Source organism: Amycolatopsis stemonae (assembly GCF_054781455.1).
The window spans coordinates 333,170-388,439 of sequence record NZ_BAAGUJ010000008.1; the positions used below are offsets into that span (position 1 = coordinate 333,170).

Sequence of the window (55,270 nt, forward strand, 5' to 3'; positions counted from 1 at the left end):
GCGGAGCACCTCTTCGCCGAGCACGGCTTCCGCGGCGCCTCGGTCCGCGCGATCACCGAGCGTGCCGGGGCGAACCTGGCCGCCGTCGGGTACCACTTCGGGTCGAAGGCGGAGCTCCTGGCCGCCGTCGTCCGCCGCGTGGTCGAGCCCATCACCGCGGCGCAGGCCGCCGGGCTCGACCGGCTGCTGGCCCGGACCCCGCACCCGCCGGTCGCCGACCTGGTCGAGGCGTTCGCGGGTCCGCTGTTCGACGCGATGCTGGCCGGCGGCGCCCGGACGTCCCGGCTGATCATGCGGATCATCGGCGACCCGGCCGAGGAGATGCGCACCTGGACCGGCTCGGCCGAAGCCGCGGTCCGCGATCGCTACCTGGCGGCCTTCGGCGACGCGTTGCCCGGCCTGTCCGAGGCGGAGCTGTGGTTCCGGGTCCGGGGGATCCTCGCCGTGGCGGCCGTGGACCGCGTCGACGTCCACAACGCGCCGGTCCCGGACTGCCCACCCTCGGGCGAACCGGCCCGGCGCTGGGCGATCACGTTCCTGGCGGCGGCGATGAGCGCGCCGCCTAGTAGTCCCGGCCCGTGAAGCCCCGGTAGACGAACCTCGTCAGGGCCTCGACCGCCTCTTCGTCGGTCGGGGGCGTCCAGCCCGCCGGGGCCGGGTCGAGCAGCCACATCTGCGCGAAGCTGTCGACCAGCTGGTACATCATCGCGATCGCCAGCTCCGTGCGGGCCGGCAGGCGCAGGCCCGCCGCCGTGACGTGCGCGAGGTGGCCGGTCAGATCCGCGGCCTGCGTCGCGCCGAAGCTCGCCACCGTGCGCGCGAACGCCTCGTTGACCATCGCCGCCTGACGCAGCGCCTGCATGGTCGCCGCGTGCTCCTTGTAGAAGTCCCAGTACTGCGCGACGTGCCAGCGCACGGCCGCCGGGTCGCTGAAGTCCGACAGGTGGCCTTCGGACAACGCGCTCTCGTCGCCGGATTCGGCCAGGTCGGCCAGGAGCGCCTCGAGCAGCTCTTCCTTGCTCGCGAAGTGGTTGTAGAACGAGCCCGCGGCCCGGCCCGCTTCGGCGGTGATGTCCGTGATCTTCGTGTTCAGGTAGCCCTTCCGCGCGAACACGCGCCGGGCCGCCGCCTTCAGCGCGACCTCGGTCTCCGCGGCCTTCTCCTTGCGGTTCACCGCCACCTCCTTGACGCCGGACGCTAGCAGTGTCATTCTGAATCCAGATTCACTGAATTTCAATTCACTGGGAGGACGACATGGACGTGCGGGTGCTGATCGCGGGGGCGGGACCGACCGGGCTGACCCTGGGCATCGAGCTGGCGCGCCGGGACGTGCCGGTGCGGATCATCGACAAGGCCGAAACCTTCTTCATGGGCTCGCGCGGCGACGGCCTCCAGCCGCGCACGCTGGAGATCTTCGAAGACCTGGGCGTGCTCGACGCCGTGCTGGCGCAGGGGGCCGCGCCGGTGCCGACGCAGATCCACGTCGGGGGCGAGGTCGTCGGCGAGCGGATGATGTTCGACCTGGTCGAGCCGACACCGGAGAAGCCGTACCCGACCGGCTGGTTCCTGGGCCAGTCGCAGACCGAGGCCATCCTGCGCGACCGGCTCGCGGAGTTCGGCGTGCACATCGAGCTCGCGACCGCGCTGACCGGCTTCGAGCAGTCTGCCGACGGCGTCACGGCCACGTTGAGCACCGGCGAGACCGTCCGCGCGGCCTACCTGGTCGGCGCCGACGGCGGCAAGAGCTTTGTCCGCAAAGCCCTGGGGATCGCGTTCGAAGGCACCACCGACGAGTCGATCCGGATGCTGCTCGGCGACGTCCGCGCCGAGGGGCTCGACCGCGGTTTCGGGCACTGGTTCGGCGCGCCGGCCGACCCGATGCGCGGCATGATGTTCAGCCCGCTGCCGGGCACGCCGTGGTTCCAGTTCGGCTCGCCGCTCGGCGACGGGGACCTCGAGGCCGAGACCGCGCTGCCGGCCGTCCAGGCCCGGCTCGACGCGCTGACCGGCGGCGGGATCACGCTGTCGGACCTGGCCTGGTCGACGGTGTGGCGGCCGAACGTGCGGCTGGCGGAGCGGTTCCGCGTGGGCCGGGTCTTCCTGGCCGGCGACTCCGCGCACGTCCACCCGCCGACCGGCGGGCAGGGTCTGAACACCGGCGTCGGCGACGGCTACAACCTGGGCTGGAAGCTCGCCGACGGCTCACCCGGGCTGCTCGACAGCTACGAGGCCGAGCGCCGCACGAACGCGGCCCGCGTCCTGGGCATCTCGACGGAGCTGATGCAGAAGTACACCGACGGCGACGAGGACGCCCACCGGCGCGGCGAGGACACCCAGCAGCTGGACATCAGCTACCGCGGCGGTCCGCTGTCCCCGGCCGGCGACGGCGCGCTGCGGCCGGGCGACCGCGCCCCGGACTCGCCGCTGACCGATGCCGACGGCACCCGCGTCCGGCTGTTCGAGCTGTTCCGCGGCCCGCACGCGACGCGCCTGGTCTTCGGCGACGGCCCGGTGGGGGAGCACGCGTACCGCGTCCTGCCCGCGGGATCGGCCCCGACGCCGGGCGCGCTGGTCGACGACGGCGGCCACGCGTACGCGGCCTACGACGTGAAGCCGGGCACCGAGGTGCTGGTGCGCCCGGACGGCTACGTCTGGTCGGTCTCCCGCGGCTTGTCGTGAGGGATCAGGCGTGCAGGGCGGTGGCGGCGGCGTCGACCGCGGCCCAGGAGTCGCGCCAGGCCGCGCGGGCCTCGGCCCGGCGGGCCAGCTCGCGCTCGGCGATGCGGCCCGCGACGAACCCGACCGGCCCGTCGGCGGACTCCAGCACTGTGCGCATCCGCTCGGCGGCGACGACCGCGTCCTGGTGGTCGCCCAGCACCGTCTGGAAGTCCCGGGTCGCCTTGATCAGTGTCTTGATCTTCGCCGCGCGCTTCTTCTTCGCCGACGTCTGGGCCAGCTCGGCCGCGTACCGGAGCTTCTTGCCGTGGATGCGCAGGGCGTGCAGGTCGTCGTCGGGCGGGTCGGCGGGCAGCGCGCGGACGGCCTTGGCGAGCTTGCGGTGCGGTTTCGCCAGCCCGGCGACGAGGTCGTGCGGGGACTCCGCGACCGCGACGGGCCCCTGGCCGTCCCGGGCCAGCAGGCTCACTTCACGCAGCAGCGTCGAGTACCGGGCGCTTGACAGGGCCCGGGTGAGCCGCCGCTTCGCCGTGGCGCGCTCGGCGACGAACGTCGACACCAGCCGGCGCCCGGCGGCCTGGTCGCGGACCTCGAAGTCGGCGATCACCTCGCGCAGGTGTCCGATGAGGACGTCGTAGTCCCGCACCTCGCCGAGCGATTGGCCGAGCCACCCCAGCTCGGCGCGCACCGGCTCGGCGCCTTCCCCGACCAGGGCGCCGGACAGCTTCAGCACGCTGCGCATCCGCCGCAGGGCGACGCGCATCTGGTGCAGGTCCTCGGGATCGGCGCCCGAGCGCGTGCCGGGTTCGTGCGCGAGCAGGGCGCGGATCTCCCGGTCGAGCTTGGCGCGGACGTGGTGGACCGCCGGATCGGCCGGGCCCGCTTCGACAGGCGCGTCGGGCAGGCCCAGCTCAGCCGGAGTGAGTGGCAACGATTCGGTGGTCACCACATGAATTGTAGGTGAACTACGGCCTTCAGTCGTTGGCGTGGAGGATCGAGTTCAGCTCGACACCCGAGCCGGTCCGCGGCACGACCTCGACCGCGCCGGTGCCGGAGTTGCGGCGGAAGACGGCGCCGGAGATGCCGTTGAGCTCGCGGGCCTTGACGACCTTGCCGTCGACGACGACCTTCGTGCCGGCCGTGACGTACAGCCCGGCCTCGACGACCGCGTCGTCGCCCAGCGAGATCCCGACGCCGCCGTTCGCGCCGATCAGGCAGCGCTCGCCCAGCGAGATCGTCTCCTTGCCGCCGCCCGAGAGCGTGCCCATGATCGACGCGCCGCCGCCGACGTCCGAACCGTCGCCGACGACCACGCCGGCCGAGATCCGGCCCTCGACCATGGACGCACCGAGCGTGCCGGCGTTGAAGTTGACGAAGCCCTCGTGCATCACGGTCGTGCCGGACGCCAGGTGCGCGCCGAGCCGCACGCGGTCCGCGTCGCCGATCCGGACGCCGGACGGCAGGACGTAGTCGACCATCCGCGGGAACTTGTCGACGCTGTAGACGGTCACCGCGCCGCGCGAGCGCAGGCGCAGCCGCGTCGTCTCGAAGCCCTCGACCGGGCACGGGCCGTGGTTGGTCCACACGACGTTGGCCAGCAGGCCGAACATGCCGTCGAGGCTCTGGCCGTGCGGCCGGACCAGCCGGTGGGAGAGCAGGTGCAGCCGCAGGTAGATGTCGTGCGTGTCGGCCGGGGCGTCGGCGAGCCTGCCGATCGTGGTGCGGACGGCGACGACCTCGACCCCGCGGTCGGTGTCCGGGCCGAGCAGCGCCGTGGCGGCCTCGCCGAGCAGCTCCTTGGCTTCCTCGGCACCGAGGCGGTCCGTGCCGGGCGTGCCGCCTTCGATCAGCTTCGGGTGCGGGTACCAGGTGTCGAGGACCGTCCCGTCGGTCGCGACGGTGGCCAGCCCGACGCCGCTGGCGCCGGTCGTTTCGGGGTTCGGGCTCTGCTCGCTCACGCCCGACACGGTAGTCGAGTGACGAGCGTCAACCACTCGTGGGCCGGGCTGCGACCTGCTTCTTCAGGTCGCTCAGGGCGGCGGCGATGTCGACCAGCGCCTGGGTGCACGAGCCGCCCGGCTCGGGCACCGTCGTGCAGCTCGCGCCGCGGAAGGCCTTGACCGCCCGGTCGAGCTGGTCCGCGTCGGCGACCAGCTGCGGGTCGCGGTCGTCCGCCCGCTTGCGCGCCGAGCCCGGGACGTTGCCGACCTCCGTGACGTACTTCTCGCAGCCCTTCGGCAGCTGGGTGCGCGGGCTCGCGTAGCACTGGTCGACGGTCAGCGCGTCCAGCTTCGTCGGGAGCGCGTCCGGCCCGGGCTCGCCGCCCTGCTTGGGGGTCGGGCCCGCTTCGGTGCCGCAGCCGGACAGGACGAGGACCAGCAACGTGCCGCCGACGGCGACGGGGAACCTGCGCACACCCTCACGGTAGCGTGCCGGGCATGAGCCTCGACCTGCACGCCGACCCCGTCGACCTGACCGCCGCGCTCGTGGACGTCTTCAGCGTCTCCGGCAGCGAGGCCGAGCTGGCGACGCTCGTGCAGGAGGCGCTCGAGAAGCAGGCGCCCCACCTCGAGGTGATCCGCAGCGGCGACGCCGTCCTCGCGCGCACGAACCTCGGCCGCGCGTCACGGGTCGTGCTCGCCGGGCACCTGGACACGGTGCCGGAGAACGGGAACCTGCCGTCGCGGCGCGAGGGCGACATCCTGCACGGCCTCGGCACGGTCGACATGAAGAGCGGCGACGCGGTGTTCCTGCACCTCGCGGCGACGCTGTCTTCGCCCAAGCACGACATGACCTTCGTTTTCTACGACAACGAAGAGGTCGAGGCGGTCAAGAACGGCCTGGGCCGCATCGAGCGCGAGCTGCCGGAGTGGCTCGCGGGCGACCTGGCGATCGTCGGCGAGCCGTCGAACGGCGTGATCGAGGCCGGCTGCCAGGGCACCATGCGCGTCGAGCTGAGCCTCGCCGGGAAGCGCGCGCACACCGCGCGGGCGTGGATGGGGGAGAACGCGATCCACGCGCTGGCCGAGCCCCTGCGGAGGCTGGCGGAGTACGCGCCGCGGATCGTCGACATCGACGGGCTGACCTACCGCGAGGGTCTCCAGGCGACGAAGATCGGCGGCGGCGTCGCCGGGAACGTCGTGCCCGACGCGGCGGTGCTGACGGTCAACTTCCGCTTCGCGCCCGACCGCACGCCGGAGGCGGCGGAACGCCACGTGCGCGAGGTGTTCGACGGGTACGAACTGTCCGTTGTGGACATGTCACCGGGCGCCCTCCCGGGCCTGTCCGCCCCGGCGGCGGCCGAGCTGGTGACGGCGGCGGGCGGCCGCGCGGCGGCGAAGCTGGGCTGGACGGACGTGGCGCGCTTCGCGGCACTCGGCATGCCGGCGGTCAACTTCGGCCCGGGCAACCCGACCCTGGCGCACACGAAGCAGGAGAACGTCCGGACGGCGGAGATCCGCCAGGTGACGGACGTGCTCCGCAAGTTCCTCGGCTGAGTGGCCGTCGTCACACTCGAAGCGCTGAGCTGCGGTGACGCTCCGCCACCGGGCGTCACCGCAACCTTTCCCGCGCGCGGTCCGTATCCCCTGGTGAAAGCCGCATGTCCGGGAGGGACTCATGCCGAAAACCGCGAGACGGGCCGCGGCCGTCGCCGCGCTCGCACTGGCGGTCGTCGGGGGGCTCACCGCCTGTGAGCAGCAGCCCGTCGCCGCGCCCGCGGCCGGGCCCGTCCGCACCGACATCGGGGACGCCACGGCCCTGCCGCCGCCGCCCGCCGAGCAGCCCCGGCAGCCCGCGACGCAGGCCGGGCAGCAGATCACCTTCCCGCGGACCGGCTCCGCCCAGTGGATGTTCACCCCCGGCAGCGACCAGGTCGCGGGCACGCAGGGCAAGCTCATGCGCTACCGGATCGCCGTCGAGACCGACATCGACGGCGTCGGGCCCACCGACTTCGCCAAGAAGATCCGGGGCATCCTCGGCGACCCGCGCGGCTGGACCGGCGGTGGCGAGTGGCGGCTGCAGCAGGTCGGCCCCGAGGACGACGCCGACTTCACGATCTACCTGGCGACGCCGGCCAGCCGGGACATGCTGTGCGGCGGCAGCCCGGACGGCTACACGTCCTGCCGCAACGGCAGCAACGTCGTGCTCAACGTCGCCCGCTGGGCCGGCGCCGTCCCGAACTACGGCGCCTCGCTGGACGTCTACCGCCAGTACATGGTGACGCACGAGACCGGGCACCGGCTCGGCCACGGCCACGAGCTGTGCCCGGGTGCGGGCCGGCCGGCGCCGGTGATGGAGCAGCAGACGCTCGGGCTGCACGGCTGCGTCCCGAACCCGTGGCCGTTCCCGAACGGCCGCGAGTACGCCGGCCCGTCGGGCGAGTACGACGACCCGATCCCGGCCGGCGACTCTTAGCGGCCCTGCAACGACTTCACGTTGTTGCCGAACGTCCAGCCCTTCGAGCCGTCCCAGTTGATCGACCAGTCCATGAGCCCCTTCAGGCCCGAAACCGACCGCCACGCCTGGGAAACCAGGCTCGTCGACAGGTAGCCGCCGCCCGCGCCGGGCTGGGCGGGCAGGCCCGGGACCTGCTTGTCGTACGGCACGCGGATCGTGGTGCCCTGCACGACCAGGCCCTGGTTGAGGCAGTTCGTCTGCACGGTGAAGCCCTGCACGGTCCCGGCCTCGTACGAGTCGCCGGAGCAGCCGTACATGGATCCGTTGTAGTACTGCATGTTCAGCCACCACAGCCGGCCGTTGTCCGCGTACTTCTTGACGATCGGCAGGTACGCGCCCCAGATCGAGCCGTAGGTGATGCTGCCGCCGGTCACGTACGCGGTTTCGGGCGCCATCGTCAGCCCGAAGTTCGACGGCATCTGCGCGAGCACGCCGTCGATGATCCGGACCAGGTTCGCCTGCGACGCCGAGAGCGTCTTGATGTTCCCGCTGCCGGTCAGGCCGGTCTCGATGTCGATGTCGATCCCGTCGAAGTTGTACTTCTTCAGGATCGGCACGATCGTCGCGACGAACTTGTCGGCGACCGCGGACGACGACAGGTCGATCCCGGCCGCCGCGCCGCCGATGGACATCAGGATCGTGGCGCCCGCGGCCTTCGCCGCGCACATCTCGGCGGGCGTCGACACCTTGACCCCGGCGTCCATCCCGTCCTCCCACAACACGGTCCCGTCGGACCGGATCACCGGGAAGGCGGCGTTGAGGACGTTGTAGCCGTGCTGGGCCATGCGGCTGTCGGTGATCGGGATCCAGCCGAGCCCGGGGTGGACGCCGTTCGCGGCGCCGTCCCAGTTCTCCCAGTACCCCTGGAGGACCTTGCCCGCGGGGCGCGACTTCACCGCGCACGTGTCGGCCTGCACCGCCCCCTGCGCGGGGGCCGGCACGAGCAGCGGGACGGCCAAAGCCGCTGCCAGAAGGGTTCCGAACAGGCGGTTTCTGCGACCGGACATACCGATTCCCATCGTCGTCGAGGGCGAACGCGGCGTGTGCCACCAACATAAGTGCCGCGGGAACCGGTGACTACCTACGAACGGGTGGTGGTCTAGACAAATGTGGGGGCGGCACTTTCCCTGGGGAAGTGCCGCCCCCGAGACGGTCAGACGGTCAGCGTCCAGGAGGACAGGTATCCGGTGTCGGCCGGGCCGACGTCGCGGATCCGCAGCTGCCACGCGCCGTTCGCGGCCTCGGACGAGGCGTTGACGGTGTAGGTGGTGTCGAGGTTCGGCGTCGAGTCGCTGCTGGAGTTCTTCAGCCGGTACGCCGTGCCGTCCGGGGCGACGAGGTCGATGACCAGGTCACCGCGGTAGGTGTGGGTGATGTGCACCTCCACCTTGGTGGCGTTCGACGCGTTGCGCGCGCAGCCCGCCACGGAGTTCGTGCTGTTCACGGCCGCACCCGGGTAGTCCGGGATGTCGAGGCGCGCCGAGTTGGTCACCGCCGCGCACGACGAGCTGCCGATGCCGAGCGAGAACGTCGCCGTGTGGTCGGCGTTCGCGCCGTCCGCGGTCACGGTGACCGGGAAGCTGCCGGTCGGAGTCGAAGCCGATGTCGTGATGGTCAGCGTCGAGGAGCCACCGGAGGAGATGGTGGCCGGGCTGAACGACGCCGTCGCGCCCGCGGGCAGGCCCGAGGCCGACAGTGAAATCGACTGCGCGCTCCCGGACGTCGTCGTGGTGTTCACGGCGACCTGCAGCGACTGTCCCGGTTGGACGGTTCCGGCGGTGGGGTTGAGCGCGACGGAGTAGTCGTTGCCGGTCGTCGTGGCGACGGCCAGCTTCCACAGCGCGTACCCGATCGCGTCGGAGTTCTTCTCCAGCGGGGTGTCCGGGATGTTCGACGTCGTGTCGCACGCGCGGTGGTAGCAGTTGTCGAACGGCGAACCCGCGGTGCCGCCCCACTTCTGGGCCTGCGCCGCGCTCTTGATGTCGCCCGCGCCGGTGGCCAGACCGCCGACCGGGATGCCCGCGCTCTTGAACGACGCGTGGTCGGAGCGGCCGTCGCCTTCGCTGTCTCCCTCGGTCTGGATGCCGATCGAGGAGAAGTACTCGTCGAAGACCGCCTTGATCGACGCGACGTCGTCGTAGACGAAGTAGCCCCAGTTCTTGGAGCCGATCATGTCGAAGTTGAGGTAGGTCTTGATCTTCGTGCGCTCGCTGCTCGGCAGGTTGTTGACGTAGTACTTGGAGCCGACCAGGCCGGACTCCTCGTCGGCCCACCAGGCGAACCGGACGCGCTTGGCCATCGCCGGGTTGGTGCGGGCCAGCGTCAGCGCGACCTCGAGGATCGACGCGCTGCCGGAGCCGTTGTCGTTGATCCCGGGCCCGGCGCTGACGGAGTCGAGGTGCGCGCCGAGCATGATGACCTGGCTCGCGTCACCCTGCGGCCACTCCGCGATGAGGTTCTGCGACTGGCCGAGGCAGCTGGTGCACGTCTGCCTCGACGTCGTGTAGCCGGCGTTCTTCAGCAGGTTTTCCACGTAGGACACCGATGCCGCGTACCCGCCGCCGCGGGCCGAGCGCGTGCCGCCGTTGTTGTTCGCGATGGTCTGCAGCTGGTTGAGGTGGGTCTTGATGTTGGCCAGGGAGATGTCCGGCGCGGCGAGCGCGGTGGCGGCGGTGGCTGTGGCGCCTCCGGGCGCGGTCACCACACCCAGCACGGCGGCCAGGGCGGTGACCCCGGCGCCGATCTTGCTCTTCCACTTCATGGCGGTGAATTCCTTCGGTGGGGGTTGGGAGAACCGCCGTGAATGCCACATTGAGGGACTTGAAGTCCCTCAATGTGGCATTCACGGACTTCGGGGGAGTGCTACACGGTCAACGTCCAGGAGGACAGGTAACCGGTGTCGGCGGGGCCGACGTCTCGGATGCGGAGCTGCCACGCGCCGTTCGCGGCTTCCGAAGAAGCGTTGACGGTGTAGGTGGTGTCGATGTTCGGCGTCGAGTTGCTGGACGAGTTCTTCAGCCGGTAGGCGGTGCCGTCCGGCGCGACCAGGTCGAGGACCAGGTCACCGCTGTAGGTGTGGGTGATGTGCACCTCGACCTTGGTGGCGTTGGACGCGTTGCGCGCGCAGCCCGCCACGGTGGTGGTGCTGCTGACCGCGGCACCCGGGTAGTCCGGGATGGTCAGCCGGGTCGAATTGGTCACCGCGGCGCACGAGCCCGTGGTCCCGACGCTCAGCGTGTACTGCGCCGTGTGGTCGGTGCTCGCCCCGTCGGCGGTGATGGTGATCGGGAAGCTGCCGGCCGGAGTCGACGCGGAGGTCGCGATGGTCAGCGTCGAGCTGCCGCCGGAGGAGATGGTGGCCGGGGTGAACGTCGCGGTCGCGCCGGCGGGCAGGCCCGAGGCGGACAGCGTGATCGACTGCGCCGCGCCGGAGGTGATCGCGGTGCTGATCGTGGTGGTCGCCGAGGCGCCCGGCTGCACCGAACCCGAAGCCGGGTTCAGCGCGACGGAGAAGTCCGGCCCGCCACCGCTGCACGAGGCCGGCTCACCGGTCGCGGCGGTGACGGAGACGGCGTCCCACGCGGCCTTGGTGGCGTTGAACTCGGTGCAGCTGCCGGGGAAGAGCGCGATCGCGGCTTCGAGGGTCGCCTTGCGGGCGGCCTTGTGGTTCCACGACGAGGTCTTCTTCAGCAGGCCGTTGTAGAAGATCTTGCCGGCCTTCTGGATGCCGACCCCGGTGACCGACGAGTTGTTGCACGTCGGGCTGGCCGGCTTGCCGCCACCCGGGTTCGAGCCCTCGGCGAGCAGGTAGAACCAGTGGTTCTGCGGGCCGGCCGCGGCGTGCACTTCGGTGCTCGGGATCGACGATGAGTAGCAGTTCGGGTCGCCGACCTTCGACGGCTGGTACATGTAGCGGATCGGGCCCTGGCCGACCAGGTTGACGCCCTCGCCGACCTCGTAGTCCGGGGTGTCCTTGGCGTTGTTCGCGTACGCCTCGGTCAGCGCGCCGAAGATGTCGCCGGTCGACTCGTTCATGCCGCCGTTCTCGTTGCCGGAACCGGCACCGCCCGGGGTGAACTGGAAGATGCCGTGCCCGAACTCGTGGCCGACGACGTCCATCGAGGTGGCCTGGCGCTGGTTGTCCTGCGAGTGGCCGAAGTGCGTCGACGAGCCGTTCCAGTAGGCGTTGACGTCGGCGAGGCCGACGGACGCCGGGTAGCCGGTGCCGCTGCCGTTGATGCCGTTGCGGCCGAGCCAGTCGGCGAGCATCTTCCACTCGGTCTGGACGCTGTAGAGGACGTCGACGCAGCCGGTCTCGAGGTCCGTGCCGGTGCCGTTGCCCCAGTTGTTGTCCGGTCCACTGTAGACGGAGCCGCCCTCGCGGCCGCAGCTGATGCCGGTCCGGCCCGGGTCGCGCAGCGTGTACGTGCTGCCGGACTGCGTGGTGTCGATGGAGACGTTGCCGACGTAGTAGCTGTTGCCGGTGCCGGCCACGTTCACCGTGCCCGGCTGGGCCTGGGTGCGCGCCCCGGAGGCGAACGTCTTCACGTCGTCGCGCTTGTCGAGCACCGCGCCGGTCGCGGCGTCGACGAACACGTGCAGGTTGCTCGGCGCCGCGGCGGTGCGCCCGGCGACGACGACCTCGTAGGCCAGCTTGGGGCTCGCCCCGGCCAGCACGACCTTCTCCGGCGTGCTCACACTGTCCACTGTGGGCAGTTGAGCGCGTGCGGTGGCCGCGGCCTTCGCGGCGTCGAGCGCGGCCTGCGTCCCGACGGTGATCGGCGCGGTTTCGGCGGCACTGGTGCCGCGGACGCGGCCGGCCCCGTCGGCGACGACCACGGCGTCGCCGCCCACGACCCGCAGGCCCTGGTATGTCCGCTGGTAGGCGCCGTAGAACAGCCCGCCGCCACCGGCGGTGAGCCCGACGCGCCGGAAAGATTCCGCTGGTCCGCGCTTGAGCGCGTCCAGTCCCGAAACGGCGGCCTGGTCGGCGGCGCGGGCCGCGGCGACATCCGGTGCGGCGGGCTGGGCCGCCGGAGCCGCGCTCGCCGGGGTCACCGGCAGCGCGAGCGTCATGGCGAGCCCGGCGGCGGCCGCCAAGCCCGTTCTGAACCCACGATGGGTCATCGAGTTCTTCCTTCCACGAAGGAGGGGCGGTGAAGGAAAGGGGGACGTGTCCCGGGGATCAACAGGAGGTATGCGTCCGGACGCATCCGAGTAAAGGGACCCGGGCATCCGGGCGTCAATGCGCCGAACGGACCAACGTCACCTTTCGGATTCGCGACCCAATTCGTACAAACCCCGCCCGTGCTGGGCGTTCTCACCGCATTCCGCGCCGGAACGACTTTCGTAGGGACTGTCCCGGACACCATCCGAACGCCGGACGATCTCGATCACCGGGAATCGTTCGTGGTGCTCAGGAAAACGTTGTCAGTCGGCTTCCGCGCCCAACGCGATCAGCCCGTTCCGCAGCACGTTCGCGGCTTCTTCCCGCCGTCCGGTCTCGCCCAAGAGCTCGCTCAACGGCCGCAGCGCGCGCACGAGCACACCCCGCGCCCCGAGCCCGGTGGCGAGCTCGACCGCCGTCCGCAGGTACTCCGCCGCGCCCCGGACGTCGCCGCGGGCCCGCGCCAGCGCGCCCAGCTGCAGCCGCAGCTCCGCCGCCAGCGACGTACCCGCCACCACCGACGGCCGCACCTGGTCGAGCAGCGCGGACGCCGTCTCCAGCCGGCCCGCGGCCAGGTACTCCGCCGCCAGCTCGACCGTGATCGCCGGGACGTCGTCCGGCCAGGCCGTTTCCCGCGCCGCGCCGAGGTCGGCCAGCGCGCCCTCGACGTCACCCGCGCGGCCGCGGACCCGGGCCCTGGCCAGCAGGCAGTGCGCCATCGCCGGGTGCAGCGCCCGTTCCTGCATCAGGTCGTAGGCCGCCGAGACCGACGCGGCCGCGTCGGCGAACCGGTCGGCCGCCAGGTGGCTGCGGCACACCTCGACGTGACTGCGGGTCAGCTCGGCCAGCACCGCCGGCCCGCCCCGGGTGAGCCGCAGCGCCGACTCGGCGTACTCCGCGGCCCGCTCCAGATCGCCTTGCCGCAGGTGCCGCTCGGCGAGGCACGCCCGCAGGGTCAACAGCATCGACGGCTGCGGGTAGCCGTCGCGCAGCAGCTCCGCGTGGCAGGTTTCCAGCAGGTGCAAGGAATACTGCGCCTCGCCCCAGTCGGAGAGCACGGCCGCGCGCAGCGGGACGACCATCGCCCGCACCGGCGGCGGCTCGCCCGACAACGCGGTTTCGGCCTCCGCGACGTACTTCGTGCGGACGTCGCCGCTCGAGTACCCGGCCAGCCACAGCAGCGCGATCCCGGCCTGCCGCGGCCGTTCCAGGCGTTCGGCCTGGCGCCGGATCCGCTGCATCCGCGGCGTCGCGCGGCGGGCGTCGCCGGTGAGGAACCGGTCCGCCGTCTCGATCAGCTCGAGATCCAGCTCCAGGAGCTCCCGCGGCGAGCTGCCGCCGAGCAACTCGTCGGGGTCGATGCCCAGCTGCTGGGCGAAGAACCGCAGCGCGTCGCCGGACGGGGTCCGCGCGCCTGTCTCGACCGAAGACACGTACGCCGCCGAATACTGCGGCCCGGCCAGTTCGCGCTGCGTGAGCCCGCGCTCGGTGCGCAGCTCACGCAAGCGTTCGCCGACGCTGTCGCTCACTCGGGCCGCCTTTCCACGGGTTCAGGGTAGGCCGCGCGGCGGCGGGGGAGTCGCCCGCCGCCGCGCGACCGGGCTCAGCAGGCGCCGGCGTCGCTCCACACGGCCCACGAACCGGGTGCGCCGGGCTCGGCTCCGGTCGAGTACCAGGTGGACGTCCACTTGTGACCGTTGTGGCTCACGACGTCGTTGGGCACGTAGGCCTTCGCGGAGTCCCACTCGGCGAGCCCGCCGCAGCCGGTCGGCGGGGTGCCGGTGCCGACGGTCAGCGAGAACTGCGCGGTGTGGTCGGCGTCGGTGCCGTCACCGGTGACCGTCACCTGGCTGGTGCCCTGCGGCGTGGTCGCCGAGGTGGTGATGGTCAGCGTCGACGTCCCGCCGGACTGGACGCTCGCCGGGCTGAAGGTCGCCTTGGCGCCCTCGGGCAGGCCGGTGGCCAGCAGCGACACGGTCTGGGCGTTGCCCGACGTGATCCGGGTGGTCACCGTCGTGGTCGCCGTCTGTCCGGGTTGGACGGACGCGGACGTCGGCGACAGCGTCAGCGAGTAGTCGTTGCCGGCCGGCGGCTGGCCGCTGCAGGTCGGCTCACCGGTCGCGGCGGTGACGGAGACGGCGTCCCACGCGGCCTTGGTGGCGTTGAACTCGGTGCAGCTGCCGGGGAAGAGCGCGATCGCGGCTTCGAGGGTGGCCTTGCGGGCGGCCTTGTGGTTCCAGGAGGACGTCTTCTTCAGCAGGCCGTTGTAGAAGATCTTGCCCGCCTTCTGGATGCCGATGCCGGTGACGGTCGAGCCGTTGCACGTCGGACTGGCCGGCGAGGCGTTGCTGCCCTCGGCGAGCAGGTAGAACCAGTGGTTCTGCGGGCCGGCCGCGGCGTGCACCTCGGTGCTCGGGATCGACGACGAGTAGCAGTTCGGGTCGCCCTCCTGCGACGGGTTGTACATGTACCGGATCGGGCCCGTGCCGGTGAGGTTGACGCCCTCGCCGACGGTGTAGTCCGGCGTGTCGACGGGGTTGTTGGCGTAGTGCTCGGTCAGCGCGCCGAAGATGTCGCCGGTCGACTCGTTGAGCCCGCCGTTCTCGTTGCCGGACCCGGCGCCACCGGGCGTCGTCTGGAAGATCGCGTGCCCGAACTCGTGCCCGACGACGTCCATCGGCGTCGCCTGGCGCTGGTTGTCCTGGGAGTGCCCGAAGTGCGTCGAGGAGCCGTCCCAGTAGGCGTTGACGTCGTTGAGGCCGACGCTCGCGCGGAAGCCGCCGCCGGCCCCGTCGATGCCGTTGCGGCCGAGCCAGTCGCCGAGCATCTTCCACTCGGTCTGGACGCTGTAGAGGGCGTCGACGCAGCCGGTTTCGAGGTCGGTGCCCGAGCTGTTGCCCCAGGTGTTGCTGCTCTTGGTGAAGATCGCGCCGCCTTCGCGGCCGCAGGCGATGCCGCGGCGGGACGGGTCGGTCATCGAGTAGGAGCTGCCGGAGCCGGACGTGTCGATCGAGACGGTCCCGGCGTAGTAGGAGTTGCCGGTGCCCGCCTCGCGGACGTCGTCGCGGGTGTCGAGGACCTGGCCGGTCGCGCCGTCGACGAAGACGTGCAGCTTGGTCGGCTTGGCGTTGTCGCGGCCGCTGACGACGACTTCGTAGGCGAGCTTGGGAGCGTCGCCGGCCAGCACGACGAGCTGGGGCGCGCTGACGGTGTCCACTGTGGACACCTTGGCCCTGGCGATCCTGGTGGCCTGCTCGGCTTCGAGCGTCGGCTGGGTCGTGACGGCGATCGGAGCGGTGTGCGCCGCTTCGGTGCCGCGGACGCGCCCGGCGCCGTCGGCGACGACGACCGCGTCGCCGCCGACGACCGGCAGGCCGTGGTAAGTGCGCTGGTAGGAGGCGTAGTAGAGGCCGCCGCCGCCCGGCGTGACGCCGGTGCGGACGAACGTCTCGGCGGCGCCCTTGGCGAGCCGGTCGACGCCGCTGAGCGCGGCCTGGTCGGCGGCCCGGGCGGCGAGCGCCTCGGGCGGGACGGCTTGGGGCTGGGCCGGGGCGGCGGTGGCCGGGATCGCCGGCACCGCGAAGGTCAGGACCAGGCCGGCGATCGCCGCCAGCCCTCGTGGGGATCTCATGGGGCACCTTTCCGGGGGACGCGGGGAGTGTGTCCAGCGGAATAACTGGTGTTATTGGGCTGGACGCGTCCGAGTAAAGGTTCCGGTCGCCGGTCGGTCAATGGGCCGAACGGCCCAGCCCCCGCCGTCGAAGATCACGGCCCGTCGGACAAAACCGCAGGAAACCCCCGCCTTGCCGACTGGTCTGAACCAATTCACCAACTTTGGTAGGAAACTTGCCCAGCCCGGACCACCACCCCGCCGTGGTCCACCGTGTCGACCCTTCAATCACGAGTGATGCCCCTTCAATCACGCGTGATGCCTCCCCAATCACGCGAGATGCCCGTCCGGGCACCCGAGTCCCGGCCCGAGCCTGTGACGGGAGGGGCATCACACGTGATTGGACGGGCATCACGCGTGATCAGAGGGGCATCACGCGTGATTGTGGGGTCGGCACGGTCAGGCGTCGGGGGTGGCGGAGTCCAGGCCTTGGCGGTAGGCCTCGATGGCTTCGTCGAGATGACCACGTTGTCGGAGGACGTCGCCGAGGCGGAGGGACGTCGAGACGGCCGCGCCGTGCAGGGACGCGCGGGTCTGGATTTCCGCCGCTTCGCGCAGGAGGCGGGTCGCGGTGGGGAGGTCGCCGTGGGCCTGGGCGATCTGGCCGCGCAGGCCCGTTGCCTCGCCCAGGGCTTCGACGTCGCGGGCCAGCAGGGGCCAGACCGCCGAGACCAGGGACGCCGCTTCGGCGGGCGCGCCCTGGCGAAGCCGGACCTCGGCCAGCTCGAGCGTCGCCCCCGCGACGCCCTCCTCCGCGCCGATCGCGGCCAGCTGGTCCCGCGCGGCCGTCAGCTCCGAGCGCGCTTCCTCGAGCCGGCCGAGCCGACGCAGGAGGTACCCGCGCGCCCAGCGGCAGCGGGCCGCGTCGCGCTCGAACCCCACCGACGCGAACAGGCGGCACGCCTCGATCAGGTCCTGCTCGGCCCGGTCGGACTGACCCGTCGCCTGCCACACCTGCGATGCCTGCCGGTGGAACCGCGCGACGAAGTCCGGCCGCGTCGCCGCCTTCGCCAGCCGGTGGCCGGCGAGGGCCGCGCGCTGCGCCCGGTGCAGCCCGCCCATCTCCATCAGCGGGTGGATCAACGCGCTGAGCAGGCACAACTCGGCATCGGGGTCGAGATCGGGGGCGGCCAGGGCCGTCTCGACGCGCGCGATCGCCGTGCCCGCGTCGCCGCTCAGGTACCGGCAGCCCGACCACCGGTGCACGATCATCGCCCGCAGCCACGGCGGCGCCGCACCGGCCAGCTCCTCGGCGTGCTCCAGCTGCTTCTGCGCGGCCGAGACGTCGAACAGCTGCCATTTGACCTCGGCCTGGCAGAACCGCGCGTAGCACTCGACGTCGTCGAGGTGGTAGCCCGCCGCCTGCCGCGCGACCGACGCGAACCGCTCTTCCGCGACAGCGACCCGGCCCTGTTCCAGGTCGCGGTAACCCTCGTCGAGCGACGCGCGCAGCTCGTCGGCGACGCCGCGGGGACGGCCGAAGCGCAGCTCGTCGACGGTCAGGCCGAGCCGTCGTGCCAGGTAGGTCAGCATCTCCTCGGACGGCGGCCGGCTGCCGGTCTCGACCTTCGCCAGGAAGCCGCGGTCGTAGCCGGGCTCGGCCAGCTCGCGCTGGGTCCACCCGCGGTCGGTGCGCAGCCGCCGGATCCGCGCGCCGAGCGGTTCGGTCATGGGACCACGGTAGGTCATCAGCACCGAAGCCGCGGAAACGGACATATCGACGCCCGTGGCCGCGCGCCGGGACAGCGTTCTCCGCGCTGAATAGCCAATTTTCCTAACGAAGTGGAGCGCCTGCTTCCGTTCGTGACGGTGGCAGCGAAGGCCGCACCGGCGCGAACCTTGGCGTCTGGAACGCGCGGTACGACGGGGTGCCCGACCTCAAAATGTCCACTTTGGAGGGACGGTGCGTTCCCGGCGGGCGCGAAGGAATGCACCCGTCCGTATGAATCCTTCGACGGCCGGGTTCCCGCTGCGCCGACGACCTGAGTTCATGGCCCGGTAACGAGCCCGCCATCGACTTCACCTCCACGGCGCTCCTGGCATTTTCGCCGGCGGCGAGGCCGTAGCATGGCGTAGTGAGCGAACAGTCTGAATGGCCGGACGGCCAGTACCCCGAACGGCCGGTCGAGCGGCACAAGGGCCCGGTGGTGCTCCGCCGCGACCGCCGTGACCAGGGCAGCACCACCGACCAGCGGCTGCTGGACGCGCGCGGCCCGAGCGACTGGGTGCACACCGACCCGTGGCGGGTGCTGCGGATCCAGGCCGAGTTCGTCGAGGGCTTCGGCGCGCTCGCCGAGGTCCCGCGTGCGGTCACCGTGTTCGGCTCGGCGCGCACCAAGCGCGAGAACCCGGAGTACGAGCTCGGCCGCAAGATCGGCGCCGCGCTGGCCAACGCCGGCTTCGCCGTGATGACCGGCGGCGGCCCGGGCGCGATGGAGGCCGTCAACCGCGGCGCGGCCGAGGCCGGCGGCTTCTCGATCGGCCTCGGCATCGAGCTGCCGTTCGAGCAGGGCCTGAACCCGTGGGTCGATCTGGGCGTCAACTTCCGGTACTTCTTCGCCCGCAAGACGATGTTCATCAAGTATTCGCAGGCCTTCATCTGCCTGCCCGGCGGTTTCGGCACGCTCGACGAGCTGTTCGAGGCGCTGACGCTGGTGCAGACCAAGAAGGTCACGAAGTTCCCGGTGGTGCTGTTCGGCAGCGACTACTGGGGCGGCCTCTACGACTGGATCGCCAAGACCGTCCAGGCCGAGGGCAAGATCAGCCCGCACGACCTCGACCTGCTGCACGTCACCGACGACATCGACGACGCCGTCCGCGTGGTCCAGGAGTCCTACCAGGCGTGGGAGGACACCCACTGATGAGCCGGATCTGCGTGTTCTGCGGCTCGTCGATGGGGTTCTCGCCGCGCTACGCCGAGCAGGCGGCCGCGCTCGGCAAGCTGCTGGCCCAGCGCGGCATCGGCCTGGTGTACGGCGGGGCGAGCGTCGGCACGATGGGCGTCGTCGCGGACGCGGCGCTGGCCGCGGGCGGCGAGGTGATCGGCGTGATCCCGGAGGCCCTGTCGTCGGTCGAAATCTCGCACGCCGGACTGTCCGAGCTGCACGTCGTCAGGGACATGCACGAGCGCAAGGCCAAGATGGCGGCCCTGTCGGACGGCTTCCTGGCCCTCCCGGGCGGCGCGGGCACCCTCGAGGAGCTCTTCGAGGTCTGGACCTGGGCGCAGCTGGGCCTGCACGGCAAGCCGATCGGCCTGGTCGACGTCGACGGCTACTACGGCCCGCTGGTCGCGTTCGCCGACCACATGGTGACCGAGGGCTTCGTCAAGGCGGACTACCGGGACCTGCTGATGGTGGACGCGGACGCGGCGGTGCTGCTCGACCGGTTCGAGACCTACGTTCCGCCGGCCCCGCCTAAGTGGGCGAAGGGAGCGCCGGGGATCTGACGTCGGTGCTCGCCCGGACGAACGCGGCCACCGCCCGGGACCGCGTCCGATCGGGCCACGCCAGCAGCACCGTCGTCCTCGGCGCGTCGAGCACCGGCACGCACACGACGTCCGCGCGCACGTGGCGCCGGGCCGACTCCGGGACCACCGCGACGACCTGACCCAGCGCCACGAGCTGGAGCAGCTGCCCGGGATCCCGGACCTCGGGCCCGGGCACGTCTTTGCCGGGCCACCGGGGGAACGGCTCGCCCTCCAGATCGGCGAGCACCAGCGCCGCCCGGTCGGCCAGGCGGTGGCCGCGGGGGAGCAACGCCAGCTGGTCCTGCTCCAGGAGCAGCTCGGTGTCGAACCCGGCGAGGTCGTCGTGCGGGCCGTGCAGGAACGCCAGGTCGACGCGGCCGTCGCGCAGCATGCGGGACTGCTCGCCGATCCCGCCGACGACGACCTCGACCTCGATCGCGTCCGGATCGGCCCGGTAACCGGGGAGGATCCGCGCGAGCAAGCCGGCGTCGCCGTCGGGCTTCATCGCCACGAGCAGCTTCGGCTCCTCCTGCCCCGCGCGCTGCGCCCGGCGCACCGCGGCGTCCACCGCGTCGAGCGCTTTGCGGCTCTCCGCAAGGAAAACCACGCCCGCGGGGGTCAGCGTCACCCCGCGGCTCGTGCGGTCCAGCAGGGGCACGCCCATGCGGCGTTCGAGCTGTTGGATAGCGCGCGAGAGCGGCGGCTGCGCCATGCCGAGGCGCTGTGCCGCCCGGCCGAAGTGCAGCTCCTCGGCGACGGCGACGAAATACGCGAGCTCCCGCGTCTCCATACCACCAGAGTATCGGCCGATGCGGCATCGGTGTTGGCTCGCGCGGGGGCCCCGCTGGTGTGCTGGAGCCATGGACGAAATCACTTTGGTCACCGGTGCGAACAAGGGCATCGGCCGCGAGATCGCCGCCCAGCTGGCCGCTCTCGGGCACACCGTCGTCATCGGCGCCCGCAGCGCCGAACTGGGCGAGAAGGCGGCCGCGGAGCTGGGCGTGGATTCGGTGGTCCTCGACGTGACCGACCCGGCGTCGGTCGCCGCGGCCGCCGCGCACCTCGACGAGCGCTACGGCCGGCTCGACGTGCTGGTCAACAACGCCGCCGTCGCCCGCCCGCCGGGCACGGAGCTCGCGCAGCAGAGCCCCAGCACCGCCGACCTGGGCACGCTGCGCACGATCTTCGAGACGAACTTCTTCGGCGTCATCACGGTCACGAACACCCTGCTGCCGCTGCTGCGCCGCTCGGCCGCGCCGCGCGTCGTCAACGTCTCCAGCAGCGCCGCGTCACTGACCAGGAACGCCGACCCCGAGGCTCAGCTGCCGATTTCCGCCGGCTACACCCCGTCGAAGACCGCGTTGACGTCGCTGACCCTGCAGTACGCGCGGGAGCTGCGTCCCGACGGGATCCTGGTCAACGCGGTGTGCCCGGGCTTCTGCGCGACGGACTTGAACGGCCGTTCCGGGTTCCGCACCCCGGCCCAGGGCGCGGTGGCGGCGGTGCGGATGGCGACGATCCCGCCGGACGGCCCGACCGGCACCTTCGTCGACGACGAAGGTCCGGTGCCGTGGTGACGCTCAGGCGACGCCTTCGCTCGGCCGCTTGTGGTAGGTGTCCACGTACTCCTGGCCCGACAGCTCGAGGATCTGGTACATCACCTCGTCGGTGACCGAGCGGCGGATCGCCGGCGAGTAGTCCTGGCCCTCGTAGCGGGAGAAGTCGAGGGGCTTGCCGAACGTGATGCTGATCTTCGCGAGGCGGGGGATGCGGGCTCCGGCGGGCTGGAGGCCTTCGGTGCCGGACAGCGCGACCGGCACCACCTTCGCGCCCGTCGCCAGGGCCAGCGCCGCGACGCCGGTGTGGCCGCGGTGGAGGCGGCCGTCCAGGGAGCGGGTGCCCTCGGGGTAGATCGCGAAGACGCCGCCCGCGTCGAGAACCTTGCGGGCGGCTTCCAGCGCGGCCAGCCCGGCCTGGGCGTTGCCGCGCTCGACCGGGACGTAGCCGAGGCCGCCGAGGAAGCCGGCCAGTGCCTTGCCCTTGAGGCCCTTGCCGACGAAGTACTCCGCCTTGCCGAGGAACTTGACCTGCCGCGGGGTCGCGAACGTGATCACGCCGGTGTCGAGCGCCGCGCGGTGGTTGGCCGCCAGCAGGACCGGGCCGGTCTCGGGCACGTTCTCGACGCCGTGCACCTCAGGCCGGTACACCGCCCTGGCCAGCGGGCCCAGCACGAACCGGACAAGCAGCGCGATCAAGTGATCCTCCTCCTCGGGTGCGGTAGCACCAGCATGGCACGATCGTTACTCGTGAGTTGGTTCGAGCGGCGTACGTGGCAGGAGCCCGGTTGGACGCCCGAGGACATCGTGACCGCGAAGGGTGACCGGACGGTTTCGGTCGTGCTACCGGCGCTGGACGAAGAGCGGACCGTGGGCGACGTCGTCGCGTCGGTCCGGCCGCTGGTCGGCAGCGTCGTCGACGAGCTGATCGTCGTGGACTCCGGATCGACGGACGCGACCGCGCGGGTCGCCGAGGCCGCGGGCGCGCGCGTGGTCCGCCGCGAAGACGTCCTTCCCGACCTGCCGCCGGTGCCCGGCAAGGGTGAGGTGCTGTGGCGCTCGCTGGCCGCGACCCGCGGCGACTTCGTCGTCTTCCTCGACTCCGACCTCGTCGACCCGGACCCGTCGTTCGTGCCCTCCCTGCTCGGGCCGCTGGTCTCCGAAACCGGCGTCCACCTGGTCAAAGGCTTCTACCGGCGGCCGCTGCGGCTGGAGAGCACGGGCGGCGGGCGCGTCACCGAGCTGCTGGCGCGGCCGGTGCTGTCGGCGCTGCGCCCGTCGCTCGGCGGGCTGGTCCAGCCCCTCGGCGGCGAGTACGCGGGCACCCGCGAGTTCCTCGAGTCGGTGCCGTTCGCCGCCGGGTACGGCGTCGAGATCGGGCTGCTGCTCGACGCCGAGGCCCGCTACGGCCTCGACGGGCTCGCGCAGGTCAACCTCGGCGTCCGCAAGCACCGGAACCGGTCGCTGCTGCAGCTCGGCGCGATGTCCCGGCAGATCCTCGGCACGGCCCTTTCGCGCTGCGGAGTCCCGGCCGCCGACGCGCCGTTCACCCAGTTCGTGCAGGTCGACGAGGAGTGGCTGCCCGACGTCACCGACGTCCGGGTCGCGGACCGGCCGCCGATGCGGGAAGTGCTCGCCCGTCCTCGAGGGTGAGGACCTCGTCGAAGCCGTCGAGGTGCTCGGGCCGGTGCGTGACGAGCACGACGCTGCCTCGCGCTTTCGCGAGCACCCGAGCGAGGACGGCGTCACCGTGCGCGGGGTCGAGGCCTTCGACCGGCTCGTCGAGCACCAGGACCTCCGGCGCCGCCAGGACCGCGCGGGCGAGGATCAGCCGTTGACGCTGGCCGCCTGACAACGCGGCGCCGTCGGGGCCGGTCGCGCGGTCGAGGTCCAGGTCGAACCCGGCGGTTTCGCAGGCGTCCCGCATTTCTTCGTCGGTGGCGTCCGGTTTGGCGATCACGAGGTTCTCGCGGACGGTCGCGTGGAAGACGTGGGCGTCGGCTTCGGCGCCCGAGACGAGCTTCGGCAGGTCGTACTCGCCGAGCGGGTGGCCGTCGAGGGTCACCCGGCCGTCGGTCGCGGTTGCGGTGCCGAGGAGCAGGCGGAGCAGGGTCGTCTTGCCGGCGCCGCTGGGCCCGAGGATCCCGACGCGCTTGCCCGGCGGGAGGTCGAGGTCGATGTCCCTCAGCGCGGGGGCGCGACCCGGGTACCGGACGCCGGCCTTCTCCAGCCGGAAGTGTCCACTTCGGACGACCCGCGTGCCGCTCGGCGGGACGGGCGTGGCGAGGACGGCCCGCACGCGAGCGGCCGACGCCCGGATTTCCGGGACGCGCCGGGCGGCCCCGATGAGCGGGAGGACGACCTCGAACGCGGTCATGGCGCCCAGCGTGAGCGCGGCGGTCCACGGCACGGAGGCGTGGCACAGCAGGGCGACGGCCGCCGTGGTGCCCAGCTGGACGAGTGTCCCGGCGGCGGTCGCCGCGGCCGTTTTGGCCGAAACGGCCCGTTCGTTCCGGGCGAGGTGGTCGACGACGGCGGCCGCCCGGTCGCGGTGTTCGTCCAGTGCGCCGGCGGCCAGCAGCTCCCAGTGCCCGGTGACGAGTTCGACAGCGCGTTCGGCGAGCTCGGCCCGCCTCGGCGCGTCCTCGGCGGCGGCCCGCCGGGTGACGCGCGCGACCAGCCACGGCAGCAGCCCGCCGGCGACGAGCAGCCCGGCCGCGAGGGCGACGGCGGCGGGCCCGGACGCGGTGGCCGTGACCCCGACGGAGACCGCCCCGACGAGCGCGGCGACTCCGGCGGGCAGCAGCCACCGGAGCACGGCGTCCTGCAGAGCGTCCACATCGGACACGAGCCGGGTGACGAGGTCGCCGCCGGAGTGGCGCGAGCCGGGGACGAGGGCCTGGTAGACGCGGGTGCGGAGGGCGCCGAGCCACCGCAGGACGACTTCGTGCCCGGCGAGCCGTTCGGCGTACCGGAGCCCGCCGCGCAGCAGGGCGAGCGTCCGGACGGCGACGATGGCCACGGTCAGTGCCCCGAGCGGAGGTTGCTCGGCGGCCCGCAGCAGCAGCCAGGCGGCGGTGGCCATGAGCGCGAGGGCGGCGAGTTCGGCCCCGGCGCCCAGGAGCGCGGCACGCAGGAGCCGCCGAACGTCCCGCGCGGAGACGGCCCAGATGCTCACGCCGCCACGGCGTCTGGGGGCCGTGGGCGCGTCCGGCTCATGTCGCCGCCGGCTCACGCCGCCACCTCCGCGCACACCCGGCCGTCGCGCAGCTCGACCACCCGGTCGGCCAGGGCGATCATCGCCGGTCGGTGGGCGACCAGCAGGGAAGTACGGCCGGGGAGCAGCCGTCGCGTCGCCGACAGGACCGCCGCCTCCGTGCGGGAGTCCAGGCGGGCCGTCGGTTCGTCGAGGAGCACCAAGCCCGCCGAAGTCCGGGCCAGTGCCCGCGCCAGCCCCACCCGCTGACGCTGTCCCGCCGACAGGACCTCGCCCAGTTCGCCCACCTGGGTCGAAAAGCCGTCGGGCAAGCCGGAAGCCACGGAATCGAGGGCCGCCGCCCGGGCCGCCACGGGAACGTCGGCCGGGCCGCCCAACGCGATATTGGAAGCCAGCGAACCGCGGAACAGCGTCGGCCGTTGCGGGACCCACGCCACGTCGGCCAGCCAGTCGGACAGGGAGAGCGTGCGCAGGTCCACGCCGTCGACCAGGACTCGCCCCGAGGTCGGCGGGACGAACCCCAGCACCACCGACAGCAGCGTGCTCTTCCCGGACCCGCTCGGTCCCACCAACGCCAGCCGCGAACCGGCGGGCACGCACAAGTCCACTTCGGACAGAGCGGGAACGCCGTTGTGGACGACCGAGACCCGCTCCAGTTCCAGCGAAGGCGTGCCCCGGCGACGGCACCGCGTCCCGGACCGAACGGAAACCACGGGCGCGGCGAGGGCTTCCCGCAACGCCGTCAACCCCTCGGCGGCCGCGTGGAACTTCGCGCCCGCCGCGCGCAGCGGCAGGTACGCCTCCGGTGCCAGCACCAACACCAGCAGAGCCGTCCGCGCGTCGAGAGAACCGGACAGCAGCCGGAACCCGATCGGCACCGCCACCAGGGCCACGGACAACGTCGCGACCAGCTCCAGCACCAGGGAGGACAGGAAGGCGACCCGCAACGTCTTCAAGGTCGCGTCGGCGTGCGCGGACGCCATCGCCCGGACCGTCGACGCCTGCGCCGAAGCCCGCCCGAACACCTTCAGCGTCCCGAGCCCGCGCACGACGTCGAGGAAGTGCCCGCCCAGCCTGGTCAGCAGCGACCACTGCCGGGCGGTGCGCGCCGCGGTGTGCTTGCCGACGAGGATCGCGAACACCGGGATCAACGGCAGGGTCGCGGTGACCACCAGTGCCGACACCAGGTCCGTCGTGAACAGCCGCACGACGACCGCGATCGGCACGACCACCGACACCACCAGCGACGGCAGGTACCCGGTCAGGTAGCTGTCCGTCGCGTCGACGCCCCGGGTGATCTGCGTGGCGACGACCCCGGCGCGGTCCGAGGCGGAACCGAGCAGCCGACGTCGCAGGCCGCCGCGCACCGATGCCGCGAACCGTCCACTGAGGACACCGTGGCCCCAGGCGAGCGCGCCCCGGAAGACGACCGCCACGGCCAGGAAGAGCGAAACCCCGCCGCCGGTGAGCAGCGTGGCCAGGCCCTCGGCCTGGATCAGGACGGCTGCGGCGGAGAGCACCCCGAGCGTGGCCAGTACGGCCAGGTAACGCCGGAGTCCGGGCAAGGCAGGCACGGTGTCCCCCTAGAAGTGCAGCAGCGAACGCTGGTCGAGCGGGTGCCGGTGCGCGCGCCACGTCAGCCACTGGACGACCAGCAGCACCACCAGCGCGGGCGCGGCGAACCAGCCCAGGACGGCGAACGTCCCGGCCGCCGTCGCCGCGTCGCCGACGGTCAGCGGGGCGCCCGAGGACACCAGCACCGTCGGGAACCGCAGCGTCCCGGCCAGCAGCGCCGGGCAGGCCGACAGCACCATCGACCCGGCGAGCGCCACCCGGTACCGGCGAGTCCGCAACCCCAGCCAGCAGACGGCGAAAGCCGTGAACGCCAGGACGACGACACCGCCGCCGAGGATTGTCACGCCGTCCAGCGCGAAGAACCCCCAGCCCGTGGCGACGACCAGGAACGCGCACACGGGTGCGGTGCACGCGCGGGCCAGCCGCACCGCGCGGCCGGTCAGCTCCGCCGGCGCCCGGACGGCGAGGAACGCCGCGCCCTGCAGGCAGAACAGCGCGACGAAACCGAGTCCCCACAGCGCCGCGTAGGGGGTGAAGAACGCGAGCACGTCGGCGACCGGGGGCAGCCCGAGGACCAGGTTGCCGAGGAACAGGCCCCACGACAACGCCGTCACCAGCGCGCCGCCGACGATGCCCGCGGTCCAGGCGCCGCGGCGGGCGTCCGGGCGGCGGCTGCGCAGCTGCAGCGACGCCGTGAACGTCACGAGGCCGAGCAACAGCGTCACGACCAGGACGTACGCCCCGGCGAACACCTTGCCCTCCAGGTGCGGGAACGCGCCGAAGAGCAGGCCGACGGCCGCGACCAGCCAGACCTCGTTGGCCAGGAAGAACGGCCCGAGCGCGCCGAGCGTCTGCCGCCGCTTCCGCTCGTCGGCTTCGAACGCGGGCAGGAGCATGCCGACGCCGTAGTCGTAGCCGGCCAGCGCGAAGTACCCGCAGGTCAGCAGGCCGAGCACGCACCACCAGAAGGTCACCATCGGTCAGACTCCGCTCAGGACGGGCAGCTCGGCGGGCTCGTCGACCGGCTCCGGGCCGCGCTTGGCGACGCGCGCCATGAGCACCCAGTCGGCGACCGCGAGCGCGGCGAACAGCAGTGAGAAGGCGATGAAGGAGAACAGGATCTGGCCGCCGGGGACGCCCGCGATCGCGTCCGCGGTGCGCAGCTTCCCCCAGACCAGCCACGGCTGGCGGCCGAGCTCGCGCACCAGCCAGCCCATGATGGCCGCGACGAACGGCAGCGGGATCGCCGCGACCATCAGGTAGTGCAGGAACCGGGCCTTCGTGACCCAGTTCCGGACCAGCAGCAGCGTGCCCAGCAGCGCGCAGAGCAGCATGAGGAACCCGAGCGTGATCATCGCGCCGAGCGGCGCGCCCACCGAGGCTTCGCCCAGCTTGTCCGGTTGGTACATCTTCAGCTCGCGGAACTGCGCAAAACCCTGGTTGACCACGAAGATCGAGCCGACCAGCGCGGCGACCACGCCGATCCGCATCGACCGGCGGAAGAACTCGATCTCCGTCGTCCGCTTGAGGAAGTGGTACGCGCTGACGCCGACCACGAAGAACCCGCCGGTCACCAGCGCCGCGCTGAGCACGTGCGGCAGCGACGCGACCAGCGCCGGGTTCGAGAACAGCGCCCCGAAGTCGTCGAGGCGCAGGGTGCCGCCCTCGAGCCGGCTGCCGACCGGGTTCTGCAGGAACGAGTTGGCCACCATGATGAACATCGCCGACGCGTACGCGGTCAGCGTGACCAGCCAGACCAGTGCCAGGTGCAGCCACTTGTTCATGCGCCCGAAGCCGAAGATCCACAGGCCGAGGAACGTCGACTCGAGGAAGAACGCGACCAGCGTCTCGATGGCCAGCGGTGCGCCGAAGACGTCGCCGGCGAATGCGGAAAGCCCGGTCCAGGTGAGCCCGAACTGGAATTCCATCACGATTCCGGTGACGATCCCCAGCGCGTAATTGATCACGTACAACCGGCCCCAGAAGCGGGTCATCCGCAGCAGCTCGGGCTTGCCGCCGAGCGTCCAGCGCGTCTGCATCACGGCCACCAGCGTGACCAGCCCCAGCGTGAGCAGCGCGAACAGGAAGTGGAACGAGGTCGTCGTCGCGAACTGGAGTCTCGCGACCGGGAGTGCGTCCATGCCGAGCGACTATATACGTAGACTGGCTACATGTAGCCACCAAATCCATGAGATCCGGGTCATCTCCGGGAAATACCCCGGTGTGTACGGAGTGTCCCGGCAATAGCGTCTCCGGGGTGGGCATGCGTAGACTGCGTACCTATGAAGGCGGACACCTTGCGCGGGCACCTCGACGCGTTGCTGCTGGCCGTGCTCGACGGCCGCAAGCTGCACGGCTACGCGATCATCGAGGCCCTGCAGCTGCGCAGCGACGGCGCGCTCGACCTGCCGACCGGCACCGTGTACCCGGCGCTGCGCCGGCTCGAGCGGGCCGGCTGGCTGGCCAGCGAATGGGACGTCGTGTCCGGCCGGAAGCGCCGCACCTACCGGCTCACCCGCTCCGGGCAGCAGGCCTTGGCCGCCGAACGCGCCGAGTGGCGGGAGTTCACGGCGGTCATCGGGGGAGTGCTGGAAGCATGATCGACGGATACCTCCAGGACCTGGACCGCAGGCTGCACGGCTGCGGCCGGTTCAAGGCCGACCTGCTCGAAGAGGCGCGGGACGGCCTGAACGACGCCGCCGACGCCTACCGAGCCGGCGGCTGGACCGACGAGGACGCGGAGCGCCGCGCGGTCGCCGACTTCGGCCCGGCGGCCGTCGTCGCCTGCGACTACCAGGCCGAGCTCGGCATGCTCAGCGGCGTCCGCACGCTGTGGAAGCTCGTCATCGGCGTTCCCCTGATGCAGGTGTCCTGGGACTACGCCCGGATCCTCACCTTCGGCGAGTGGACGAAGCTCTCCACGCCGACGCCCGGGTGGTACAAGGTCGTCACGCACGTCACCCACGGCGCCGTGTTCGTCGTGCCGGTGATCGGCGTGCTCGCGCTGCTCGGCATCCGCTGGCTGAGCCGCCGCCTGGACGGCACCGGGCTGGCCCGGTTCTGCGGGGTCCTCATCGCGCTCGCGGTCGGCGTCAACCTCGCGTCCGTCGGGCTGCTGATCGGCGCCACCGGGTTCGTCGACGCGTCGAGGCTGTTCCTGAGCGTCCCGTGCGTCCTGTTGATGGTCGCGTGGGTGCTGCTTTCGCTGCGGCTCGTCGTGCTCGCGAGACGATCCTGGGGTGGGTATGCCACGATCGTCGCGTGACGACCGCGCTGATCTACCTCGTAGTCATGCTGCTGGTGGCCGCCGTGGTGTTCCTGCTCGCCGCCGTCGTGTTCGGCCGGGGTGAGGAGCTCGCCCCGCTGGCGCCGGGCAGTTCGCCGACGCGGCTGCCCGCCGAGGACATCACCGGCGAGGACCTGCAGGAGGTCCGCTTCCAGCTGGTGCTGCGCGGCTACAAGATGTCCGAAGTGGACTGGGTGATGCGCCGCCTCGGCGTCGAGCTCGACGAGCTGCGCACCCGGGTCGCCGAGCTGGAGCAGCGCGAACGCGAGCGGGAGAGCTCGCCCGAAGGCGCCCAGTGACGGATCTGATCCTGTCCGTCGAGGTCCGCGCACCGGCCGGGACGACCTGGCTCGCGCTGACGGACTGGCCGCGCCAGGGCGAGTGGATGCTCGGCACGGACGTCGAGGTCGTCGAGGGGAACGGCCGCAGCGTCGGGTCGCGGATCGCGGCGTTCACCGGGCTGGCCGGGGTCGGCTTCACCGACACCATGGAGATCACCAGCTGGGAGCCGCCGGTGCGGTGCGCGGTGCGCCACCTGGGCAGCGTCGTGCAGGGCACCGGCGTGTTCCAGGTCGTGCCGAAGGGCGCGACGCGCTCGACGTTCGTCTGGGCCGAGCACCTGCGGCTGCCGTTCGGGCCGCTGGGCCGGCTGGGCTGGCCGGTGGTGCGGCCGGCGTTCGCGCTGGGGGTGCGCCAGTCGCTGCGGCGGTTCGCGCGGTTCGCGGAGGACTATTCGGTGGGTGGGGATGAGTGAGCTGGTCGGCGCCGACGGCGTCGCGCGGTGCAGCTGGGGCAATTCGACCCCGGACTACGTGGACTACCACGACACGGAGTGGGGCGTCCCGCTCCACGGGCAGGACGAGCTGTACGAGCGGCTGTGCCTCGAGTCGTTCCAGTCGGGACTTTCGTGGATCACGATCCTGCGCAAGCGCGAGGGCTTCCGGAAGGCGTTCAAGCGGTTCAAGCCGGCGAAGGTGGCGAAGTTCGGCGACGCCGACGTCGAGCGGCTGATGCAGGACGCGTCCATCGTGCGGAACCGCGCGAAGATCCTGGCGGCGATCAAGAACGCGCGGGCGATCGATTCTTTGGACACCCCGTTGGACGATCTCTTGTGGTCGTTCGCGCCCGCGTCGCACCGGCGCCCGGCGACGATGGCGGACGTCCCGGCGATCACCGACGAGTCCAAGGCGATGGCGAAGGAACTGAAGAAGCGCGGCTTCGTCTTCCTGGGGCCGACGACGTGCTACGCGCTGATGCAGGCCACCGGCATGGTCGACGACCACGTCTCCGGCTGCTTCCGGGCCGCCTGACCCGGAAGCAGCCGGCGGCTCACTTGCCCTGGAAGTCCGGCTTGCGCTTGCCGACGAAGGCTTCGACGGCCTCGGTGTGGTCCGCGGTCGCGCCGAGCGCGGTCTGGGCGGCGTCCTCGGCTTCGAGGGCCTCCTCGAACGTCGACTGCGCGGCGAGGTTCAGCACGCTCTTGATCTTCGCGTAGGCCACCGTCGGCCCGTTGGCCAGCTTCGCGGCGACCTTCTGGGTGCGCGCGGGCAGCTCCTCGTCCGGCACGACCTCGCCGACCAGGCCGAGGCGCAGCGCCTCGGCGGAGTCCACGGTCCGGGCCAGCAGCATCAGCTCGGCGGCGCGGCCGTAGCCGACCAGCCGCTGCAGCGTCCAGGACGCGCCGGAGTCCGGGCCCAGCCCCACGTTGGCGAAGGCCATCAGGAACGACGACGACTCGGCCGCGATCCGCAGGTCGCTCGCGTAGGCGAAGGCGGCTCCGGCACCGGCCGCGGTGCCGTTGATCGCCGCGATCACCGGCTTCTCCATGGACACGATCGCCTGGACGATCGGGTTGTAGTGCTCCTTCACCGTGTGTAGCGGCGCGGGGTCACCTGCCTGGAGCAGCCCCACGTGCTCCTTCAGGTCCTGGCCGGCGCAGAACGCCTTGCCCGAACCGGTCAGCACGACGGCGCGGACGGCCTCGTCGTCCGCCGCCTCGCGCAGCGCCGCGAGCAGTGCTTCCTTCAGCTCGACGGTCAGCGAGTTGTACGCCTGCGGCCGGTTGAGGGTGAGGGTGCGCACCCCGTCGGCGTCGGCGGCCAGCAGGACGTCGGATGTGGTCACGTCTTCTCCTTGCGCGGATACGTCGGTCGTCCGACAGTCTTTCACCTCGCGCGAGCCGCATACCAGCACCGATACGGCGGCAAAAGATCGGTCCGCTGATGCGCCCGGCCGCTGATGAGGGACAATGGACACCAGACCCGGCTGGCTTTCACGCGAGCGCGACCCGGGCGCGCCGGTTGAGACGGAGGGAGCACGCTATGGCGGCCATGAAGCCCCGGACCGGAGATGGTCCCCTCGAAGTGACTAAGGAGGGGCGGGGCCTCGTGATGCGCGTACCGCTCGAGGGTGGTGGGCGACTCGTCGTCGAACTTTCCGCGGAAGAAGCGAAGGACCTCGGCGCCGCATTGGCGGAGGTCACCGGCTAGCAAGCCCTCCCGAACCGTCCTTCCGTCGCACCCCGGTCTCCTTCGGAGGCCGGGGTCGCGGTTCCTCTGCGCCCGAAGGTTGCTCACTGTGCGTAATCCGCTACCCCCCGTTCCGACCAGTCTGCTCGACATCGAGGTGGCGGGCGACCTCCGCCGCGGCGCCCCGACGGCCCGGCTGGTGACCGCTCCCGCCGACGACGTCGAGTCCGAGCCGCTGGAGATCGGCGGTGTCCGGATCACCGGCAAGGCGGGCGACGTGCAGACGGTCCCCGCCGGCGAGGCCCGCTGGGTCGCCGGCCTGGGCGACGGCGAGCCGAAGCAGTACCGGAAGGCGGGCGCGGCCCTGGTCCGCGCGGTGAACGCGGGCCTCGCCGACGACGTCGGCGCCGGCGGTCGCGCGTTCCGCGCGGTGCAGCTGGTGCTGCCCGAGGAGGCTTCCGCCGAGCACGTGACGGAGCTGGCGCTGGGGCTGCTGCTCGGCGGCTACCGGTTCAAGGTGTCCGGAGAGGACCCTTCGCCGACCGTCCGGACGGTCCGGCTGGTCACCGGGAACACCGGGCTGGCCGAGCCGGTTGCCCGCGCTTCGGCGCTGGCGGCGGCGACGGCGTTGACGCGCGACCTCGCGAACACGCCGTCCAACGTCAAGACCCCGGCCTGGCTGGCGGACACCGCCGCGCGCGTCGCCGGCCCGGGCGTCGACGTGACCGTGCGGGACGAGAAGTGGCTGGCGGCGCAGGGTTTCGGCGGCGTACTGGCCGTCGGTGGCGGCTCGGCGCGGCCGCCGCGGCTGATCGAGATGACGTACCAGCCGGCGGGCGCGGCGAAGCACGTGCTGCTGGTGGGCAAGGGCATCACGTTCGACACCGGCGGCCTGTCGATCAAGCCGGCCGACGGCATGCACCTGATGCGCACGGACATGGCGGGCGGCGCGGCCGTCATCGCGGCGATCCGCGCGATCGCCGTCCTGGGCCTCCCGGTCCGGGTGACGGCGCTGGTGCCGGCCGCGGAGAACCACGTCTCGGGCTCGTCGTACCGGCCCGGCGACATCGTCCGGCACTACGGCGGCAAGACGACCGAGGTCGGCAACACGGACGCGGAGGGCCGCATGGTCCTCGCCGACGCGCTGACGTACGGGATCCGCCGCTTCGGCCCGGACTACGTCGTCGACGCGGCGACGTTGACCGGCGCGATGAAGGTCTCCCTGGGACTGCGCACGGGCGGACTGTTCGCTTCGGACTCCGCGCTGGCCGCCGCGGTCGTCTCGGCGGGCGCCCGGGTGGGCGAGGCGTGGTGGCGCATGCCGCTGGTGGAGGACTACGCGGAGAACGTCCGCGGCGAGTTCGGCGACGTCCGGCAGACCCCCGCGGGTCCGGGCGGCATCACGGCGGCGCTGTTCCTGCGCGAGTTCACCTCGGGCCTGCCGTGGGCGCACCTGGACATCGCGGGCCCGGCGCGGTCGGAGAAGAACTACGACGAGGTCGTCCCGGGCGCGACCGGCTTCGCGGCCCGGACCCTGGTGGAGCTGACGGCGTCCCTGGCCTGACCGTCACGGCTTCGGCCGTGCGGTGGCCAGGACGTGGTCGCGGAAGCCGGCGACCGCCGGGGTCGTCGGCTCGTCGGCGCGCCAGGCCAGGCCGATCGTGCGGTACGGGCGGGGCGACAGCGGTACCTCCGCGACGCCCGCGGGGCTGCCCGGGCCGAAGCGCGGCAGCAACGCCACGCCCAGCCCGGCCGCCACGAGGCCGCGCACGGTGTCCGACTCCTGGCCCTCGAACGCGATCCGCGGCGTGAAGCCCGCCGCCGCGCAGAGCTCGTCGGTCAGGGTGCGGACGCCGTAGCCCTGTTCCAGCAGCACGAACTCCTCGTCCGCCAGTTCCGCCACCCGCACCGAGCTCCGGCCCGCGAGGCGGTGACCCGCCGGGACCGACAGCAGGATCTCCTCGTCGACCAGGCCGGCCGTGGCCAGCGACGGGGCATGGGGCAGGGGCGCCAGCAGGGCCAGGTCCAGCTCGCCGTCGACCAGCCGGTCGACCATCTCCTGCCGCGAGCCCTGGACCAGCGTGAACCGGACGCCCGGGTACCGCGCCCGGTGCCCGCGCAGCAGCGAAGGCACTAGCGACCGCCCGAGCAGGTGCAGGAACCCCAGGACGACGTGGCCCGACTCCGGCGCCACCTCCTCGCGGGCCAGCCGGACGCCGGAGTCGACCGCCGCCAAGCCGCGTTCGGCGGCCTCCGCCAGCAGTTCGGCCGCGCGCGTGAGGCGGATGCCGCGGCCGTGCGGGACCGTCAGGGGTGCACCCAGCGCGTCGGCCAGGGCCGCGAGCCGGCGGCTGACCGTCGGCTGCGGGATGCCCAGCAGCTCGGCCGTGCGTGTGACGTTCCTCGTCTCCCGCAGGGCGGCGAGCAAGGGCAGGTGCGGTGCCACCTGCGCCGACAGCGAGTCATACGTCATCGCATCGATCATGCCAGCGAGACGCATTGGACGTATTGGTTAGCTCTGCTTACTTTCGGGTGGTGACCTCCACCCGCCGAGTCAAGACCGCCGTCGCCGCGGCCGGGATCTCCTCCTTCGCCCTGCTCTACGCGCCGCAGCCGGTGCTGCCGCAGCTCGCCGCGCAGTACCACCTCGACCCCGGCGGCGCGGCGCTCGCGGTGAGCGTCGCGACCGGTGCGCTCGCCGTCGCCGTCCTGCCGATCGCCGCACTGTCCGAAGTGGTCGGACGGCGGCCGGTGATCCTGACGTCGGTGATCGCCTCGGTCGTCTTCGGCCTGCTGCTGCCGCTGATGCCGACGTACCCGGCCCTGCTGGTCCTGCGCGCCCTGCAGGGCGTCGCGATCGCCGGGTTCCCGGGCGTCGCGGCCGCCTACCTGGCCGAACGGCTCGGCCGCGCGGGCGTCGCCGCCGCGATCGGCGCGATGATCGCGGGCAACACCATCGGCGGCATGGCCGGCCGGCTGGCCAGCGGGTTCACCGCCGGACCGCTCGGCTGGCGCGGCGCGCTCTACGTCGTCGCGGGCGTGGGCGCGCTCTGCTCGGCGATCACCGTCGTGACGCTCCCGCCGGGCACCCGGCCCCGCGGCGCCGCCGACCTGAAGGCCGTCGCGCGCGGGCTCGTCACGGCGTTGGGCAAGCCGGTGCTGCTCGCCCAGTACGCGGTCGCGCTGCTGGCCATGGGCTCGTTCGTCGCGCTCTACAACGCCGCGGGCTTCCGGCTGACCGGCCACCCGCTGGACCTGTCACCGGCGATCGCGTCGCTGGTGTTCCTGGCGTACGCGACGGGCTCGGTGTCCTCGGCCGCGGCCGGCCGCCTGGTGGCCCGCGTCGGCCGCCGCCGGGCGCTGGTCGGGGCGCTGCTCCTGACCGCGGTCGGCGCGGCCTTGACGCTGCCGGACTCGCTGCCGCTGGTCATCGCGGGTTTCCTGGTGCTGACCTGCGCGTTCTTCGCCGCGCACGCGGTCGCCAACGGCTGGGCGGCGGCCGACGCCCCGGAGAACGCCCGCGGCCAGGTGGGCGGCATGTACACGGCGACGTACTACTTGGGCAGCAGCGTCGGCGGCGCGGCGGGCGCGTGGGTCTACGGCCACGCGGGCTGGCCGTGGCTGATCGCGGTGGTGGCGGTGTGGCTGCTCCTGGCGGTGGCCGCGGTCGGGGTCGGGACGGCGCCGGCGCGAGAAGCCCGGCGAGCGCTGGTCAACGTGGGCTGAAGCGCGGGTGCGAGCCGAACGCCGGGAGCTGGTTGACGCGGGCTGACTCAGGTCGCCGCGGCGACCAGCAGGCCGCCGCCCACCGGGAGCAGGGCCGGGACCAGGCGTTCGTCCTCGCGGAACGCCCGGGCCACCTCGCGCAGCGCCAGCGTCTCCGGGTCCCGGCGCGCCGGGTCGATCACCCGGCCGCCGGCCAGGACGTTGTGGAACGCGATGATCCCGCCGCGCCGCAGCAGGGACACGCCCAGCTCGTAGCACCCCGGGTACTCGATGTGCGCCGAGTCGACGAACACCAGGTCGTAGCCACCCGGCGTGAGCCGCTGCAGCACGTCCAGCGCGCGCCCGACGATCAGGCGCGTGCGGCCCGGCGCGTACCCGGCCTCGCGGAACGTCAGCCGTGCCGCCCGCTGGTACTCCGGCTCGACGTCGATCGAGGTCAGGATGCCGTCGGGGGACATGCCGCGCAGCAGGCTGAGCCCGCTCACCCCGGCGCCCGTGCCCACCTCGACCACGGCCTTCGCGCGCAACGTCGCGGCCAGGAAGCGCAACGTCGCCCCCGCCCCCGCACTGAGGGAGGTGCAGCCCAGGTCCTCGGCCCGCGCCCGGGCCGACGACAGCACCTCGTCGTCGGGCAGGTACCCGTCGACGAACCCGGAATCGGCCGGCGCGGCCGCAGGGGTGGGCGTGTTCACGCACGGAGGTTAGCGTTGGTTGTCGATAAATCCGCGCAGGCTCCCTGGTAAGCACCCGGGAAGAAGTTCTCAGGCAGCTCTCAGTCCAGTCTCACTAGAACCATAAGGAGTCGAGCCAGACTTCATGGGGAACACGGGAACACCGTGCCGACGACCCGCGTTGGGTGGAGCAGACAGGAGAAACACAGATGGAGGTGCCTGCTCCCGCGATGCAGAACGCCGTTGCCGACGACGCCGTCGCGGCTCAGCCCGTGTCCCTCGACGAGGCGGCTTGGACGCCCCCGTCCTGGGACGAGGTCGTGCGCGAGCACGGCGACCGCGTCTACCGGCTCGCCTACCGCCTCACCGGCAACACCCACGACGCCGAGGACCTGACGCAGGAGACCTTCATCCGGGTCTTCCGCTCGCTGGCGTCGTACAAGCCGGGCACGTTCGAAGGCTGGCTGCACCGGATCACCACCAACCTCTTCCTCGACATGGCCCGCCGCCGCTCGCGCGTGCGGATGGAAGGCCTGCCGGAGGACACCGACCGCATCGTGGGCGACGACCCGAGCCCCGAGCAGGTCTACTCGGACACCCACCTGGACCCGGACCTGCAGGCCGCGCTCGACGAGCTGCCGCCGGAGTTCCGCGCGGCCGTGGTGCTGTGCGACGTCGAAGGGCTGTCGTACGAGGAGATCGGCGCGACGCTGGGGGTCAAGCTGGGCACCGTCCGCAGCCGCATCCACCGCGGGCGCCAGGCGCTGCGGGCCTCGCTCGAGCGTCGGCGCGCTCACGCACCGGAGTCTGCGAAGGTGTCGGTATGACCGCACCGCGAGGCTGGGCACTCCCCGAGTCGCACCTGCTGCCGGACGCCGTGGTGGCGTTCGTCGACGGGGAACTGACGCACGGCGCCCGCGAGCGCGCGGCGTCCCACATCACGCGTTGCGCCGCGTGCGCCGCCGAGGTGCGTGCGCAGCGGCAGACCGTGGAGGCCATCCGCCGGGCGGGCGCGCCGTCGATGTCGGCGGGGTTCCTGGCGAGCCTCCAGTCCATTCCGCAGCACACGGAGCTGCCGACCACGCCGGACAACCTGGCCATAACGGCCGACGGCCAGCTGGTCGCGGTCCAGCGCCCCGACCGGGTCGCGGGCCTGCGTGACACGGGCGTCCTGGGTGGTGTGGCGCCGTTGGGTTCGTCGGCCCCGCTGGGCCAGTCGCCGAACGTCCTCGGCGGCGGCTTCAAGCGCCGTGCCGCCCAAGGTGCCGGGGTCGTGGTCTCCGGGTTGGTGCTGAGCGCCCTGGCCCTGGTCGGGACGTCCGCGGACAGCGGTGACGGCTCGCCGGAGACGGGCGGCGGCGCACCGCAGCAGGCGAACCTGCTGCCGGCCCAGATGGCGGTGCCCCAGCAGGCCGCCCCGGTCCCGACGTCGACCACCACCGTGCGCCCGGCACCCGCCGCGGTACCGGTGGGCATGCGCTGAAGTCTTTTCCCGCGAAGGCCGTCATGGGGGATTCCCCGTGGCGGCCTTCGGCCTCGCAACAGCCACTTCACCGGCGGACCGGCAGACTCGAAGCACTGGGCTTGGGTATCGTCACGCCCAGCCACCTGATCTTCTGCACCGGGGAATGATGACCGAGCCGAACGTGAATCCCGAGCAGCCCGGCGCGCGTGACGCCGACCGGCTGGGTCCGCGGCCGCTCGCGCGGCCCGCCGTCGATCCGGCCCAGGCCGCCGTCTTCGGGCGGCCGCACGGCGTCGACGGGGCGTTCGACCAGCTCTACACCCCGCAGAAGGCCAACGGCGTCAGCCTCGCGCCCCCCGCGCCCGAGTCGCTCGCCGAAGCCTTCCGGCGGCCGCCCGGCGCCGAAGACGTCTTGCTCGAACGCCCCCGCGAGGCCACGGGGGAGTCCGCCCCGCAGGATCCGCCGCTCTGGAACAGCACGGCCGACCCCTGGCGCGATCCCGGCGCCGGCGCGGTCCTCGCCGGACCCGCCGTGCCCGCCGAAGACGAGGAAAAGCCCGCCGCCCGGTCCCCCGGTGCGCTGCTCAGCCTGCCCGAGGTGCTGTTCGGGCGGCGCGTCAAGCCGAAGGCGCTCGCCCTGCTCGGTGTCGTCGCGCTGCTCATCGGCGCGGCCGGCGGGCTCGTCGGCTGGTGGGTCGCCGACACCGGCAGCGAGCTCACCGGCTCGGCCACGATCTCCGAAGCCGAGGCGGCGAAGGAGCGTCCCGCCGGCTCGGTCGCCGACATCGCCAAGCGCGTCGCGCCGGCCGTCGTCTCGCTCGAAGTCTTCAAGCCCGGCGCCGAATCCGGCGAGCAGGGCTCCGGCGTGATGATCGACCCGCAGGGCTACATCCTCACCAACGAGCACGTGATCTCCTCGGCGAGCGCCGACCCGGGCGTCAAGGTCACCGCGATCTTCATCGACGGCACCCGCACCGAGGCCAAGCTCGTCGGCGCCGACCAGAAGACCGACCTCGCCGTGGTGAAGGTCAACGTCACCAACCCGACCGTGCTGCAGGTCGGCAAGTCGTCGGACCTGCAGGTCGGCGACACCGTGATGGCGATCGGCTCGCCGCTCGCGCTCCAGAACTCGGTGACGGCGGGGATCGTGAGCGCGCTGAACCGCCCGATCACCGCCGGCGGCGACAACGGCGCCCCGCCGGTCACCTACGAGGCCATCCAGACCGACGCCGCGATCAACCACGGCAACTCGGGCGGCGCGCTCGTCGACTCGACCGGCGCGCTGGTCGGGATCAACTCGTCGATCCGCTCGTCCGGCGCGGACGGCGGCAGCATCGGCATCGGCTTCGCGATCCCCAGCGACTACGCCGTGAAGATCGCGAAGGCGCTGATCAAGGACGGCAAGGTCCAGCACGCCGACATCGGCATCAACGCGTCGTCGACGGTCGCCGGCTCGTCCACCATGGGCGCCCAGGTGAAGAACGTGGCGCCGGGCGGGCCGGCCGCGAACGCGGGCATCAAGGAGGGCGACGTGATCACGAAGATCGGCGGCCGCCTGGTGCGCGACTCCGCCGAGATGACGGTTGCGGTCCGGTCCCACGACGTCGGCGAAGTCGTCCCGGTGCAGCTGGTCCGCGACGGCGCCAGCTTCGTCGTCGACGTAACCCTGGCTTCCGACTGAGTTCCCTGTTCGGCCTGCCGGAGCGCGGGCGCGGACGGGTACCCTGGGCGGGCAGGTTCCGAGCGGAGGTAGACGGGTGTTCGACAGTGTCGGATGGGGGGAAATCCTCGTCCTCATCATCGCCGGTCTCTTCATCCTCGGCCCGGAACGGCTTCCCGAAGCGGCCTCCTGGATGGCGAAGAGCGTGAAGAAGGTCCGCGACTTCGCGAACGGCGCGCGCGAGCAGCTCCGCGAAGAGATGGGCCCGGAGTTCGACCAGCTCCGCAAGCCCCTGGAGGACCTGCGCGGGCTGCGCAACTTCGACCCGAAGCGGGTCGTGACGCAGCACCTGTTCGACGGCGACGCGGACCCGCTCGGCCTGAAGGGCATCACGAACGGCAGCCCGAACCTCAACGGCGGCACCGGCACGAACGGGACCAACGGCTCGAACGGCTACACGGTCGGCCAGACGCAGCCGGCCCCGGAGCCCCTCAAGCCGGGCGAGCGTCCGCCCATCGACCCGGACGCCACCTGAGACACCGAAGGCCACCCCGCGGGGTGGCCTTCGCCGTTCCGGACCGCGGTCAGCGGCCCGCGGGGGTCACGTTCAGCATCATGCCCGCCAGCCCGCGCGCGCGGACCGAGAGCTTCTTCGCCGCCTCCGCGAGCACCTGCGAAGCCGGGGCTTCCGGATCCGACAGCACGATCGGGGTGCCCGCGTCGCCCTGGGAAACGACGCGCGGGTCCATCGGGACCTGGCCCAGCAGCGGCACCTCGGAGCCGATCGACTTCGACAGCGACGAAGCCACCGTCTCGCCGCCGCCCGCGCCGAAGATCTCCAGGCGGGTGCCGTCCGGCTGCTCCAGCCACGACATGTTCTCGATGACGCCCGCCACGCGCTGACGCGTCTGCAGCGCGATCGCCCCCGCCCGCTCGGCCACCTCGGCCGCCGCCTGCTGCGGGGTCGTGACCACCAGGATCTCCGCGTTCGGGATCAGCTGGGCCACCGAGATCGCGATGTCGCCGGTGCCCGGCGGCAGGTCCAGCAGCAGGATGTCCAGGTCGCCCCAGAAGACGTCCGCGAGGAACTGCTGCAGCGCGCGGTGCAGCATCGGGCCGCGCCAGACCACCGGGGTGTTGCCCGGGGTGAACATGCCGATCGAGATCACCTTCACGCCGTGGGCCTGCGGCGGCATGATCATCGTGTCGACCTTGGTCGGCTTCTCGCGCGCGCCCAGCATGCGCGGGATCGAGTGGCCGTAGATGTCCGCGTCCACGACGCCGACCGAGAGCCCGCGCTGGGCCATCGCCGCGGCCAGGTTCACCGTGACCGACGACTTGCCGACGCCGCCCTTGCCCGACGCGACGCAGTACACCCGCGTCATCGAGCCCGGCTGGGCGAACGGGATCACCGGCTCCGCCTGGTCGCCGCGCAGGGACTTGCGCAGCTCGGTGCGCTGCTCGTCACTCATGACGTCCAGCTCGACCTTGACGTCGGCCACGCCGGGGAGCTTCGAGACGGCTTCCTTGGTGTCGTTGGTCAGCGTCGCCCTCAGGGGGCAGCCGGCCACCGTGAGGTAGATCCCGACGGTGACGACGCCGTCTTCGCCGACGGCCACGTCCTTGACCATCCCCAGGTCCGTGATGGGTTTCCGGATCTCGGGGTCTTGCACGCTCTTCAGCGCGCTGCGGACGTCGTCGACGCTGGGGAGCTGCTGCGTACTGGTCACCCCGTCCATGTTACGTACCGGTAGGGGTGCGGGACTTCCTGGGCTTGACGTCCAGGTCGTCCCGGAGCCGGTCCAGCTCGCTGCGCAGGTAGTCCCGGGTGGCCACCTCGCCGATCGCCAGCCGCAGCGCCGCCAGCTCCCGGGCCAGGTACTCCGTGTCGGCCTTCGTCTGGGTGGCGCGGGTGCGGTCCTCCTCCAGCGAGACGCGGTCGCGGTCGTCCTGCCGGTTCTGCGCGAGCAGGATCAGCGGGGCCGCGTACGCCGCCTGCGTCGAAAAGGCCAGGTTGAGCAGGATGAACGGGTACGGGTCCCACTGCAGCGACACCGCGGCCAGGTTCAGCACGATCCAGACGATGACGATCAGCGTCTGCCAGAACAGGTACTTCCCGGTGCCGAGGAACCGCGCGATGCGCTCGGTGAACCGGCCGAACGAGTCCGGATCGATGTTCAGCCTGAACCGGTTCTGGCTGCGCGGCTGGTCGAGCCGCCGTCCCGAGGTCAGCTCAGGCACGGTCTTCCTCCAAGGTGTCGTGCAGGCCGGTTTCGCGCCAGTCCTCCGGCAGCAGGTGGTCGAGGACGTCGTCGACGGTCACCGCGCCGATCAGGTGGTCCTCGGTGTCGACGACCGGGCCGCAGGTCAGGTTGTAGGCCGCGAAGTACCGCGTGACCTCGGCGAGCGACGCGCCCGGCGTCAGCGGCGGGAGCCCGGTGTCCACCGCGCTGGCCACGAGCTCGGCGGGGGGTTCCCGCAGCAGCCGCTGGAAGTGGACGACGCCGACGTAGCGCCCGGTCGGCGTCGCGGTCGGCGGGCGGCAGACGAACACCATGCTGGCCAGCGCGGGCGGCAGCTCGGCGTTGCGGATGTGGGCCAGCGCCTCGGCGATCGTCGTGTCCGGCGTCAGCACCACCGGCTCCGGCGTCATCAGGCCGCCCGCGGTGTCGGACGAGTACTCCAGCAGCCGCTTGACCGGCGCGGACTCCTCCGGCTCCATCAGCTCCAGCAACCGGTTCTGCTCGGCCGGGGCCAGCTCGGCCAGCAGGTCGGCGGCGTCGTCGGGGTTCATCGCCTCGAGGACGTCGGCGGCGCGCTCCTCGGCCAGGTAGGCCAGCAGCTCCTTCTGGTCGTCGTCCGGCAGCTCCTCGATGACGTCCGCGAGGCGTTCGTCGTCCATCGCGTCGGCGACCTCGTGGCGGCGCTTGAGCGGGAGGTCGCGCACGGTCGCGGCGATGTCGGCCGGGCGCATGGTGTCGAACAGCATGAGCAGCTGCCCGGCGCCCTGGGGCTGTGCGCCGAGGTCGTTGAGGCCGAGCCCGGCCACCTCCGACCAGGGCAGCACCTGCATGGTCGCGCGGCGGCGGGTCAGCCCGAGCCGCCGCTCGCGGATGGCGAGCTTGGCCAGCACCCAGTCGCGGGTGCGGGTCGGTTCCATCCCGGCGTCGACGACGGTGATCCGCGTGTCCGATCCGGCCAGCGTCGCGTGCGCGTCGAGGAGCTGGCCGAGCACCAGGACCTCGTTGGGGCGCTGGTTGAACTGGCGCATGTTGACCGAGCCGGTGGCGAGCGTCACCGCGCTGGGCTCGATCGAGGTGACGCGCAGCATCGGCACGAAGACGCGCCGCCGCGTGGCCAGCTCGACGACCAGGCCGAGGATCCGCGGCGGCTGGGCGTCGAGCCGGAGCCCGGCGACGAGGTCGCGAACCCGGCCGATGGATTCGCCGTCCGGGCCGAATACCGGCAACCCGGACAGCTGAGCTGCGAAAACCCTGTTGACCGCGGCCATGCCGCTGACACTATCGGCTGGCTGCCCACGGAGCGATTTCCGCCACTGTGACGAAGGCCGGGTCGTCGCTGTCTTCGCCCGTTTCGGACCACTCTTCGATCATCCACAGCCAGTTCTGCACCGCGCGGACGAGCGTCCACCCGCGGGCGCGCTCGGCGTCCAGCTCCTGCGAAGCGACGATCATCGCGAACCGATCGTCCAGTGTGGACTCGGTGAAGCGGTTCCAGAACAACGGGATCACGCCCCACTCGAGGTCGCCGGCCAGCGGCTTCGGGTCGATGACCAGCCACGGCTCGCGCGTGCCCGCCAGGACGTTCTGGAAGTGCAGGTCCTCGTTCACCAGCAGTTCGCCCGCCGCCGGCCCCAGCTCGCGGCAGATCGCGACGGCGTCGTCGACCAGCCGCTTTTCGAACGGCTCGCCGAGCTCGGCCCAGCGGCGGGGGAGGTCCTCGGCCAGCTCCGCGGCTTCGGCGCGCAGCCGTCGCCGCATCGACGCCGGAGCGGGAACGGCCAAGCGCCGCGCCAAGCCGCCGATGAGCGGGATCGCCGAGCGCAGCGGGAGGTCGTCGAGCGTGCGGCCGGCGTCGAGCCGTTCGAGCAGCAGGACACCGTCGTCCGGCGCGGACTCCAGCAGCCGCACCGCACCCTGGCCGGCCCATGTGGACAGTGCGAGCGGCTCGTCGGCCGATTCTTCGTCTCGCCAGCCCAGTTTCAGCACCACGGGCGTGCCGCCGGGCAGCCGCGCGGGCTGCACCACGCCGACGTAACCGTGCATGGCCTCGCCCTCGAACGTCAGGCCCCACTTCCGCGCGTACCCGGCGGCGAGGTCCGGCAGGGCGGCCAGCCACGGGACGGCGCCCGGGCCGAGCACCCGGGGCGCCCGGGCGGCGAACAGCGGCGGGACGCGGAGATCGTTCACCACCCCAGCCTGGCAGTCGCGTCCAGTGCGTTTCGTCGGGTCCCCAGCGGGCGTACGCTGGGATTTCAGGGGAAACGCAACCCCGGGAGCAGCCATGGTGGTGGAAATCCTCAGCGCCGTCGTCGTCGCGGGCGGGGCCTGGCTCGCGGCCAGCGTGCGCGTGGTGAAGCAGTACGAACGCGGCCTGGTGTACCGCTTCGGGCGGGTGCGGTCGCGGGTCGCGGAACCCGGCTTGATCCTGCTGATGCCCTTCGCGGACCGGATGCAGAAGGTCAACATGCAGATCGTGACCATGCCGGTGCCCGCCCAGGACGGCATCACCCGGGACAACGTCACCGTCCGGGTCGACGCGGTCGTCTACTTCAAGGTGATCGACCCGGTCGTCGCGGCGGTCAACGTGCAGGACTACCGGTCGGCCGTCGGCCAGGTCGCGCAGACGTCGCTGCGCTCGATCATCGGCAAGAGCGACCTCGACGACCTGCTCTCCAACCGCGAACGCCTCAACGAGGGCCTGGAGCTGATGATCGACAGCCCGGCGCTGGACTGGGGCATCCACATCGACCGCGTCGAGATCAAGGACGTCGCGCTGCCGGAGGCGATGAAGCGCTCGATGTCGCGACAGGCCGAGGCGGAGCGGGAACGGCGCGCGCGCGTCATCTCCGCCGACGGTGAGCTGCAGGCGTCGCACAAGCTCGCGCAGGCCGCGGCGAGGATGGCCGACACCCCGTCGGCGTTGCAGCTGCGGTTGCTGGAGACCGTCGTGCAGGTGTCGTCGGAGAAGAACTCGACGCTGGTGCTGCCGTTCCCGGTGGAGCTGCTGCGCTTCCTCGACGCGCAGACGCCGAAGCCCGCGGCGCCGGCCGCCGTCCCGGAACCGGAGCTCACGCTCGAGCCGGAACCCGAGGCGCCGGAAGCGAAACCGGAGGCGAACGGCCACGCGGCGCCGTCCCCGCGCAGCCCCGGCGACGCGGTGTTGCCCGCCGACTAGTTCAGCTGACCGTTGACGCCCAGGATGATCAGGGTGGTGAAGAACCCGGCCCACAGCGCGACGACGACGTAGCCGACGATCACGGCGGCCGTGGCCAGCCCGCGGCCGCCCGCCTCGCCGCGGTTCGTCTTGCTCAGCGCGATGTGGCCCATGACCAGCCCGGCGATCGCGGTGACGCCGGAGCAGAAGCCGAGGATCGAGCAGACCAGCGCCCCGATCGCGAGCGCGTTGTCCTGCCTTTGCGGCGGCACGCCGTAGGGCGGCACACCGTAGGGCGCCGGGGGCGCGTACGGCCGCCCATACGCGGGCGGGTACGGCTGCTGGTAGGCGTAGGCCGCCTGCGGCTGGCCGGGCGCGACGTACGGCGTGCCGGGGATGTGGGCGGCCGGGGTCTCGAACGCGCCGGGCGGCAGTTGGCTCGCGGGTGGCTGTTCGGTGGCCGGGGTCTCGAACGCGCCGGGGCCAGCGGGCTCGGCGGCCGGGGTTTCGAAGGCGCCGGGCTGTTGGCTCGCGGGCGGCTGCTCGGCGTGCGGCGCGGTCGCGTCGGCGTGCGGCGCGGGCGGGTCGGCGATCGCGGCGTCGGGCTCCGCGGCCGGCGGGTCGTAGTTCTCCGGCGAGTACGGCGCCGGTTCCGCGGTGGGCGGCGGGTCGTACGGCTCGGCCGGACGGTCCTTGTCCCCGGACGGGTCGGTCATGACGGGTCCCCTCGTGCGTGCAGGGCTCCCACGTTAGCGGGTCGGCACCCAGCCGTTCGCGATGATCAGGGCGACCAGCCCGGCGTTCACCACGAGCCCGGCGTAGCCCACGACGAACGCCGCGACCGCGAGGCCCCGGCCCGTCGCCTCGCCGCGCTTGGCCCTGCCGTACGCGGTGTGGCCCATGACGATCCCCGCGACGACCACGAACAGGCACAGGACGCTGCCGACGACCGAACAGACCAGCCCGCCGAGCGCCAGGCCCGGCCCCGGCCGCGGCACCTCGGCGGCCGGCTCCGGGCGCCCGTAAGGGTCATCCGGGTCGTACGGGTGGTCCATGGTCCGCCCCCTCCGCGGCGCACTCTACGGAGCGGAGGGTGAGCGCCCTCATAGCAGGGTTTCGGGATTCGGGTCATACTCACCGGTAACCCAGCGCCGGGAGCCGGCGTCGCAACCGGAAAGGGAGCCGTGATGGCCCGTCTCGCCCAGACCGCCGGCCTGACCGACGTGCAGCAGGAGATCCTGTCCACGGTCCGCTCGTTCGTGGACAAGGAGGTCATCCCGCACGCGCAGGAGCTCGAGCACTCCGACACCTACCCGGCGGACATCGTCGAGGGGATGAAGGAGATGGGCCTGTTCGGGATCACCATCCCGGAGGAGTACGGCGGGCTCGGCGAGTCGCTGCTGACCTACGCGCTGGTCGTCGAAGAGATCGCGCGCGGCTGGATGAGCGTGTCCGGCGTGATCAACACGCACTTCATCGTGGCGCACATGATTTCCCGCCACGGCACCGAGGCGCAGAAGCAGCACTTCCTGCCGCGGATGGCCACCGGCGAGGTGCGCGGCTCGTTCTCGATGTCGGAGCCGGACCTCGGCTCGGACGTCGCCGCGATCAAGACCAAGGCGAAGAAGACCGACGACGGCTACGTCATCGACGGCTCGAAGATGTGGCTGACGAACGGCGGCTCGTCGAACCTGATCGCGCTGCTCGTCAAGACGGACGAAGGCGCGGAGAAGGCGCACCAGAACCTGACGACGTTCCTCGTCGAGAAGCCGGAGGGCTTCGGCGAGGTGGCGCCGGGCCTGACCATCCCCGGCAAGATCGACAAGATGGGCTACAAGGGCGTCGACACGACCGAAGCGGTCTTCGACGGCTACAAGATCGGCGCCGACATGGTGCTCGGCGAGGCACCGGGCAAGGGCTTCGCGTACATGATGGACGGTGTCGAGGTCGGCCGCGTGAACGTCGCGGCGCGGGCCTGCGGCATCGCGATCCGCGCGTTCGAGCTGGCCGTGGAGTACGCCCAGCAGCGCAAGACGTTCGGCAAGGCGATCGCCGAGCACCAGGCCGTCGCGTTCAAGCTGGCCGAGATGGCGACCAAGGTCGAGGCGGCCCACCTGATGATGGTGAACGCGGCGCGGCTCAAGGACTCGGGCGAGCGCAACGACGTCGAAGCCGGGATGGCGAAGCTGATCGCGTCCGAGTACTGCGCCGAGGTCACGCAGGACGCGTTCCGCATCCACGGCGGCTACGGGTACTCCAAGGAGTACGAGATCGAGCGCCTGATGCGCGAGGCCCCGTTCCTGCTGATCGGCGAGGGCACGAGCGAGATCCAGAAGACGATCATCAGCCGCGGCCTGCTGCGGGAGTACAAGACGCGGTCCTGATTTCCGGGAAATGTCGACACGGCGACAAAAGTGCCCGGCCTTTCGGGGTAAGCGGCTCGCACGGTCCGGGCGTTCTTGACAAGATGGACGCCCAGACCCACGAGTGCGCAGGTGATGATGGTGAGTAGTCCTTTCGGCGGCGGCCGGGCGCCCCAAGGCCTGCCGCGGCTGCCGACCCCGCCGACCGGCTGGCCGATCGGGTCGTACGCGACCTACGGCGAGGCGCAGCAGGCCGTCGACTTCCTCGCGGACAGCGAGTTCTCCGTCAGCGACGTGACGATCGTCGGTGTCGACCTGATGCTGGTCGAGCGCGTCATCGGGAAGCTCAGCTGGGGTCGTGTGCTCGGCACCGGCGCCGTCTCGGGCGCCTGGTTCGGCTTGTTCGCCGGGCTGCTGCTCGGGCTGTTCGTCAACCAGGGCTTCGCGCTGCAGTTGCTGACCGGTCTCGTGCTGGGCGTGCTGTCCGGCCTGATGTTCGCCGCCATCGGGTACAGCATGTCGCGCGGGCGGCGGGACTTCTCGTCGGCGAGCCAGCTGGTGGCCGGCCGCTACGACGTCCTGTGCCAGCCGCGCACCGCCGAGCAGGCCCGTGAGCTGCTCGCCAAGCTCGCTCTCAAACCACCGCCGGCCACAACCTGAAAAAAGGCACCATTATCAGGGGAAAATCACAGTTCGAGCTGCAGTGGGCTGAATCGTTACCGATACTGCTTGCGGGGTGTGATCGCCCGGCATAAGTTGTCCGACACCAGTCGGGCGGCCTCGCCCAACCAGCGCGGCGGCCCGATCACTAGCACGTCGGGGTGCTGGCGCGGTTCGCCTCATCGCGTCGTGGTGCTCGTCGAGCACCACGGTATCCGGCGTGCACGCGGGTGAGGAGGCCTTATGGGGAAGAGGATCGGCGCGGGCAAACGGGGGCGCCCGCCCGGCCGCACCGCGGTCCTGCTGGGGGCAGGGGCTCTGGTGACCGGCATGCTCGCCGGTTGCGGCTCGGGCGGTGGCTTGAAGATCAACGTCTACTACGCGCCCGAAGACAGCTTCCAGAAAGTCGTCGACAACTGCAACAAGGCGGCGAACGGGAAGTACGAAATCGTCTACAACAAGCTGCAGCGCGGGGCGGACGACCAGCGCCTGCAGATGGCCAGGCGGCTCGCCGCGGGCGACACCGCGATGGACGTCCTGGGCCTCGACGTGACCTGGGTTTCGGAGTTCGCCGAGGCCGGCTGGGTCGAGGAGTGGAAGGACCAGAACAAGGCCGCGGCGACCGAGGGCGTCCTGCAGGGGCCGCTGGAAACGGCGACCTACGACGGGAAGCTCTACGCGGCCACGAAGAACACCAACGTCCAGCTGCTCTGGTACGACGACCGGATCACGCCCACGCCGCCGAAGACGTGGGACGAGATGATCGCCAAGTCCAAGGAGCTCAAGGCGCAGGGCAAGCCCTACAGCATCGTCTTCACGGGCGCGCAGTACGAAGGCCTGGTCGTCTTCTACAACACGCTGGTGCAGTCGATGGGCGGGCACATCCTGTCCGAAGACGGCAAGTCCGTCGTGCTGGACGACGGCGCGGTGAAGGCTCTCGCCCTGCTGAAGCAGATCGCGTCGTCGGGCATCACCGACCCGTCGCTGACCAACTCGAAGGAGGACGACGTCCGCCAGACGTTCCAGCGCGGTGACGCCGCGTTCGAGCTCAACTGGCCGTTCGTCTACGCCTCCTACGCCAAGGAAAAGCCGCAGGACGTCTCGCACTTCAAGTGGGCCGTCTACCCCGAGGCGCAGGCCGGCACGCCGGCCAAGACCACGATCGGCGGTTACGACCTCGGCGTCAGCTCGCTGTCGCAGCACAAGCCCGAGGCGTTCGAAGCGGCGCTGTGCCTGCGGAACGCGGAGAACCAGAAGTTCTCGGCGATCAACGACGGCGTGCCGCCGACCATCGAATCGGTGTACCACAACGACACGCCGCTCGACCCGTCGAAGCCCGCGAGCGCCGACAACCCGAACATGGCGCTCAAGTACCCGATGCGCGACGCGATCATCGACGCCATCAAGGACTCCGCGGTGCGGCCGCTGACCCCCGCCTACCAGAACATGTCGACGGTGATGTCCAAGGTCCTTTCGCCGCCGGCCGACATCGACCCGCAGGCCACCGCGAACAAGCTGCGCGAGCAGCTGAACGACGCGCTCCAGTCGAAGGGAGTGATCCCGTGACCGTCCAGGACCCGACCACGGCGGGCGCCACCGCGGCACCGGAACCCGTGTCGCACAAGAAGGGCAAGCCCGCCCTCTCCGAGGGGAAGAAGGCCGAGCGGAAGCTCGGGCTGTGGCTGTGCGCACCCGCGTTCATCGTGATGATCGCGGTCACCGGCTACCCGATCGTCTACTCGATCTGGCTGTCGCTGCAGCGTTACGACCTGCGGTTCCCCGCGCAGAAGGAGTTCATCGGCTTCGACAACTACGGGGCCGTGCTGTCCAATTCGTACTGGTGGACGGCGTTCGGCACGACCATGTTCCTGACCGTCGTGTCGGTGGCGATCGAGTTCGTGCTCGGCATGGCGCTGGCGCTGATCATGCACCGGACGCTCGTCGGACGCGGCCTGGTCCGGACGGTCGCGCTGATCCCGTACGGCATCGTCACGGTCGTCGCGGCGTTCTCGTGGTACTACGCGTGGACGCCGAAGACCGGTTACCTGGCGAACTGGCTGGCCGCGGACGGCGCCCCGCTCACCGAGCAGTGGCCGTCGATGTTCATCATCATCGGCGCCGAGGTGTGGAAGACCACGCCGTTCATGGCGCTGCTGCTGATGGCCGGCCTCGCGCTGGTGCCGGACGACCTGCTCAAGGCGGCGGCGATGGACGGCGCGAGCGCGTGGCAGCGGTTCACGAAGGTGATGCTCCCGGTGATGAAGCCGGCGATCCTGGTGGCACTGCTGTTCCGCACGCTCGACGCGTTCCGGATCTTCGACAACATCTACGTGCTCACCGGCGGCGCGCAGGACACCGGCTCGGTGTCCATGCAGACCTACGACAACCTGGTCAAGGGGCTCAACCTCGGGATCGGGTCGACGATGGCGGTGCTGATCTTCATCACGGTGGCGATCATCGCCTTCATCTTCATCAAGGTGTTCGGCACGGCCGCACCGGGTTCGGACGACGGGGGTAAGCGCTGATGGTGATGGGAACCGTCACGACGGGCCGCAAAGTCAGGTGGGGCCTGGTCGACATCCTCGTGCTGGTGTTCGCGCTGGTGCCGGTGCTCTGGGTCGTTTCGCTGTCGTTCAAGACCAAGGACACGCTGACCGACGGGTACTTCATCCCGCAGTCGTGGACCTGGCAGAACTACGCGGACATCTTCCAGACGTCGGAGTTCCTGCTGGCGCTGGTGAACTCCATCGGCATCGCGATCATCTCGACGGTGATCGCGGTGGTGCTGGGCACGATGGCCGCGTACGCGATCGCGCGGCTGGAGTTCCCCGGCAAGCAGCTGCTGGTCGGGCTCTCGCTGCTGATCGCGATGTTCCCGCAGGTGTCGCTGGTGACCCCGCTGTTCAACATCGAGCGGAACCTGGCGCTGTTCGACACCTGGCCGGGCCTGATCCTGCCCTACATCACGTTCGCCCTGCCGCTGTCGATCTACACGCTCTCGGCGTTCTTCCGGGAAATCCCGTGGGAGCTGGAAAAGGCGGCGAAGATGGACGGCGCGACGCCGGCCCAGGCGTTCCGGAAGGTGATCGCGCCGCTGGCCGCGCCGGGCGTGTTCACCACCGCGATCCTGGTGTTCATCTTCTGCTGGAACGACTTCCTGTTCGCCATCTCGCTGACGTCGACCACGGCGTCGCGCACGGTGCCGGCCGCGCTGTCGTTCTTCACCGGGTCTTCGCAGTTCGAGGACCCGACCGGGCAGGTGAGCGCGGCCGCGGTCGTGATCACCATCCCGATCATTGTGTTCGTGTTGTTCTTCCAGCGTCGCATCGTGGCGGGGCTGACCTCCGGTGCGGTGAAGGGGTAGTCATGGCTGAAATCGTCCTCGACAAGGTGTCGAAGAAGTACCCCGACGGCGCGCTCGCGGTGTCCGAAGTGGACATCACCATCGCCGACGGCGAGTTCATCATCCTGGTCGGCCCGTCCGGCTGCGGGAAGTCGACGACGCTGAACATGGTGGCGGGCCTGGAGGACATCTCCTCCGGCGAGCTGCGCATCGACGGCAAGCGCGTCAACGAGAAGGCCCCGAAGGACCGCGACATCGCGATGGTGTTCCAGTCCTACGCCCTCTACCCGCACATGAGCGTCCGGGAGAACATGGCGTTCCCGCTGCGGCTGGCGAAGGTCGACGACAAGACGGTCCGGGCGAAGGTGGAGGAGGCGGCGACGATCCTCGACCTGACCCAGCACCTGGACCGCAAGCCGGCCAACCTCTCCGGTGGTCAGCGCCAGCGCGTCGCGATGGGCCGGGCGATCGTCCGCAGCCCCAAGGCGTTCCTGATGGACGAACCACTGTCCAACCTGGACGCCAAGCTCCGCGGCCAGATGCGGACGTCGGTGTCGAAGATCCAGAAGCAGCTCGGCACCACGACGCTGTACGTGACGCACGACCAGACCGAGGCCATGACGCTGGGCGACCGCGTCGTGGTGCTGCGGGCCGGGTACGTGCAGCAGATCGGTTCGCCGCAGTTCCTCTACGACAACCCGGCGAACCTGTTCGTGGCCGGGTTCATCGGCTCGCCGTCGATGAACTTCGTCCCGGCGACGCTGGAGAACAACGAGCTGCGCAGCGCGCTGGGCACGACGCCGCTGACGGACCGCGTCCGGCAGCTGGTGGAGAAGGCGAACGCGCCGCGTGAGCTGATCGTCGGCATCCGGCCGGAGCACTTCGAGGACGCGGCGCTCGTCGAGGCGAGCCAGAAGTCCGGCGGGGCCACGTTCACCGCGCACATCGACGTGCTGGAGTCGATGGGTTCGGAGAAGTTCGCCCACTTCACGCTGGAGGGCGAAACGGCGACGTCCGAGGAACTGGCGGAGCTGGCCGCGGACAGCGGCTCGTCCGACGTCCCGGGCGCGGAGTCCCAGATCGTGGCCCGACTGTCGGCGGAGTCGTCGGCGGCGGAGAACGCGGACCTCGAGGTCTGGTACGACGCGGACAAGATCAAGCTGTTCGACCCGTCGAACGGCAAGAACCTCACCTACGAGGACTGAACCGCAAGTCCGTGAAGGCCGCCTCGAGCTCGAGGCGGCCTTCACGGCTTTCAGGCGTTCGGGAGCCGGGGAAGGATCGCGCCCGCGGCCTTGCGGGCCTGGGCGCACGTGGCGTCGCCCGCGGTTCCCGCCGTCTCCACCACGCTGATCTCCGCCAGTTCGCGGCGGCCCGGCAGGCCCGGTGCCGGCTGCGTCGTGTCGACCAGGCAGAACGCGCCCGAGAGCCGGACGCGGGCCTGGCGGCCGCCGATCGTCTCGGGCGGGTCGGCCGGCTGCGCGCCTTCGGTCGTTTCCACCGTGAGCTTGAAGCTGACCTTGCCGCGGATGCAGCTGTGGCCGGACAGCCCCGACGTCGGCTTGCTGCCGGGACCCGCCGGGTCGTCGAGGCCGTGGTCGTCCAGCATCGCGCACGGCGCCACGCGGCCCCACGACCGCTCCGGGAAGGTCAGCCTGCCGACCTTGCCCGTGGTGATCACGCCCAGCACCGAGCCGACGGCCGCGTCCGCGACGCCGCACCGGCCCGCCTGGTCGTTGCCGGCGTCGGCGACCGTCAGGTCGAGCCGGTTGCCGTCGGCGAAGGTGATCGCCCGGGTGCACGCGCTGCGGTCGTTGAACATCGACTGCTGGATCGCGACGCCGTCCGGCACCTGCCCGGGGTAGGCGTAGGGCTTGATGTTCGGATCGGAGTCGAAGGCCAGCGGCCCCACCACGATCGTGCGCGTGCCGGCCTCCGCGCGGCAGCTTTCGAACGTCGGCGCGGCCTTCGCACCGGGCGCGACCGCCGCCACGTCGAGCAGGCTGCAGTAGTCGACGGTCGCGAAGTCCCCCAGGGCGGCGGACGCGGTCAGCGGGGAAGGCCCGGCCGCCGTCTGGTCGGGCGCGGCCTCGGGCGTCGCGCACGAGGCGAGGAGGGCGCAGAGGATCGCGACAGCCAAGGACTTCAGGCGGGGGTACACGGTGTGCAAGTATCACCGTTCCGTGGCCGAAAACCAGCCCTGACGGGGACATCTCTCATTGTGTTCGGCAGGGCGCCCGCCAGACCTGCAGGTCATCGGATTTCGCCCCGGTTTCCTGAGTTTCCGCTGAGCTTCTGAATGATATTCGCTTTTATCGTCCCCTAAGGGAGCGATCCTTCCCGCGAGCGATGCGGAAGCGGGTGCGCGGGTGGTGAAGTGGGGACATCGGATCTTCGAAGAAAGGAAAAGACGATGAGCGCACCGGTCACCAGGGGGTCGCTGTCCCGTCCGCGCCACGGCCGCATGATCGGCGGCGTCTGCGCGGGCCTCGCGCGGCGCTTCGGCATGAAGCCGAACACCGTACGGCTGCTGGCCGTGCTGTCCTGCCTGCTCCCCGGCCCGCAGTTCGTGGCCTACCTGATCCTCTGGGCGGTGATCCCCTCCGAGTAAACCCGTTGGCGCGCAACGGGAAGATCGTTAGGCTGCGCCGATGGCATGGGGGGACCACTGGAGCACGATGCTGCGCGACCTCTCCGGAGATTCGTTCGAAGAGGCCTGCGAGCAGCTGTCGGACACGCTCGTGCCACGCTCGGGCTGGAACCCCGACGCGGCCGACGCACTGCCCGGGTTGCTGGGCTACGTCGAGGATCCGGACGCCGGGCACCGCGCCGACGTGTTCCAGATCGTGTACGACCTCGCCCGCCGCGCGCGCGATGCGGCGGACGAACGCTGGGGGAGTGCGTGGGCGGCTGCCGTGCCGCGGCTGGTCGCGCTGCTCGGCGACCCCGTCCGCGACGTGCGGCGGGCCGCCGCGCTGGTCCTGGGCGAGCACCCGGACCCCGAAGTGCTGCGCGCGCTGCTCGACCGCTGGCCCGGCGAGGAGTCCGAGGCGGTCCGGCTGGGGTACGTGATCGCGATCGGCGAGCTGGGCGGTGCGGACGTGCTGCCGTGGCTGGCCGAGCGCGACGAGTCCGACGCGATCCAGGCCGTCGCCGTCACGACGACGGCCCGCATCACCGGCGAAGCGCCGATCGCGCGCCTGGCCGATCTGCTGAGCCGGGACATGACGGCGTTCGCGGGCATGCACACCTACGAGCGGCCGGTCCCGGTCCACTGGGCGGCCGGACAGCTGGCGCCCAAGCCGCGGGAAGCGCTCCTGGTCGCCCTGTCCTCGCGCCCGGAACGGCGCTCGCAAGCGGTGGACGTCGCGCTGGGCGAGGTGGCCGACCGGCCGTCGGCGGTCGAGGGCCTGCTGCCGATCTTCGGCGCGATGCTGGACTCGCCGGAGCGCGCCACGGCGGCGGCGGTGCTCGGCGGCGTCGCCCCGGCGTCGGTTGAGTACGCCGACCGGCTCTTCGCCCTCGCGGACGACACGACGGCCGCGGGACACCAGGACGAAGTCCGTGACTTCGCGCTCTGGGCGTTGCTGCGCCTCAAGGACCGCCGGTGCGTCGAGCCGCTGCTCGCCCGGTTCGGCTCGCGGAAAGACGTGTTCATGCGGGGCGGGATCCCCCGCGTGCCGGGCCGCTGGAGCCGGTTCGACGCGCTGGGGGCCCACGAGACGCTGATGGACGCCCCGGAGTTCGCGCCCGAGTTCCTGCCGTGGATCGGCGAGACGCTCGACCGCAGCGTCAACCGGTTCACGATCTGGCCGTTGACCCGGCTCCTGCAGGCCTGGGGCCCGGCAGGAGCGCCGGCGACCGGGCATGTGGCGCGGCAGCTCGGCGCCGACGACCCGCTGACGGTCGGGTGGTGCGCCGACACGCTCGCCGAAATCGGCGGCGACTCGGCACTGCCGGCCCTCCGGAAAGTGGTGAAGGGCCGGCGGCGGCCGTGGAAGGTCCGTGCCGCCGCGGCGACGGCGGTCGGGCGCCTCGGCGGCGACCCGGCCGCGGCGCTGAACCTGCTGGAGGAGGGCATCAAGGCCGGCGAGGCCTCGGCGCTCGGCTGGACGGCGTCACTGGGAACGATCGGTGCCCCGCTCGAGAGCACGCTGCGCCGGTGCGGGCCGAACGAGGAATGGGTCGAGGTGGCGCTGGCCCACGCACTGGGCCGGGTCACCGGCGACGTCGAGGAGGTGCTGCCGGTGCTGCTGCGGAAGCTGGACGACGTCCAGGCGCAGTGGATCGGCTTCCCCGTGACCCGTGCGATGCGTGCGCTGGCGACGTTGGGGCCGTTGCCCGCGCAAGTGGCGCCCGTGCTGAGTGAGCTCCTGGCCCGCGATGAGCGCTTCTCGGCGTCGGACGGGTGTGCCCTGTTCCGCGCCGACGAGGCGTTCCGCCGCG

The 55,270-nt window shown here is 71.7% G+C and carries 55 protein-coding genes (2 of these 55 cut by a window edge); 29 read left to right on the top strand and 26 right to left on the bottom strand.

The genetic code is table 11. The features are described from left to right. On the top strand, nt 1–582 hold the 3' portion of the coding sequence (locus tag ACYVLJ_RS29195) for a TetR/AcrR family transcriptional regulator (protein ID WP_451977292.1). It extends 39 nt beyond the left edge of the window; 582 of the gene's 621 nt are visible here — the last part of the coding sequence; its start codon lies off the left edge, out of view; the stop codon is at nt 580–582. On the opposite strand, the gene ACYVLJ_RS29200 is transcribed toward ACYVLJ_RS29195, so the two are convergent. Next, nucleotides 563–1,210: a TetR/AcrR family transcriptional regulator gene (locus tag ACYVLJ_RS29200; protein WP_460441073.1), complete on the bottom strand. Its 648-nt coding sequence runs from the start codon at nt 1,208–1,210 to the stop codon at nt 563–565. The two genes, ACYVLJ_RS29195 and ACYVLJ_RS29200, sit on opposite strands and share 20 nt — an antisense overlap. 44 nt (nt 1,211–1,254) lie before the next feature. On the opposite strand from ACYVLJ_RS29200, the gene ACYVLJ_RS29205 reads away from it, so the two are divergent. Beyond that, nucleotides 1,255–2,679: an FAD-dependent monooxygenase gene (locus ACYVLJ_RS29205; protein WP_460441074.1), complete on the top strand. Its 1,425-nt coding sequence runs from the start codon at nt 1,255–1,257 to the stop codon at nt 2,677–2,679. 4 nt (nt 2,680–2,683) lie between these two features. On the opposite strand, the gene ACYVLJ_RS29210 is transcribed toward ACYVLJ_RS29205, so the two are convergent. From ACYVLJ_RS29210 to ACYVLJ_RS29220, 3 genes are read right to left on the bottom strand one after another with little or no spacing between them, the layout of a single operon-like run. Further along, a complete protein-coding gene (locus tag ACYVLJ_RS29210; protein ID WP_460441075.1) occupies nt 2,684–3,622 on the bottom strand; it encodes a CHAD domain-containing protein in 939 nt (312 codons plus the stop codon). A gap of 28 nt (nt 3,623–3,650) precedes the next feature. Beyond that, the gene (gene dapD, locus ACYVLJ_RS29215) at nt 3,651–4,634 is read right to left on the bottom strand and encodes a 2,3,4,5-tetrahydropyridine-2,6-dicarboxylate N-succinyltransferase (protein ID WP_460441076.1); all 984 of its coding nucleotides are present in this window, start codon (nt 4,632–4,634) and stop codon (nt 3,651–3,653) included. A 28-nt stretch (nt 4,635–4,662) separates the two neighbouring features. Next, nucleotides 4,663–5,091, bottom strand: coding sequence for a hypothetical protein (locus ACYVLJ_RS29220; RefSeq protein ID WP_460441077.1), 429 nt, complete (start codon nt 5,089–5,091; stop codon nt 4,663–4,665). A gap of 23 nt (nt 5,092–5,114) precedes the next feature. Between ACYVLJ_RS29220 and dapE the strand changes: the two genes are divergently transcribed. Beyond that, nucleotides 5,115–6,173 carry a succinyl-diaminopimelate desuccinylase gene (gene dapE, locus ACYVLJ_RS29225; RefSeq protein WP_451977275.1) on the top strand — a complete coding sequence of 353 codons (1,059 nt, stop codon included), beginning with the start codon at nt 5,115–5,117 and terminating at the stop codon, nt 6,171–6,173. A gap of 121 nt (nt 6,174–6,294) precedes the next feature. Further along, nucleotides 6,295–7,092, top strand: coding sequence for a zinc metalloprotease (locus ACYVLJ_RS29230; protein ID WP_460441078.1), 798 nt, complete (start codon nt 6,295–6,297; stop codon nt 7,090–7,092). On the opposite strand, the gene ACYVLJ_RS29235 is transcribed toward ACYVLJ_RS29230, so the two are convergent. From ACYVLJ_RS29235 to ACYVLJ_RS29260, 6 genes are all read right to left on the bottom strand, one after another. After that, complete coding sequence (locus tag ACYVLJ_RS29235; RefSeq protein ID WP_460441079.1) at nt 7,089–8,141, bottom strand: chitinase; 1,053 nt, start codon at nt 8,139–8,141, stop codon at nt 7,089–7,091. The two genes, ACYVLJ_RS29230 and ACYVLJ_RS29235, sit on opposite strands and share 4 nt — an antisense overlap. Before the next feature lie 146 nt (nt 8,142–8,287). Continuing rightward, nucleotides 8,288–9,895, bottom strand: coding sequence for a M28 family peptidase (locus tag ACYVLJ_RS29240; RefSeq protein WP_451977267.1), 1,608 nt, complete (start codon nt 9,893–9,895; stop codon nt 8,288–8,290). Between the two features lie 101 nt (nt 9,896–9,996). Continuing rightward, nucleotides 9,997–12,261 carry a M4 family metallopeptidase gene (locus ACYVLJ_RS29245; RefSeq protein WP_460441080.1) on the bottom strand — a complete coding sequence of 755 codons (2,265 nt, stop codon included), beginning with the start codon at nt 12,259–12,261 and terminating at the stop codon, nt 9,997–9,999. 303 nt (nt 12,262–12,564) lie between these two features. Next, nucleotides 12,565–13,830: a helix-turn-helix domain-containing protein gene (locus ACYVLJ_RS29250; protein ID WP_460441081.1), complete on the bottom strand. Its 1,266-nt coding sequence runs from the start codon at nt 13,828–13,830 to the stop codon at nt 12,565–12,567. A gap of 74 nt (nt 13,831–13,904) precedes the next feature. Then, on the bottom strand, nt 13,905–15,932 hold the full coding sequence (locus ACYVLJ_RS29255) for a M4 family metallopeptidase (RefSeq protein ID WP_460441082.1): 2,028 nt from the start codon (nt 15,930–15,932) through the stop codon (nt 13,905–13,907). Between the two features lie 438 nt (nt 15,933–16,370). After that, a complete protein-coding gene (locus tag ACYVLJ_RS29260; protein ID WP_460441083.1) occupies nt 16,371–17,642 on the bottom strand; it encodes a helix-turn-helix domain-containing protein in 1,272 nt (423 codons plus the stop codon). 404 nt (nt 17,643–18,046) lie between these two features. On the opposite strand from ACYVLJ_RS29260, the gene ACYVLJ_RS29265 reads away from it, so the two are divergent. After that, a complete protein-coding gene (locus tag ACYVLJ_RS29265) occupies nt 18,047–18,832 on the top strand; it encodes an LOG family protein (RefSeq protein WP_451977255.1) in 786 nt (261 codons plus the stop codon). After that, entirely contained in the window at nt 18,832–19,416 is a 585-nt protein-coding gene (locus ACYVLJ_RS29270; RefSeq protein WP_451977252.1) for an LOG family protein, read from the top strand. The genes ACYVLJ_RS29265 and ACYVLJ_RS29270 overlap by 1 nt, the downstream gene beginning before the upstream one ends. On the opposite strand, the gene ACYVLJ_RS29275 is transcribed toward ACYVLJ_RS29270, so the two are convergent. Further along, nucleotides 19,385–20,227 carry a LysR family transcriptional regulator gene (locus ACYVLJ_RS29275; RefSeq protein WP_451977249.1) on the bottom strand — a complete coding sequence of 281 codons (843 nt, stop codon included), beginning with the start codon at nt 20,225–20,227 and terminating at the stop codon, nt 19,385–19,387. The two genes, ACYVLJ_RS29270 and ACYVLJ_RS29275, sit on opposite strands and share 32 nt — an antisense overlap. Nucleotides 20,228–20,297: 70 nt before the next feature. Between ACYVLJ_RS29275 and ACYVLJ_RS29280 the strand changes: the two genes are divergently transcribed. Next, on the top strand, nt 20,298–21,014 hold the full coding sequence (locus ACYVLJ_RS29280; protein ID WP_460441084.1) for an SDR family oxidoreductase: 717 nt from the start codon (nt 20,298–20,300) through the stop codon (nt 21,012–21,014). A gap of 3 nt (nt 21,015–21,017) precedes the next feature. Here ACYVLJ_RS29280 and ACYVLJ_RS29285 read toward each other — a convergent pair whose 3' ends face one another. Then, nucleotides 21,018–21,692 (bottom strand): lysophospholipid acyltransferase family protein, encoded by a 675-nt coding sequence (locus tag ACYVLJ_RS29285; protein ID WP_451977243.1) that lies wholly within the window; start codon nt 21,690–21,692, stop codon nt 21,018–21,020. 51 nt (nt 21,693–21,743) lie between these two features. Here ACYVLJ_RS29285 and ACYVLJ_RS29290 point away from each other — a divergent pair, with 51 nt between their 5' ends. Continuing rightward, nucleotides 21,744–22,646 (top strand): glucosyl-3-phosphoglycerate synthase, encoded by a 903-nt coding sequence (locus ACYVLJ_RS29290; protein WP_460441085.1) that lies wholly within the window; start codon nt 21,744–21,746, stop codon nt 22,644–22,646. On the opposite strand, the gene cydC is transcribed toward ACYVLJ_RS29290, so the two are convergent. Genes cydC through ACYVLJ_RS29310 form a run of 4 tightly spaced genes read right to left on the bottom strand, consistent with a single transcriptional unit; the run spans nt 22,582 to nt 27,926 of the window. Beyond that, the gene (gene cydC / locus ACYVLJ_RS29295; protein ID WP_460441086.1) at nt 22,582–24,171 is read right to left on the bottom strand and encodes a thiol reductant ABC exporter subunit CydC; all 1,590 of its coding nucleotides are present in this window, start codon (nt 24,169–24,171) and stop codon (nt 22,582–22,584) included. The two genes, ACYVLJ_RS29290 and cydC, sit on opposite strands and share 65 nt — an antisense overlap. Before the next feature lie 53 nt (nt 24,172–24,224). After that, on the bottom strand, nt 24,225–25,784 hold the full coding sequence (cydD, locus tag ACYVLJ_RS29300; protein ID WP_460441087.1) for an ABC transporter ATP-binding protein/permease: 1,560 nt from the start codon (nt 25,782–25,784) through the stop codon (nt 24,225–24,227). 9 nt (nt 25,785–25,793) lie between these two features. Further along, nucleotides 25,794–26,762 carry a cytochrome d ubiquinol oxidase subunit II gene (locus tag ACYVLJ_RS29305; protein ID WP_460441088.1) on the bottom strand — a complete coding sequence of 323 codons (969 nt, stop codon included), beginning with the start codon at nt 26,760–26,762 and terminating at the stop codon, nt 25,794–25,796. A 3-nt stretch (nt 26,763–26,765) separates the two neighbouring features. Next, complete coding sequence (locus ACYVLJ_RS29310; protein ID WP_460441089.1) at nt 26,766–27,926, bottom strand: cytochrome ubiquinol oxidase subunit I; 1,161 nt, start codon at nt 27,924–27,926, stop codon at nt 26,766–26,768. A gap of 141 nt (nt 27,927–28,067) precedes the next feature. Between ACYVLJ_RS29310 and ACYVLJ_RS29315 the strand changes: the two genes are divergently transcribed. The 5 genes from ACYVLJ_RS29315 to ACYVLJ_RS29335 are packed head-to-tail and all read left to right on the top strand — an operon-like array spanning nt 28,068 to nt 30,381. Next, the gene (locus ACYVLJ_RS29315; protein ID WP_451977225.1) at nt 28,068–28,385 is read left to right on the top strand and encodes a helix-turn-helix transcriptional regulator; all 318 of its coding nucleotides are present in this window, start codon (nt 28,068–28,070) and stop codon (nt 28,383–28,385) included. Beyond that, nucleotides 28,382–29,050, top strand: coding sequence for a permease prefix domain 1-containing protein (locus ACYVLJ_RS29320; protein WP_460441090.1), 669 nt, complete (start codon nt 28,382–28,384; stop codon nt 29,048–29,050). The genes ACYVLJ_RS29315 and ACYVLJ_RS29320 overlap by 4 nt, the downstream gene beginning before the upstream one ends. Continuing rightward, nucleotides 29,047–29,370: a DivIVA domain-containing protein gene (locus ACYVLJ_RS29325; RefSeq protein ID WP_451977219.1), complete on the top strand. Its 324-nt coding sequence runs from the start codon at nt 29,047–29,049 to the stop codon at nt 29,368–29,370. Before ACYVLJ_RS29320 ends, ACYVLJ_RS29325 begins: the two co-directional genes overlap by 4 nt. After that, nucleotides 29,367–29,825 carry an SRPBCC family protein gene (locus ACYVLJ_RS29330; RefSeq protein WP_451977216.1) on the top strand — a complete coding sequence of 153 codons (459 nt, stop codon included), beginning with the start codon at nt 29,367–29,369 and terminating at the stop codon, nt 29,823–29,825. The genes ACYVLJ_RS29325 and ACYVLJ_RS29330 overlap by 4 nt, the downstream gene beginning before the upstream one ends. Next, entirely contained in the window at nt 29,818–30,381 is a 564-nt protein-coding gene (locus ACYVLJ_RS29335; protein ID WP_460441091.1) for a DNA-3-methyladenine glycosylase I, read from the top strand. Before ACYVLJ_RS29330 ends, ACYVLJ_RS29335 begins: the two co-directional genes overlap by 8 nt. A gap of 19 nt (nt 30,382–30,400) precedes the next feature. Here the strand turns inward: ACYVLJ_RS29335 and ACYVLJ_RS29340 are convergent, their stop codons facing one another. Continuing rightward, nucleotides 30,401–31,195, bottom strand: coding sequence for a Clp protease/crotonase-like domain-containing protein (locus tag ACYVLJ_RS29340; protein WP_460441092.1), 795 nt, complete (start codon nt 31,193–31,195; stop codon nt 30,401–30,403). Between the two features lie 197 nt (nt 31,196–31,392). Here ACYVLJ_RS29340 and ACYVLJ_RS29345 point away from each other — a divergent pair, with 197 nt between their 5' ends. Together ACYVLJ_RS29345 and ACYVLJ_RS29350 are read left to right on the top strand one after the other, a co-directional pair. Beyond that, a complete protein-coding gene (locus ACYVLJ_RS29345; protein WP_013222969.1) occupies nt 31,393–31,560 on the top strand; it encodes a DUF3117 domain-containing protein in 168 nt (55 codons plus the stop codon). A gap of 88 nt (nt 31,561–31,648) precedes the next feature. Further along, complete coding sequence (locus tag ACYVLJ_RS29350; RefSeq protein WP_460441093.1) at nt 31,649–33,103, top strand: leucyl aminopeptidase family protein; 1,455 nt, start codon at nt 31,649–31,651, stop codon at nt 33,101–33,103. Between the two features lie 3 nt (nt 33,104–33,106). On the opposite strand, the gene ACYVLJ_RS29355 is transcribed toward ACYVLJ_RS29350, so the two are convergent. After that, a complete protein-coding gene (locus ACYVLJ_RS29355) occupies nt 33,107–34,012 on the bottom strand; it encodes a LysR family transcriptional regulator (RefSeq protein WP_460441094.1) in 906 nt (301 codons plus the stop codon). A gap of 62 nt (nt 34,013–34,074) precedes the next feature. Between ACYVLJ_RS29355 and ACYVLJ_RS29360 the strand changes: the two genes are divergently transcribed. Further along, the gene (locus tag ACYVLJ_RS29360; protein WP_460441095.1) at nt 34,075–35,265 is read left to right on the top strand and encodes an MFS transporter; all 1,191 of its coding nucleotides are present in this window, start codon (nt 34,075–34,077) and stop codon (nt 35,263–35,265) included. Between the two features lie 47 nt (nt 35,266–35,312). On the opposite strand, the gene ACYVLJ_RS29365 is transcribed toward ACYVLJ_RS29360, so the two are convergent. Beyond that, entirely contained in the window at nt 35,313–35,957 is a 645-nt protein-coding gene (locus tag ACYVLJ_RS29365) for an O-methyltransferase (RefSeq protein ID WP_460441096.1), read from the bottom strand. Nucleotides 35,958–36,145: 188 nt separating this feature from the next. Between ACYVLJ_RS29365 and sigE the strand changes: the two genes are divergently transcribed. The 4 genes from sigE to tatB all read left to right on the top strand — a co-directional run bounded on the left by sigE (nt 36,146) and on the right by tatB (nt 39,596). Beyond that, on the top strand, nt 36,146–36,763 hold the full coding sequence (gene sigE, locus ACYVLJ_RS29370) for an RNA polymerase sigma factor SigE (protein WP_460441097.1): 618 nt from the start codon (nt 36,146–36,148) through the stop codon (nt 36,761–36,763). Then, a complete protein-coding gene (locus tag ACYVLJ_RS29375) occupies nt 36,760–37,419 on the top strand; it encodes an anti-sigma factor family protein (protein ID WP_460441098.1) in 660 nt (219 codons plus the stop codon). Before sigE ends, ACYVLJ_RS29375 begins: the two co-directional genes overlap by 4 nt. Nucleotides 37,420–37,564: 145 nt before the next feature. Continuing rightward, the gene (locus tag ACYVLJ_RS29380; RefSeq protein ID WP_460441099.1) at nt 37,565–39,082 is read left to right on the top strand and encodes a S1C family serine protease; all 1,518 of its coding nucleotides are present in this window, start codon (nt 37,565–37,567) and stop codon (nt 39,080–39,082) included. A 76-nt stretch (nt 39,083–39,158) separates the two neighbouring features. Next, entirely contained in the window at nt 39,159–39,596 is a 438-nt protein-coding gene (gene tatB / locus ACYVLJ_RS29385; protein ID WP_460441100.1) for a Sec-independent protein translocase family protein, read from the top strand. Between the two features lie 49 nt (nt 39,597–39,645). Here tatB and ACYVLJ_RS29390 read toward each other — a convergent pair whose 3' ends face one another. Genes ACYVLJ_RS29390 through ACYVLJ_RS29405 form a run of 4 tightly spaced genes read right to left on the bottom strand, consistent with a single transcriptional unit; the run spans nt 39,646 to nt 43,494 of the window. Then, complete coding sequence (locus ACYVLJ_RS29390) at nt 39,646–40,791, bottom strand: Mrp/NBP35 family ATP-binding protein (RefSeq protein ID WP_460441101.1); 1,146 nt, start codon at nt 40,789–40,791, stop codon at nt 39,646–39,648. 10 nt (nt 40,792–40,801) lie between these two features. Beyond that, entirely contained in the window at nt 40,802–41,302 is a 501-nt protein-coding gene (locus ACYVLJ_RS29395) for a DUF1003 domain-containing protein (protein ID WP_460441102.1), read from the bottom strand. Beyond that, complete coding sequence (locus ACYVLJ_RS29400) at nt 41,295–42,572, bottom strand: magnesium transporter MgtE N-terminal domain-containing protein (protein ID WP_451977178.1); 1,278 nt, start codon at nt 42,570–42,572, stop codon at nt 41,295–41,297. Before ACYVLJ_RS29400 ends, ACYVLJ_RS29395 begins: the two co-directional genes overlap by 8 nt. Before the next feature lie 10 nt (nt 42,573–42,582). Next, nucleotides 42,583–43,494: an aminoglycoside phosphotransferase family protein gene (locus ACYVLJ_RS29405; RefSeq protein ID WP_460441103.1), complete on the bottom strand. Its 912-nt coding sequence runs from the start codon at nt 43,492–43,494 to the stop codon at nt 42,583–42,585. A 91-nt stretch (nt 43,495–43,585) separates the two neighbouring features. Here ACYVLJ_RS29405 and ACYVLJ_RS29410 point away from each other — a divergent pair, with 91 nt between their 5' ends. Then, complete coding sequence (locus tag ACYVLJ_RS29410) at nt 43,586–44,479, top strand: slipin family protein (protein ID WP_460441104.1); 894 nt, start codon at nt 43,586–43,588, stop codon at nt 44,477–44,479. Here ACYVLJ_RS29410 and ACYVLJ_RS29415 read toward each other — a convergent pair. Together ACYVLJ_RS29415 and ACYVLJ_RS29420 are read right to left on the bottom strand one after the other, a co-directional pair. After that, on the bottom strand, nt 44,476–45,174 hold the full coding sequence (locus ACYVLJ_RS29415; protein WP_460441105.1) for a DUF4190 domain-containing protein: 699 nt from the start codon (nt 45,172–45,174) through the stop codon (nt 44,476–44,478). The two genes, ACYVLJ_RS29410 and ACYVLJ_RS29415, sit on opposite strands and share 4 nt — an antisense overlap. A 33-nt stretch (nt 45,175–45,207) precedes the next feature. Further along, nucleotides 45,208–45,513, bottom strand: coding sequence for a DUF4190 domain-containing protein (locus ACYVLJ_RS29420; RefSeq protein ID WP_460441106.1), 306 nt, complete (start codon nt 45,511–45,513; stop codon nt 45,208–45,210). Between the two features lie 132 nt (nt 45,514–45,645). Here ACYVLJ_RS29420 and ACYVLJ_RS29425 point away from each other — a divergent pair, with 132 nt between their 5' ends. The 6 genes from ACYVLJ_RS29425 (at nt 45,646) to ACYVLJ_RS29450 (ending at nt 52,029) form a co-directional block, all read left to right on the top strand. Beyond that, the gene (locus ACYVLJ_RS29425; protein ID WP_451977163.1) at nt 45,646–46,842 is read left to right on the top strand and encodes an acyl-CoA dehydrogenase family protein; all 1,197 of its coding nucleotides are present in this window, start codon (nt 45,646–45,648) and stop codon (nt 46,840–46,842) included. 114 nt (nt 46,843–46,956) lie between these two features. Further along, the gene (locus tag ACYVLJ_RS29430) at nt 46,957–47,481 is read left to right on the top strand and encodes a YflT domain-containing protein (protein WP_451978140.1); all 525 of its coding nucleotides are present in this window, start codon (nt 46,957–46,959) and stop codon (nt 47,479–47,481) included. Nucleotides 47,482–47,724: 243 nt separating this feature from the next. After that, the gene (locus ACYVLJ_RS29435; RefSeq protein WP_451977160.1) at nt 47,725–49,047 is read left to right on the top strand and encodes an ABC transporter substrate-binding protein; all 1,323 of its coding nucleotides are present in this window, start codon (nt 47,725–47,727) and stop codon (nt 49,045–49,047) included. Further along, the gene (locus tag ACYVLJ_RS29440; RefSeq protein WP_451977157.1) at nt 49,044–50,006 is read left to right on the top strand and encodes a carbohydrate ABC transporter permease; all 963 of its coding nucleotides are present in this window, start codon (nt 49,044–49,046) and stop codon (nt 50,004–50,006) included. The genes ACYVLJ_RS29435 and ACYVLJ_RS29440 overlap by 4 nt, the downstream gene beginning before the upstream one ends. Further along, nucleotides 50,006–50,845 (top strand): carbohydrate ABC transporter permease, encoded by an 840-nt coding sequence (locus tag ACYVLJ_RS29445; protein ID WP_323334521.1) that lies wholly within the window; start codon nt 50,006–50,008, stop codon nt 50,843–50,845. The genes ACYVLJ_RS29440 and ACYVLJ_RS29445 overlap by 1 nt, the downstream gene beginning before the upstream one ends. A 2-nt stretch (nt 50,846–50,847) precedes the next feature. Continuing rightward, nucleotides 50,848–52,029, top strand: a complete 1,182-nt coding sequence (locus tag ACYVLJ_RS29450) for an ABC transporter ATP-binding protein (protein WP_460441107.1) — start codon at nt 50,848–50,850, stop codon at nt 52,027–52,029. Between the two features lie 50 nt (nt 52,030–52,079). Here the strand turns inward: ACYVLJ_RS29450 and ACYVLJ_RS29455 are convergent, their stop codons facing one another. Next, nucleotides 52,080–52,985 (bottom strand): hypothetical protein, encoded by a 906-nt coding sequence (locus tag ACYVLJ_RS29455; RefSeq protein ID WP_460441108.1) that lies wholly within the window; start codon nt 52,983–52,985, stop codon nt 52,080–52,082. 252 nt (nt 52,986–53,237) lie between these two features. Here ACYVLJ_RS29455 and ACYVLJ_RS29460 point away from each other — a divergent pair, with 252 nt between their 5' ends. Beyond that, the gene (locus tag ACYVLJ_RS29460) at nt 53,238–53,435 is read left to right on the top strand and encodes a PspC domain-containing protein (protein WP_451987046.1); all 198 of its coding nucleotides are present in this window, start codon (nt 53,238–53,240) and stop codon (nt 53,433–53,435) included. Nucleotides 53,436–53,475: 40 nt separating this feature from the next. Further along, nucleotides 53,476–55,270 carry the 5' portion of a HEAT repeat domain-containing protein gene (locus ACYVLJ_RS29465; protein WP_460441109.1) on the top strand. Its footprint extends 35 nt past the window's final position, so 1,795 of the gene's 1,830 nt are visible here — the first part of the coding sequence; it begins with the start codon at nt 53,476–53,478; its stop codon lies off the right edge, out of view.

Coding starts and splice junctions, on each gene's coding strand:
- ACYVLJ_RS29315 (WP_451977225.1), top strand. CDS start 28,068: ATGAAGGCGGACACCTTGCGCGGGCACCTCGACGCGTTGCTGCTGGCC.
- ACYVLJ_RS29425 (WP_451977163.1), top strand. CDS start 45,646: ATGGCCCGTCTCGCCCAGACCGCCGGCCTGACCGACGTGCAGCAGGAG.
- ACYVLJ_RS29335 (WP_460441091.1), top strand. CDS start 29,818: ATGAGTGAGCTGGTCGGCGCCGACGGCGTCGCGCGGTGCAGCTGGGGC.
- ACYVLJ_RS29420 (WP_460441106.1), bottom strand. CDS start 45,513: ATGGACCACCCGTACGACCCGGATGACCCTTACGGGCGCCCGGAGCCG.
- ACYVLJ_RS29270 (WP_451977252.1), top strand. CDS start 18,832: ATGAGCCGGATCTGCGTGTTCTGCGGCTCGTCGATGGGGTTCTCGCCG.
- dapE (WP_451977275.1), top strand. CDS start 5,115: ATGAGCCTCGACCTGCACGCCGACCCCGTCGACCTGACCGCCGCGCTC.
- ACYVLJ_RS29200 (WP_460441073.1), bottom strand. CDS start 1,210: ATGACACTGCTAGCGTCCGGCGTCAAGGAGGTGGCGGTGAACCGCAAG.
- ACYVLJ_RS29415 (WP_460441105.1), bottom strand. CDS start 45,174: ATGACCGACCCGTCCGGGGACAAGGACCGTCCGGCCGAGCCGTACGAC.
- ACYVLJ_RS29235 (WP_460441079.1), bottom strand. CDS start 8,141: ATGTCCGGTCGCAGAAACCGCCTGTTCGGAACCCTTCTGGCAGCGGCT.
- ACYVLJ_RS29355 (WP_460441094.1), bottom strand. CDS start 34,012: ATGACGTATGACTCGCTGTCGGCGCAGGTGGCACCGCACCTGCCCTTG.
- ACYVLJ_RS29205 (WP_460441074.1), top strand. CDS start 1,255: ATGGACGTGCGGGTGCTGATCGCGGGGGCGGGACCGACCGGGCTGACC.
- ACYVLJ_RS29380 (WP_460441099.1), top strand. CDS start 37,565: ATGATGACCGAGCCGAACGTGAATCCCGAGCAGCCCGGCGCGCGTGAC.
- ACYVLJ_RS29450 (WP_460441107.1), top strand. CDS start 50,848: ATGGCTGAAATCGTCCTCGACAAGGTGTCGAAGAAGTACCCCGACGGC.
- ACYVLJ_RS29435 (WP_451977160.1), top strand. CDS start 47,725: ATGGGGAAGAGGATCGGCGCGGGCAAACGGGGGCGCCCGCCCGGCCGC.
- ACYVLJ_RS29320 (WP_460441090.1), top strand. CDS start 28,382: ATGATCGACGGATACCTCCAGGACCTGGACCGCAGGCTGCACGGCTGC.
- ACYVLJ_RS29430 (WP_451978140.1), top strand. CDS start 46,957: ATGATGGTGAGTAGTCCTTTCGGCGGCGGCCGGGCGCCCCAAGGCCTG.
- ACYVLJ_RS29230 (WP_460441078.1), top strand. CDS start 6,295: ATGCCGAAAACCGCGAGACGGGCCGCGGCCGTCGCCGCGCTCGCACTG.
- ACYVLJ_RS29375 (WP_460441098.1), top strand. CDS start 36,760: ATGACCGCACCGCGAGGCTGGGCACTCCCCGAGTCGCACCTGCTGCCG.
- ACYVLJ_RS29260 (WP_460441083.1), bottom strand. CDS start 17,642: ATGACCGAACCGCTCGGCGCGCGGATCCGGCGGCTGCGCACCGACCGC.
- ACYVLJ_RS29400 (WP_451977178.1), bottom strand. CDS start 42,572: ATGGCCGCGGTCAACAGGGTTTTCGCAGCTCAGCTGTCCGGGTTGCCG.
- sigE (WP_460441097.1), top strand. CDS start 36,146: ATGGAGGTGCCTGCTCCCGCGATGCAGAACGCCGTTGCCGACGACGCC.
- ACYVLJ_RS29275 (WP_451977249.1), bottom strand. CDS start 20,227: ATGGAGACGCGGGAGCTCGCGTATTTCGTCGCCGTCGCCGAGGAGCTG.
- ACYVLJ_RS29345 (WP_013222969.1), top strand. CDS start 31,393: ATGGCGGCCATGAAGCCCCGGACCGGAGATGGTCCCCTCGAAGTGACT.
- ACYVLJ_RS29410 (WP_460441104.1), top strand. CDS start 43,586: ATGGTGGTGGAAATCCTCAGCGCCGTCGTCGTCGCGGGCGGGGCCTGG.
- ACYVLJ_RS29445 (WP_323334521.1), top strand. CDS start 50,006: ATGGTGATGGGAACCGTCACGACGGGCCGCAAAGTCAGGTGGGGCCTG.
- ACYVLJ_RS29305 (WP_460441088.1), bottom strand. CDS start 26,762: ATGGTGACCTTCTGGTGGTGCGTGCTCGGCCTGCTGACCTGCGGGTAC.
- ACYVLJ_RS29310 (WP_460441089.1), bottom strand. CDS start 27,926: ATGGACGCACTCCCGGTCGCGAGACTCCAGTTCGCGACGACGACCTCG.
- ACYVLJ_RS29460 (WP_451987046.1), top strand. CDS start 53,238: ATGAGCGCACCGGTCACCAGGGGGTCGCTGTCCCGTCCGCGCCACGGC.
- ACYVLJ_RS29245 (WP_460441080.1), bottom strand. CDS start 12,261: ATGACCCATCGTGGGTTCAGAACGGGCTTGGCGGCCGCCGCCGGGCTC.
- ACYVLJ_RS29240 (WP_451977267.1), bottom strand. CDS start 9,895: ATGAAGTGGAAGAGCAAGATCGGCGCCGGGGTCACCGCCCTGGCCGCC.
- ACYVLJ_RS29280 (WP_460441084.1), top strand. CDS start 20,298: ATGGACGAAATCACTTTGGTCACCGGTGCGAACAAGGGCATCGGCCGC.
- ACYVLJ_RS29255 (WP_460441082.1), bottom strand. CDS start 15,932: ATGAGATCCCCACGAGGGCTGGCGGCGATCGCCGGCCTGGTCCTGACC.